The organism is Noviherbaspirillum aerium, from assembly GCF_008929045.1.
Taxonomy (GTDB): Bacteria; Pseudomonadota; Gammaproteobacteria; order Burkholderiales; family Burkholderiaceae_D; genus Noviherbaspirillum; species Noviherbaspirillum aerium.
The window spans coordinates 113964-171634 of record NZ_VFAH01000010.1; the positions used below are offsets into that span (position 1 = coordinate 113964).

The 57671-nt window shown below is 56.5% G+C and carries 43 protein-coding genes, 1 tRNA gene and 1 pseudogene (1 of these 45 only partly in view); 33 read left to right on the forward strand and 12 right to left on the reverse strand.

What is annotated here, in order from left to right; all coding sequences use genetic code 11:
• The first annotated feature begins 6 nt into the window (after window positions 1-6).
• The 6 genes from ybiB (at window position 7) to dnaG (ending at window position 6142) form a co-directional block, all read left to right on the forward strand.
• Window positions 7-1026, forward strand: coding sequence for a DNA-binding protein YbiB (ybiB, locus tag FH061_RS16010; RefSeq protein WP_151636841.1), 1020 nt, complete (start codon window positions 7-9; stop codon window positions 1024-1026).
• Window positions 995-1783 (forward strand): uroporphyrinogen-III C-methyltransferase, encoded by a 789-nt coding sequence (gene cobA, locus FH061_RS16015; RefSeq protein ID WP_225984697.1) that lies wholly within the window; start codon window positions 995-997, stop codon window positions 1781-1783. Before ybiB ends, cobA begins: the two co-directional genes overlap by 32 nt.
• Before the next feature lie 142 nt (window positions 1784-1925).
• Complete coding sequence (locus FH061_RS16020) at window positions 1926-3122, forward strand: BaiN/RdsA family NAD(P)/FAD-dependent oxidoreductase (RefSeq protein WP_151636843.1); 1197 nt, start codon at window positions 1926-1928, stop codon at window positions 3120-3122.
• Window positions 3123-3232: 110 nt separating this feature from the next.
• The gene (gene rpsU / locus FH061_RS16025; protein ID WP_005665410.1) at window positions 3233-3445 is read left to right on the forward strand and encodes a 30S ribosomal protein S21; all 213 of its coding nucleotides are present in this window, start codon (window positions 3233-3235) and stop codon (window positions 3443-3445) included.
• Between the two features lie 313 nt (window positions 3446-3758).
• Window positions 3759-4208 (forward strand): GatB/YqeY domain-containing protein, encoded by a 450-nt coding sequence (locus FH061_RS16030; protein WP_151636844.1) that lies wholly within the window; start codon window positions 3759-3761, stop codon window positions 4206-4208.
• Between the two features lie 140 nt (window positions 4209-4348).
• Window positions 4349-6142, forward strand: a complete 1794-nt coding sequence (gene dnaG / locus FH061_RS16035) for a DNA primase (RefSeq protein ID WP_151636845.1) — start codon at window positions 4349-4351, stop codon at window positions 6140-6142.
• A gap of 169 nt (window positions 6143-6311) precedes the next feature.
• Here dnaG and FH061_RS31625 read toward each other — a convergent pair whose 3' ends face one another.
• The gene (locus tag FH061_RS31625; RefSeq protein WP_318841020.1) at window positions 6312-6758 is read right to left on the reverse strand and encodes a hypothetical protein; all 447 of its coding nucleotides are present in this window, start codon (window positions 6756-6758) and stop codon (window positions 6312-6314) included.
• Between FH061_RS31625 and rpoD the strand changes: the two genes are divergently transcribed.
• A complete protein-coding gene (gene rpoD, locus FH061_RS16045) occupies window positions 6715-8844 on the forward strand; it encodes an RNA polymerase sigma factor RpoD (protein WP_318841021.1) in 2130 nt (709 codons plus the stop codon). The two genes, FH061_RS31625 and rpoD, sit on opposite strands and share 44 nt — an antisense overlap.
• A gap of 125 nt (window positions 8845-8969) precedes the next feature.
• Window positions 8970-9048 (forward strand) — tRNA-Ile (locus FH061_RS16050).
• A 143-nt stretch (window positions 9049-9191) separates the two neighbouring features.
• Here the strand turns inward: FH061_RS16050 and FH061_RS16055 are convergent.
• Together FH061_RS16055 and FH061_RS16060 are read right to left on the reverse strand one after the other, a co-directional pair.
• On the reverse strand, window positions 9192-9863 hold the full coding sequence (locus FH061_RS16055) for an RES family NAD+ phosphorylase (RefSeq protein WP_151636848.1): 672 nt from the start codon (window positions 9861-9863) through the stop codon (window positions 9192-9194).
• A complete protein-coding gene (locus FH061_RS16060; RefSeq protein WP_318841022.1) occupies window positions 9864-10268 on the reverse strand; it encodes an MbcA/ParS/Xre antitoxin family protein in 405 nt (134 codons plus the stop codon).
• Window positions 10269-10571: 303 nt separating this feature from the next.
• On the opposite strand from FH061_RS16060, the gene FH061_RS16065 reads away from it, so the two are divergent.
• A complete protein-coding gene (locus FH061_RS16065; RefSeq protein ID WP_151636849.1) occupies window positions 10572-12020 on the forward strand; it encodes a DEAD/DEAH box helicase in 1449 nt (482 codons plus the stop codon).
• 328 nt (window positions 12021-12348) lie between these two features.
• On the opposite strand, the gene gluQRS is transcribed toward FH061_RS16065, so the two are convergent.
• Window positions 12349-13218, reverse strand: a complete 870-nt coding sequence (gene gluQRS, locus FH061_RS16070; RefSeq protein WP_151636850.1) for a tRNA glutamyl-Q(34) synthetase GluQRS — start codon at window positions 13216-13218, stop codon at window positions 12349-12351.
• Window positions 13219-13599: 381 nt separating this feature from the next.
• Between gluQRS and FH061_RS16075 the strand changes: the two genes are divergently transcribed.
• Window positions 13600-14298, forward strand: coding sequence for a pirin family protein (locus tag FH061_RS16075; protein WP_151636851.1), 699 nt, complete (start codon window positions 13600-13602; stop codon window positions 14296-14298).
• A gap of 228 nt (window positions 14299-14526) precedes the next feature.
• Here the strand turns inward: FH061_RS16075 and FH061_RS16080 are convergent, their stop codons facing one another.
• From FH061_RS16080 to FH061_RS16095, 4 genes are all read right to left on the reverse strand, one after another.
• Window positions 14527-15786, reverse strand: a complete 1260-nt coding sequence (locus FH061_RS16080) for an ABC transporter ATP-binding protein (protein WP_151636852.1) — start codon at window positions 15784-15786, stop codon at window positions 14527-14529.
• A 206-nt stretch (window positions 15787-15992) separates the two neighbouring features.
• Window positions 15993-16793 (reverse strand): Crp/Fnr family transcriptional regulator, encoded by an 801-nt coding sequence (locus FH061_RS16085; protein ID WP_225984700.1) that lies wholly within the window; start codon window positions 16791-16793, stop codon window positions 15993-15995.
• A 71-nt stretch (window positions 16794-16864) separates the two neighbouring features.
• Window positions 16865-17194, reverse strand: coding sequence for a VanZ family protein (locus FH061_RS16090; protein WP_151636853.1), 330 nt, complete (start codon window positions 17192-17194; stop codon window positions 16865-16867).
• A gap of 48 nt (window positions 17195-17242) precedes the next feature.
• Window positions 17243-19051: a CHASE2 domain-containing protein gene (locus tag FH061_RS16095; RefSeq protein WP_192805090.1), complete on the reverse strand. Its 1809-nt coding sequence runs from the start codon at window positions 19049-19051 to the stop codon at window positions 17243-17245.
• Between FH061_RS16095 and FH061_RS30490 the strand changes: the two genes are divergently transcribed.
• The 9 genes from FH061_RS30490 to FH061_RS16135 all read left to right on the forward strand — a co-directional run bounded on the left by FH061_RS30490 (window position 19035) and on the right by FH061_RS16135 (window position 31977).
• Window positions 19035-19265, forward strand: coding sequence for a hypothetical protein (locus FH061_RS30490; RefSeq protein ID WP_192805091.1), 231 nt, complete (start codon window positions 19035-19037; stop codon window positions 19263-19265). The two genes, FH061_RS16095 and FH061_RS30490, sit on opposite strands and share 17 nt — an antisense overlap.
• A 200-nt stretch (window positions 19266-19465) precedes the next feature.
• Window positions 19466-20848 carry a FecR family protein gene (locus FH061_RS16100; RefSeq protein WP_151636855.1) on the forward strand — a complete coding sequence of 461 codons (1383 nt, stop codon included), beginning with the start codon at window positions 19466-19468 and terminating at the stop codon, window positions 20846-20848.
• A gap of 222 nt (window positions 20849-21070) precedes the next feature.
• Complete coding sequence (locus tag FH061_RS16105) at window positions 21071-22321, forward strand: tetratricopeptide repeat protein (protein WP_151636856.1); 1251 nt, start codon at window positions 21071-21073, stop codon at window positions 22319-22321.
• A gap of 367 nt (window positions 22322-22688) precedes the next feature.
• Entirely contained in the window at window positions 22689-23960 is a 1272-nt protein-coding gene (locus tag FH061_RS16110) for a class I SAM-dependent methyltransferase (RefSeq protein WP_151636857.1), read from the forward strand.
• Window positions 23957-27124, forward strand: a complete 3168-nt coding sequence (locus tag FH061_RS16115) for a glycosyltransferase family 4 protein (protein WP_151636858.1) — start codon at window positions 23957-23959, stop codon at window positions 27122-27124. Before FH061_RS16110 ends, FH061_RS16115 begins: the two co-directional genes overlap by 4 nt.
• Before the next feature lie 426 nt (window positions 27125-27550).
• Window positions 27551-30193: a beta strand repeat-containing protein gene (locus FH061_RS16120; protein WP_151636859.1), complete on the forward strand. Its 2643-nt coding sequence runs from the start codon at window positions 27551-27553 to the stop codon at window positions 30191-30193.
• A 696-nt stretch (window positions 30194-30889) separates the two neighbouring features.
• Window positions 30890-31117: a hypothetical protein gene (locus FH061_RS16125; protein ID WP_151636860.1), complete on the forward strand. Its 228-nt coding sequence runs from the start codon at window positions 30890-30892 to the stop codon at window positions 31115-31117.
• A 33-nt stretch (window positions 31118-31150) separates the two neighbouring features.
• On the forward strand, window positions 31151-31558 hold the full coding sequence (locus tag FH061_RS16130) for a hypothetical protein (protein ID WP_151636861.1): 408 nt from the start codon (window positions 31151-31153) through the stop codon (window positions 31556-31558).
• Window positions 31543-31977: a hypothetical protein gene (locus tag FH061_RS16135; protein WP_151636862.1), complete on the forward strand. Its 435-nt coding sequence runs from the start codon at window positions 31543-31545 to the stop codon at window positions 31975-31977. The genes FH061_RS16130 and FH061_RS16135 overlap by 16 nt, the downstream gene beginning before the upstream one ends.
• 586 nt (window positions 31978-32563) lie before the next feature.
• Here the strand turns inward: FH061_RS16135 and FH061_RS16140 are convergent.
• Genes FH061_RS16140 through FH061_RS16150 form a run of 3 tightly spaced genes read right to left on the reverse strand, consistent with a single transcriptional unit; the run spans window position 32564 to window position 35350 of the window.
• Window positions 32564-33721 (reverse strand): hypothetical protein, encoded by a 1158-nt coding sequence (locus tag FH061_RS16140; RefSeq protein WP_151636863.1) that lies wholly within the window; start codon window positions 33719-33721, stop codon window positions 32564-32566.
• Between the two features lie 47 nt (window positions 33722-33768).
• Complete coding sequence (locus FH061_RS16145; RefSeq protein WP_151636864.1) at window positions 33769-34137, reverse strand: hypothetical protein; 369 nt, start codon at window positions 34135-34137, stop codon at window positions 33769-33771.
• 4 nt (window positions 34138-34141) lie between these two features.
• Window positions 34142-35350, reverse strand: coding sequence for a site-specific integrase (locus FH061_RS16150; protein WP_151636865.1), 1209 nt, complete (start codon window positions 35348-35350; stop codon window positions 34142-34144).
• A gap of 81 nt (window positions 35351-35431) precedes the next feature.
• On the opposite strand from FH061_RS16150, the gene FH061_RS16155 reads away from it, so the two are divergent.
• From FH061_RS16155 to FH061_RS16195, 9 genes are all read left to right on the forward strand, one after another.
• Window positions 35432-35884: a helix-turn-helix domain-containing protein gene (locus FH061_RS16155; protein ID WP_151636866.1), complete on the forward strand. Its 453-nt coding sequence runs from the start codon at window positions 35432-35434 to the stop codon at window positions 35882-35884.
• Window positions 35885-36592: 708 nt separating this feature from the next.
• A complete protein-coding gene (locus tag FH061_RS16160; protein WP_151636867.1) occupies window positions 36593-38524 on the forward strand; it encodes a beta strand repeat-containing protein in 1932 nt (643 codons plus the stop codon).
• Between the two features lie 704 nt (window positions 38525-39228).
• Complete coding sequence (locus FH061_RS16165; RefSeq protein ID WP_192805092.1) at window positions 39229-42954, forward strand: DUF4214 domain-containing protein; 3726 nt, start codon at window positions 39229-39231, stop codon at window positions 42952-42954.
• 170 nt (window positions 42955-43124) lie between these two features.
• Window positions 43125-43418 carry a hypothetical protein gene (locus FH061_RS16170; protein ID WP_151636869.1) on the forward strand — a complete coding sequence of 98 codons (294 nt, stop codon included), beginning with the start codon at window positions 43125-43127 and terminating at the stop codon, window positions 43416-43418.
• Between the two features lie 142 nt (window positions 43419-43560).
• Entirely contained in the window at window positions 43561-43974 is a 414-nt protein-coding gene (locus FH061_RS16175) for a hypothetical protein (protein WP_151636870.1), read from the forward strand.
• Entirely contained in the window at window positions 43971-44333 is a 363-nt protein-coding gene (locus tag FH061_RS16180) for a hypothetical protein (protein WP_151636871.1), read from the forward strand. The genes FH061_RS16175 and FH061_RS16180 overlap by 4 nt, the downstream gene beginning before the upstream one ends.
• A gap of 303 nt (window positions 44334-44636) precedes the next feature.
• Window positions 44637-46283 carry a DUF1800 domain-containing protein gene (locus FH061_RS16185; protein ID WP_192805093.1) on the forward strand — a complete coding sequence of 549 codons (1647 nt, stop codon included), beginning with the start codon at window positions 44637-44639 and terminating at the stop codon, window positions 46281-46283.
• The gene (locus FH061_RS16190; protein ID WP_151636873.1) at window positions 46280-47662 is read left to right on the forward strand and encodes a DUF1501 domain-containing protein; all 1383 of its coding nucleotides are present in this window, start codon (window positions 46280-46282) and stop codon (window positions 47660-47662) included. The genes FH061_RS16185 and FH061_RS16190 overlap by 4 nt, the downstream gene beginning before the upstream one ends.
• A gap of 81 nt (window positions 47663-47743) precedes the next feature.
• Window positions 47744-49795: a DUF4214 domain-containing protein gene (locus FH061_RS16195; RefSeq protein ID WP_151636874.1), complete on the forward strand. Its 2052-nt coding sequence runs from the start codon at window positions 47744-47746 to the stop codon at window positions 49793-49795.
• A gap of 133 nt (window positions 49796-49928) precedes the next feature.
• Here FH061_RS16195 and FH061_RS16200 read toward each other — a convergent pair whose 3' ends face one another.
• Window positions 49929-50762 carry a polysaccharide deacetylase family protein gene (locus tag FH061_RS16200; RefSeq protein WP_151636875.1) on the reverse strand — a complete coding sequence of 278 codons (834 nt, stop codon included), beginning with the start codon at window positions 50760-50762 and terminating at the stop codon, window positions 49929-49931.
• Window positions 50763-50995: 233 nt separating this feature from the next.
• On the opposite strand from FH061_RS16200, the gene FH061_RS16205 reads away from it, so the two are divergent.
• The 5 genes and pseudogenes from FH061_RS16205 to FH061_RS16230 form a co-directional block, all read left to right on the forward strand.
• Window positions 50996-51289, forward strand: coding sequence for a hypothetical protein (locus FH061_RS16205; RefSeq protein WP_151636876.1), 294 nt, complete (start codon window positions 50996-50998; stop codon window positions 51287-51289).
• A gap of 396 nt (window positions 51290-51685) precedes the next feature.
• On the forward strand, window positions 51686-51979 hold the full coding sequence (locus FH061_RS16210) for a hypothetical protein (protein WP_151636877.1): 294 nt from the start codon (window positions 51686-51688) through the stop codon (window positions 51977-51979).
• A 151-nt stretch (window positions 51980-52130) separates the two neighbouring features.
• Window positions 52131-52541: a hypothetical protein gene (locus FH061_RS16215; RefSeq protein ID WP_151636878.1), complete on the forward strand. Its 411-nt coding sequence runs from the start codon at window positions 52131-52133 to the stop codon at window positions 52539-52541.
• 211 nt (window positions 52542-52752) lie between these two features.
• Window positions 52753-56904 (forward strand): annotated as a pseudogene (locus FH061_RS16225) (DUF4214 domain-containing protein).
• Window positions 56905-57262: 358 nt separating this feature from the next.
• On the forward strand, window positions 57263-57671 hold the 5' portion of the coding sequence (locus FH061_RS16230) for an LPP20 family lipoprotein (RefSeq protein ID WP_151636881.1). It continues 314 nt past the right edge of the window; the window shows 409 of its 723 coding nt (coding positions 1-409); the start codon lies at window positions 57263-57265; its stop codon lies beyond the right edge, outside the window.

Consider the following 57671-nt stretch of genomic DNA (forward strand, 5'->3'; position numbering starts at 1 on the left):
TCCGGCATGAACCAGACACCAGACCCATTAGCATCATCAGGCTCGTTTCCCGCCGCCCGTTTCATCAAGGAAATCGGACGCGGCAAGAAGGGCGCGCGCAGCATGTCGCGCGACGATGCGCGCGACCTGTACGCCGCCATGCTGGAACGGCGCGTTTCCGATCTCGAACTCGGCGGCATCGTGCTGGCGATGCGCATCAAGGGAGAATCGGTCGACGAGATCGCCGGCTTCCTGGATGCGGCTGAAGCTTCGTTCGCGCCGCTGACCATGCCGGCATCGGACTATGCGCCCATCGTCATCCCGAGCTACAACGGTTCGCGCAATATCCCCAATCTCACGCCGCTGCTCGCGCTGCTGCTCGCGCGACATGGCGCTCCCGTACTGATTCACGGCGTGACAAGCGATCCCGGCCGTGTGACCACCGCCGAAATCCTCTTCGAACTCGGCCTGCGCCCCGCGCAGTCGCATGCCGATGCCCAGGCCGGATTCGCCCGCCATGAACCCGTCTTCATGCCGGTGGAGTCGCTGGCGCCGCGCATGGCCGGCCTGCTGGCATTGCGCGGCATTCTCGGCGTGCGCAACTCCACGCATACCCTGGTCAAGATCATGCAGCCGTTCGCAGGCCCGGCACTGCGGCTCACGTCCTACACGCATCCGGAATATCTCGAAATGCTGTCCGCCTATTTCGAGACGGCCGCACCGGTGGAGCGCGGCGACGCTTTCCTCATGCGCGGCACGGAAGGCGAGACCGTGGCCAATCCGAAGCGGGCCCAGCAGATTGAATGGTTTCATGGGCATCAACGCACGGTGTTGGTGCAAAAGCAGGAGCCGGTGGACGACATGCCGCCGCTGCCGCACTCGAGTGATGCACAAACCACTGCAAAATGGATAGCGCAAGCGCTCAAAGGCGAGCAACCGGTGCCCGGACCCATCCTCGAACAGGTGGAACACTGTTTGCATGTGGCGAAGCATCTACATGCAACAAGGGTGTTCCATGAAAACGCAGGATCAAGCCGCGCAGGGTAAAGTCGCCCTGGTAGGCGCAGGGCCGGGAGATCCGGAACTGCTCACGCTCAAGGCCGTCAAGGCCATCTTCCGCGCCGATGTGCTGCTGGTCGATGATCTGGTCAATCCCGACATCCTCGATCATGCCCGCTTCGGTGCGCGCATCATCCATGTCGGCAAGCGCGGCGGCTGCCAGTCGACGCCGCAGGAATTCATCGAGCGCCTGATGATCGCGGAAGCGCGTGCAGGCCATTTCGTGGTTCGCCTCAAGGGCGGCGATCCCTTCATCTTCGGCCGCGGCGGGGAAGAGCGCGCGCACCTGCTCGATGCCGGCATCGAGGTCGACATCATCAACGGCATCAGCAGCGGCCTGGCCGCGCCGTCGTCGATCGGCATACCGCTCACGCATCGCGACTGGAGCCAGGGCGCGGTCTTCGTCACCGGACATGGCAAGACGGCCGATGCCAACCCGGACTGGGACGCCCTTGCCAAACTCGGCATGACCCTCGTGATCTACATGGGCGTCGCGCGCTGCCGCGAGATTCAGCAGGCCTTGCTGGCTGGTGGCAAGCCTGCTTCGACGCCGGTCGCCGTCGTTCATGCGGCCACATCGGGTTCCCAGGCGCAGCTGATCACCACACTGGGCGATCTGCCCGCCGCGCTCACCGAGTCCCGGCTGGCCAGTCCCAGCATCATCGTGATCGGCGACGTGGTGCGCTGCGCATCGCAAGACTTGTTTCATCGCCTGACTGCAGAGCCGGACCGCATCGCCGGCTGAACCGTTTTTCTCCTCGTTCAAGAGATGTCATTTCGGCCACGGCAGCATCGTGGCCGTTTTTTTGCCGCTGGCAGGGCCGGGCATTTCCGTGAGAATGGCGGGCTGCGCTTACAATCACGGCTTCGTCTAATTTCTACAAGCCATGCAAAACCAGTTTGACGTTGCCGTGATCGGCGCCGGTGCGGCCGGAATGATGTGCGCCGCCGTAGCAGGCCAGCGCGGCAAGAAGGTGGTGCTGATCGACCATGCGAGCAAGCTTGCGGAAAAGATCCGCATCTCCGGTGGCGGACGATGCAATTTCACCAACCTGCATGCAGGTCCGCAAAATTATGTCTCGGCCAATCCGCATTTCTGCCGAAGCGCGCTCTCGCGTTACACCTCGCAGGACTTTCTCGCCCTGGTAAAGCGTTATCGCATTGCCTTTCACGAAAAACACAAGGGCCAGCTGTTCTGCGACCAGTCGGCCGAACAGATCATCGACATGCTCAAGGCCGAATGCGAGACGGGCAAGGTGGCCTGGCGCATGCCGTGCAGCATCGAAGCCGTCGGCAAGGACGGCGACCTGTTCAGGCTCGACACCAGCGCCGGCCAGATCCATGCGGCCCACGTTGTGATTGCCACCGGGGGGCTGTCGATACCGAAAATCGGGGCGACCGATTTCGCATTCCGCATCGCCAAGCAATTCGGCCTCAAGCTGATCGATCCGCGGCCGGGCCTGGTGCCGCTGACCTTTGATGCGAATGCCTGGGAACCCTTTGTTCCCATGTCCGGCATCGCGCTCGAAGTCGATATCGAGACCGGACAAAAGAAGTCCCGCATGCAGTTTCGCGAAGATCTGCTGTTCACCCATCGCGGCATGTCGGGGCCGGCCGTGCTGCAGATCTCCAGCTATTGGGATTCCGGCACGCCGATTGCCGTCAACCTGGTACCGGAAACCGATATTGCCGAAACGCTCATCCAGAGCAAGGGCGCGTCGAAAAAGAATATCGGCAATCTGCTGCCGCAGTGGCTTCCCGGCCGGCTGGCGGAAGGCATGCTTGCCTTCAACGGCATCCGACCGGATGCGCGCCTTGCGGATATGCCCGACAAGCAATTGCGCAAGCTTGGCGAATCCATCAACCGCTGGCTGCTGACGCCCAACGGCTCGGAAGGCTACCGCAAGGCCGAAGTGACCCGCGGGGGTGTCGATACCCGCGAGCTTTCCCAGCAAACCATGATGGCAAATAAAATACCCGGACTGCATTTCATCGGGGAAGCGGTTGATGTCACCGGCTGGCTGGGCGGATACAACTTCCAGTGGGCATGGGCGTCCGGCGTCGCAGCCGGCCTGTCGATATAGCAAGAAAGTCGGCCCCGGCGCGACATGTGAACGAAAATCTTTGCTTCGGCGAGTGAAGCTGCTATACTCGCCGTCTTCCTTATAAAACCCTCGGTTAGAGTTAGACTTACATGACCACAATTCGCCTTAAAGAAAACGAGCCGTTCGAAGTCGCCATGCGCCGCTTCAAGCGGACCATTGAGAAAACCGGTTTGCTGACAGAATTGCGTGCGCGTGAGTTCTACGAAAAGCCGACCGCCGAGCGCAAGCGCAAGCTCGCAGCTGCCGTGAAGCGCCATTACAAGCGTATCCGCAGCCAGCAGCTGCCGAAGAAGCTCTACTGATTTTTATTGCCGCGCCCAGTGTGCGGTAATGTATTGACCCGCTCCGGAGGTATGCCGCAGCGGGTTTTGTTGCTTACATGAGTTGCCTATTGCAAACTGAATTGGCATCATGATGCAGGATGGCCGGATATTCTAGGTTTGAAATTCGACAGAAAGGCATGCCGAGGCTCGCACCGCGCCTTTGCTTCGTTCTCTGACGATTTTCTCTTGTGATGCCGGAGCATGAATTTGCCTGGTGCGGATGTGTTTCTTGCAGCCGCCTTGCCGTCCCTTTGCTGCCTGTATTGCAGTGGCATGTTGAATTGGAGAGAAAATGGGCCTGAAAGAGCAAATCACCGAAGACATGAAAGCGGCAATGCGCGCCAAGGACACCGGCAGGCTGGGCACGATCCGCCTGCTGACCGCAGCAATGAAGCAAAAAGAGGTTGATGAGCGCATCGAGCTCACTGATGCCCATGTCCTTGCCATCATCGAAAAGATGATCAAGCAGCGCAAGGATTCCATTTCCCAGTTCGAAGCCGGCGGACGGCAGGATCTGGCCGATATTGAAAAGGCGGAACTGACAGTGCTGTCCGCCTACATGCCTCCCGAATTGTCGGAAGCCGAAATTTCCGGCGAAGTTGCCGCTGCAATCGCGCAAACCGGTGCGGCGGGGCCGCAGGATATGGGCAAGGTAATGGGCGTGCTCAAGCCCAAGCTGGCTGGGCGTGCCGACATGACGGCGGTATCCGCCCTGGTGAAAAGGGCGTTGTCCACAGCCTGAAGATGTCGCAGGGAAGCGGCAGTGCTTTTAAATTGCCGCTTTGTCTCCATCTGAATCGCACGGCCCGGACCTCAGGCATTTTCAGGCTTCCGTCAGCCGGCCCGGATACTCCTTAAGGACATCTTGCTTCCCGCACCGCCGTGATTCCACAATCTTTCATTCAGGATTTGCTTAACCGGGTCGACATCGTGGATGTCGTTGGCCGTTATGTGCAATTGAAGAAGGGTGGCGCGAACTACATGGGCTTGTGCCCATTCCACAACGAAAAATCTCCAAGCTTTACCGTCAGCCCCACCAAGCAGTTCTACCATTGTTTTGGCTGCGGCGCCCATGGCACGGCAATCGGGTTTCTCATTGAGTATTCCGGGCTCGGATTCGTCGAAGCCGTCAAGGATCTCGCGCAAGGCGTGGGAATGATCGTTCCGGAGCAGGACAAGTTGCCGCCCGCCCAGCGGGCCGAGGTGCAGGCAAAAAGCATGGCCTTGTCCGAAGCCATGACAAAAGCATCGGACTTTTACCGCCAGGAATTGCGCGGAGCCCAAAATGCCATCAGTTATCTGAAGAATCGTGGACTGACTGGCGAAATCGCCGCGCGCTTCGGTCTGGGCTATGCACCAGGCGGGTGGGACAACCTGCGCGCGGTATTTTCGGATTACGAGACGGCTGCCCTGGTCGAGGCCGGCCTCGTCATTGACCGCAGCGAGGAAGAGGGCGGCGGCCGCAAGCGTTACGACCGTTTCCGCGATCGGATCATGTTCCCGATCCGCAATACCAAGGGCCAGGTGATCGGCTTCGGCGGGCGTGTACTGGACGGTGGCGAGCCCAAATACTTGAATTCCCCGGAAACACCCTTATTTCAAAAGGGTCTTGAGTTATACGGCTTGTTCGAAGCGCGGCAGGCCATTCGCGAAGCGGGATACGCCCTTGTGACCGAAGGTTACATGGATGTTGTTGCATTGGCGCAACTGGGATTTCCGCAATCGGTTGCCACCCTCGGCACGGCCTGTACGACAACCCATGTACAGAAACTGCTTCGCCAAACCGATCATGTCATCTTCAGTTTCGACGGTGACGCAGCCGGACGCCGCGCAGCTCGCCGAGCCCTGGACGCCTGCCTGCCTTATGCAGGCGACAACAAGACGCTGAAATTCCTTTTCCTGCCCCCGGAGCATGATCCGGACAGTTATGTGCGCGAATTCGGCGCGGAAGCTTTTGAACAGCAGGTGCGCGACGCGATGCCTTTGTCGCAATTCCTGCTCAAGGAAGTGACTCAGGATACCGACCTGACTACGCTGGAGGGAAGAGCGCGGGCCCAGTTTGAAGCCAAGCCCCTGCTACAGGCGATGCCGCCGTCCGGCTTGCGGCTGCAGATCGTGAGAGGCCTGGCGCAAATGACGCAGACTACGCCGGCTGAAATCGAAGCGCTGTTCGAGCTCGTTCAGCCTGTGGCTCGTACAAAGGTGGCGCCGCCGCGCACCAAGCGTACGCCGCCGATGGGGCTGGAACGACAGATGATTCGCTTGCTCGTCGCGCATCCTGCTTTGGCTGCCGGGGTGGACCAGCCAGCGATTGATGCGGTCGCGCAGCTTGCGCCGGACAATGCCGCCATGCTGACCCAATTGCTCGAAGCATGCTGGGCATTGGGTGACAACGCGCATTTCGCAGCGCTGTCGGAACAGCTGAAATCGGCGGGCGCCGACTTCGATCCCTTGATCGCGGAGATCGCGGCAGAGGCCGAGTCCGACCCGGAAGCTGCCCGTCTTGAACTTGCCGGAGCAATACGACAGACTAAAATGCAAGTACTGAAAGCGGAGCTGGAGCGGCTTGCAAGCACCGGCCTGTCAACAGAAGAGGCGCGAAACCGTTATCGGGAGGTGATGCAGCAGCAAGAGCAACTACGGCGGCAGGCTGAGGTCGAAGCAACATCGCGGTAGTTGACAACATGGCTTTGAATTGGAGAAATATTGCGCTGTATGGTATCATTAAAAGCTTTTGATTCAAGGTCTTAGAGAGTTTTTCGGCCATTGGCCGGCAGATGATCGAGAACATGTAGCGCGGGCGAATGCCGAGCCAGGGTTTCTAGTCGGCTCCACCAGGCGCAATTCACTCGGCGCACGAGGGTAGTCCAGTTGGTAGTGATTCCATGGCAAACGCAATGAAAAAAACCGCGAATTCGGGTGTAACGGCAAAAAATGCAGCTTCTGCTGCAACTAAATCTGCCCCGGGCAAGTCGATGGCAAAGCCCGCCGAAAAGCAGACCGCTTCCGCCTCATCCGCAAGCAAGGCAAAGACGCCGAGCAAAGCCGCGACGAAAGACGCGGCCAAAGTAGCGCCGACGACCGCAACTGAAAGTATGTCAAAGGCGAAACCTTCATCCCGAGCTGCCGACCAGACGGCTCCCGAGAAATTGAAAGAACCCGTGACAAACAAGAAAACCGAATCCAAGACAGCCAGCAAGCCTGCCAAGGTCGCGCCGACGGCGGAAGCCAAATCGGAAAGCAAGGTAATGGCGGTCAGCCAGACAACCGATGCGGCGGCATTGGCTGCCATTGATACGTCCGGATATGTTCTGCCAACAGTCAAGGTGCCGGGCCGTCGCGGTCGCAAACCTAAGGACTTCCAGCCCGAGAATGATGAAGTCGCCGCGCTCAATGCCGTCGAACGCGCCGAGCTCAAGGCCGCCGACAAGGCAAAGGCGAAGGATCGCAAGGCTAAGGAAAAGGCACTGCTCAAGGATGCCTTCTCCGACAGCGAGGCTTCGGAAGAGGAACTCGAACAGCGCCGGCAAAAGCTCAAGTCGCTCATCAAGCTCGGCAAGGACAGGGGTTTCCTGACGTATTCGGAAATCAATGACCATCTGCCCGAGAATATCGTTGACCCCGAAGCCATCGACGGCATCATCGGTACGTTCAACGACATGGGCATTGCCGTTTATGAACAGGCGCCCGATGCTGAAACCCTGCTGCTGTCCGACAGCGTCGCTTCCGTTGCCACGGACGATGATGCCGAGGCGGCGGCGGAGGCCGCATTGTCGACTGTTGATTCCGATTTCGGCCGCACCACCGATCCGGTCCGCATGTACATGCGTGAAATGGGCTCGGTCGAGCTGCTGACGCGCGAAGGCGAAATTGAAATTGCCAAGCGTATCGAAGACGGCCTCAAGGACATGATTCAGGCGATCTCCGCCTGCCCGACCACGATTGCAGAAATCCTCGCAGCCGCTTCCCGTATCGAAAAGGACGAGATGAAGGTGGACGAGATCGTGGATGGACTCGTCGATCCGAATGCGGTTGACGAAGTTGCGCCTCCGCCTGTTGCCGCATCCGACGAGGAAGACGAGGATGAGGAAGGCGAGGAAGAAGACGAAGAGGAAGAGGACAACAGCGGCGGTGGCGCCGCCGGCTTCTCCGCGGAGCAGCTTGAGCAGCTCAAGCGCGATTCGCTCGCCAAGTTCGAAGAGATTTCGAGTCAGTTCGACAAGATGCGCAAGGCCTATGAAAAGGAGGGCTACAACTCCAAGCCCTACGTCAAGGCCCAGGAAACCATCTCAAACGAACTGCTGTCGATTCGCTTCACCGCGAAGTTCGTTGAAAAGCTCTGCGACACCCTGCGCGGCCAGGTCGACGAAGTGCGCCATATCGAAAAACAGATTCTTGATGTCGCGGTAAATCGCTGCGGCATGCCGCGTGCGCATTTCATCAAGGTATTCCCCGGCAACGAAACCAATCTGGACTGGATCGATGGCGAGGTGGAAGGCGATCATTCTTACAGCGCAGTCCTTGGCCGTAACGTGCCGACCATCAAGGAACTTCAGCAAAAGCTGATCGACCTGCAGGCGCGCGTCGTATTGCCGCTGCCCGATCTTCGCAACATCAACAAGAAGATGGCGGCCGGTGAAATGAAGGCCCGCAAGGCCAAGCGTGAAATGACGGAAGCCAACCTGCGTCTGGTCATCTCGATCGCAAAGAAATACACCAATCGCGGCCTGCAGTTCCTGGACCTGATCCAGGAAGGCAACATCGGCCTGATGAAGGCCGTGGACAAGTTCGAATACCGCCGCGGTTATAAATTCTCGACGTATGCCACATGGTGGATCCGTCAGGCGATTACCCGCTCGATCGCCGATCAGGCGCGGACCATCCGTATTCCGGTTCACATGATCGAAACGATCAACAAGATGAACCGCATCTCGCGCCAGATTCTCCAGGAAACCGGTGCCGAGCCTGATCCCGCAACGCTGGCGATCAAGATGGAAATGCCGGAAGACAAGATTCGCAAGATCATGAAGATCGCGAAAGAGCCGATCTCCATGGAAACGCCTATCGGTGATGACGATGATTCCCATCTTGGCGACTTCATCGAGGACAACAATACATTGGCTCCGGCCGATGCGGCGCTGCATGCATCGATGCGTGGTGTAGTCAAGGATGTTCTTGATTCCCTGACGCCTCGTGAAGCCAAGGTATTGCGCATGCGTTTCGGCATTGAAATGTCAACCGACCATACCCTGGAAGAGGTCGGCAAACAGTTTGATGTGACACGTGAGCGTATCCGCCAGATAGAAGCCAAGGCTCTGCGCAAGCTGCGGCACCCGTCCCGTTCCGACAAGCTCAAGAGCTTCCTGGAAGGCAGTTAAGCAAGATAGCCTGACGAATACCGGTTCATCAGGCCACTCAATTGCAGCTTGCTCATAGTTTCTTGGCGAATTGCAAATGAACCTAGCGACATAGTGCCTGTTTGGAATAAAATGTCTGCCTTTCCGGGCCTCTAGCTCATGCTTGGTTAGAGCAGCGGACTCATAATCCGTTGGTGCCGTGTTCGACTCACGGGAGGCCCACCAGATAAAAAAGGGTTAGCATCTGCTAACCCTTTTTCTTTTGGCACTTCAGCTTCAAGCATAAAACCTTATGCGTATTGGCTTACTATGAATCTACATAGCTAAAGCTAAATACACTTGCGACGATTTCCCGCAAGGCAGGCCGTTCACATAACTTGCTCATAAATTCCTGAGAACGCCGAACCGTCCCATTGGTAGAGCATCTGGCTGCCATGCCGGCAATTGGAAAGGATCGCGGTGCGAAAGGCGGCAATGCATTGTCCGTCCTGATCGCGGACGCTTCGGTATACGACACCGTTTGATCCTTCCTGGCGAAGCGTTTTTCCCATCCCCTGAGGTACACCGTAGGCGTTTGAATCATAGACAGGATGATCGGATTCCAACCCGCGCAAGTCATGCAGCTCTCCTGCTACTTCAACATGATAGACCCGCATCTGCAGTTGTATCGGTCCTTCATTCGTGGCTTTGAGAAAGCGCGCCTGATGATAGGTGGTTTCGGCAATCGCCGTCTGCTTCTGGTATGCCGCGTAAAAGACGCCAAAGCTGCCGTCGCTGAAACGGCTGCCTGATGGATTGAGGTGGGTGAATGCCGCCATGATCGGACCGCACCCCGGCCCAAACAGTCGTTCTTCTTTAGGGACCAGTTCGATTTCGCCCACTTCATCACGGATGCGGTCATTCGTCATGGCCTCCAGTGCATACAAGGCATCGAAGTCGTCGGGCGAGGCTACCCGGTCGAAGAGGTTGATGGTGGGGAAGCGGGTGGGAATGATGCGAAAGGCGGGATGCCAGTCAATGCGTACCAACGGATAAGTCATTCAGCCACCACGCATGGCATCAAGATATTGGCGTACGACGTACAAATCTGAAACATTGCCGGAGAGCATGCGCTGCAGGGCGCTTTGGCCGCCGAAGATGGAGGCGCTATTGGGTTTATGGATCCAGTTATCGGCAACTTCGGCATCGGGCAGGAGAATCTGCAGTGCCTTGTAAATGCCGAGAACGTATGAAATCCGCTCCAGCGTATCGCGCCCCAGGCGAGCCAGTTCCGGCTCCTTCTTCCATTTATAGAATGTTGATCGCGGGGGATTTCCGAGCAGCGTCAGCTGCATTTCCAAATCAAGCCGCCATAAACGCGCAATATTGTCGAACGCGCGGATAGCTGCCGGTGACATGGCATCCGGGCTAAACCCTGCAGCAGGACGAGGATAGCGTACGGCCATTGGCGATATCGATAGGGAAAGTAGAATAGATTCAATTTATTCCATAAAGAGAAAAATTGCAAAGAAATTTCCAGAAATGGAAGGTGTCCGGCGAGTTTCAAAAACTCGTTGCAATCTTTTTTCCAAGATATGGTCAGAACATGGTTCCATTGCGCCTTTCTTCATGCCAAGCCGCCTGTCATCAACGCGACAAATCAACAGCGTATAAACGCAGGCGTATAATGAAGGGTTGTTCATCCAGACAGCGCTCGACCACATCGGGATGCTGTGCTTAACCGGCCGCTCGGCCCATAGATAGCGATTATGTCAGACACCCTGTTAGCACCCACGCAACCTGCCACGCCTGCGGTCCGTTTTGACGACTTCGGACTCTCGCCCGACATCTTGCGCGCGCTTGCCGACCAAGGTTATGTTCACCCGACCCCGATCCAGGCGGAAGCGATCCCGATCGTCCTCCAGGGCCGCGATGTCATGGGCGCGGCACAAACCGGCACAGGCAAGACGGCCGGTTTTTCCTTGCCGATCATCCAGTTGCTGCTGGCCCATGCCAGTACCAGCGCATCGCCCGCACGGCATCCGGTACGCGCCCTGATCCTGACGCCGACACGCGAGCTCGCCGACCAGGTCGCCGACAACGTGAAAGCCTATTCCCGTCACACGCCGCTCAGGTCCACCGTGATTTTCGGCGGCGTCGACATGGCGCCGCAGACCGCCGCGTTGCGTAGCGGCGTCGAAATTGTCATCGCCACGCCAGGCCGCCTGCTTGATCATGTGCAGCAGAAAACGCTCAATCTGTCGCAGACCCAGATTCTCGTCATGGATGAAGCCGATCGCATGCTGGACATGGGCTTCCTGCCCGACTTGCAGCGCATCATCAACCTGCTGCCGAAACAGCGCCAGAACCTGATGTTCTCCGCCACGTTCTCGCCGGAGATCAAGAAGCTGGCCAACAGCTTCCTCAAGAATCCGGTCACCATCGAAGTCGCGCGCAGCAATGCCACCGCCGACAACGTAACCCAGGTGCTGTTCAAGGTGGAAGAAGACGCCAAGCAGGAAGCGGTTGCCCACATCATCCGCACGCGCGGACTCAAGCAGGTCATCGTGTTTTCGAACACGAAGATCGGTGCATCGCGCCTGTCGCGCCACCTGGAAAAGGAAGGCGTCAAGGCGGCGGCGATCCATGGCGACAAGACCCAGACTGAGCGCATGGCGGCGCTGGAAGCCTTCAAGCAGGGCACAATCGAAGTGCTGGTGGCAACCGATGTCGCCGCCCGCGGCCTCGATATCGCCGAACTTCCCTGCGTGATCAACTTCGACCTGCCGTACAACGCGGAAGATTACGTCCACAGGATCGGCCGCACCGGTCGCGCCGGCGCCTCCGGCGATGCGATTTCCCTGTTTACCGACAAGGACGCCAGGCTGCTGACCGACATCGAAAAGCTGATCAAGCACACCATTGCGCGTCAGCCGCTCACCGGTTTCGTGCCCCAGCGTTCTTCGGACCGCAGGCCGCCGCGCCATGAAGAAAGCGAAGAGCGATCATCATCCGGCGGCATGAGCAGGGGTGCCAGCCAGTACGGCCGCAACTCTCATTCGCCGCGCAAGGAAAAGATCGATCCCTGGTTCCTGAAGCCGTACGAGCCTGCAGCGCCTACGCCGCAGGCAGAGAACGGCAATGCCTCCGACCAAGGTAACGGCAAGCCGCCCAAGGTAAAGGTCGCGGCATTGCTGGGCGGCTTGCAGAAGCGCTGAAACAGGCTGGACGGCTCTCTAGCCCGTGTTTGACAAGCGTTGCGAGCGGGTTTGGGGGGCGCGTTGCGTTGGGAAGCGGGAGCGCCGGCGTACGGGCAGTACGCCGCGCCACACGCGTGAATCCGGAGTGCGGCAGCTCATCCAATCCAATCCCGCCCAAGTCAGTGAGCATGCTTGACTGCAATCCGCTCTATAGATCCGGCCCGAAAATATGTTGGGCCCGGATTCCCTCACCCCGGCCCTCTCCCAGAGGCAGAGGGTGAGATCAGCGACCCGAAAAATAAGCCATTTTTCGGGTCGAATCAATAGAATCCATGGGGAAGCGGTCTCAATCCCCGAAACGCCTGTGCCAGCCCTGCAGTGCAGATTGCCAGAATTGCTCCACTGTCCCGACGCCGTTTAGCGGCATCTCCAGGATCGCAGCGGCCCTCAGCAGTTCCGGCAGCGGATTGGCGGTATCCAGCGCCAGCGCACCGGTCTGCTTGGATAATTTCTCGCCAGCCGAATTGGTCACGACCGGCACATGCAGATAGCGTGGCGTCGGCATCCCCAGCAGGCGCTGCAGATAAATCTGGCGAGGTGTCGAGTCGAGCAGGTCGGCGCCGCGAACGATGTCGGTTACCTGCTGATCGGCGTCATCCACCACCACCGCAAGCTGGTAGGCCCAGAAACCGTCGGCCCGCCTGAGCACGAAGTCTCCCGCTTCGGATGGCAGATGCTGCGAGATTTCACCCTGCCAGCGGTCGGTAAAGGTAATGCGGCACGCATCGGCGATGCGCAGGCGGTAGGCACGCGCGGTCTTGCCTTCCGCCAGGCCGCCGCGGCAGGTGCCTGGATATACCGCAGCTCCGTCGCTGGCGACGCCGATGCGTGAATCCGCGATTTCCCTGCGCGTGCAGCCGCAGGGATAGGCATTTTCGCCGAGACGCGCGAATGCCGCTTCATACAAGGCCTTGCGGCGGCTTTGCCACAGGACTTCACCATCCCACCGCATGCCGAATGCCTGCAGGCATTGAAGTATCGCTTCGTCCGCACCCTTGATGGCACGTGCCTCGTCAATGTCTTCAATGCGCACCAGCCAGGTTCCGTCATGCACGCGGGCGTCGAGGTAACTGGCCATCGCGGCCACCAGCGAACCCATGTGCAATGGACCAGTGGGCGAGGGGGCGAAGCGACCGGTATAGGCAGTGTTGTCCATGTATTGGAAAGAATTGATCGAAATGGTCTAGGCTGTGTTTGATAAGCCGCTGTTCGGTCCAGGTTCAGATCCGCGCCTGCAGTGTTCGGCGTACGTCCGTACGCGTGCGCTCCCGCACTTCAACGCAACTCAGCTCCTAACCTCGCGACGCTTATCGAACGCAGCCTGGCAGACCGGCATGCGCCTTGTACCTTGCCCGCTGCCGATGCCTTTGCTATTTGCTGATATTGTAAGCGGCTGAACGATCCCGATATCAACCATTGATGTGCAATGGCAATGGCAATAACAACGGCTAACACAATGCCGCCGGCCTTCCGGCAAAGCCGGCAGCTGTCATGGCATGAAACCACCGGACCGGTATCCAGAAGAAAGGAATCTCACATGATCGAACTGCGCAGGAGCGAAGAGCGGGGCCATGCCAATCATGGATGGCTGGATTCCTATCACAGCTTTTCCTTTGCCGATTATTACGACCCCGAACATATGGCCTTCGGGCCCTTGCGGGTCATCAACGAGGACCGCATCGACGGCGGCGCCGGCTTCGGCGCTCATGGACATCGCGACATGGAAATCATCAGCTATGTACTGGAGGGCGAGCTTGCCCATAAGGACAACATGGGCAATGGCAGCGTGATTCGTCCCGGCGACGTGCAGCGGATGAGTGCGGGACGCGGCATCATGCATTCCGAATTCAACCATGCCAAGGACCGCCAGGCGCATTTTCTGCAGATCTGGATAGAGCCGAACCGCTTCGGCATCCAGCCCGGTTATGAGGAAAAGCGTTTCGAGGCCGAGGAAAAGCAGGGCCGTCTGCGCCTGATCGCCAGTCCGGACGGACGGGACGGCTCCGTGACGATTCATCAGGATGCGCAGGTGTACGCTGGCCTGTTCGACGGCGGTGACAGTGTGCGGCTGGATATCCAGCCCGGCCGCCGTGTCTATCTGCATGTGGCGAAAGGTGAAATCCAGGTGAATCAGAGCATGCTCAAAGCCGGCGATGCCGTGAAGCTGACCAACGAACCGGGTATCGAACTGATTAACGGGAAGGCGGCGGAAGTCCTGCTGTTTGATCTGCCCTGACCTGATGCCGAGGTGCTAGAGCGTTTTCGCCTTGACCGGCCTAGTTGAGGCCGAGGCAGATTGCTGCTGGAACAAGGCGTGACGACGCAACATGGCCTAGCCATGGCAAGGAGTCACAACGCCGTGCCGGCGGCAACCTGTCCGGGATCGGCAGGCGGGTCAGGGTGAAACCGCTCTAGCCACCGGGCCGGTTCGCGTGATGCGGCGCGCAGACACGCCTGTTCGATGTCAGGAAACCTGTTTGCCTTCAAGCAGGGCCGGCTCCATGCGGTCGATGTTGATGGCCGGATCGAGCCAGGCGCAGCCGGCAAAGTTCTCATGGCTGATGTTCATCACCGTGAACACCAGTGCAAGATCGCGCCACTCGTAGTTGTTCACCAGGTGGGTTTCCGTGCTGGAGAGCGCGGTGGCAATTGAATAACTCCCTTGCCCGAGGTTCATCGGGAAGGTGAATGCGTAGGTCAGCTCTTCTCCCGGCTGGACTTCGTCCATCGGACGGTCCTTGAGGGAAGTGTTGGTGCCGTACATCGGCTGGCCCAGCCTGTCCTTGATCATGTAACCCAGAATCAGGCGCGGTATATGGGCATTGGCCCGGACGGTGATTTTCAGCGTGACCGTGCTGCCGACATCGACGACTTCCACCGGCTGTCCGCTTTCATTCAGCAATGCGATGGAAGTGACTGTCGCTTCGCCGGTGCCGGAAATGGTTTTCACTTTTCCGTCGGACAGCTTCTCCTGGCGCACCGTCTGGTTCTCCCGCTCGGCGATCATGGCATTGTAGAAATCCATGATTTCCTCCGGCTCGCCTTCCTTTGCGATGCGGCCCGCATCCAGCAGGATGGCGCGGTCGCATACCGACTGAATCGCGCCCTTGTCATGGGATACGATCAGCAGCGTGGTGCCCTGCTTGCGGAATTCACGGATACGGTCGAAGCTCTTGTGCTGAAAGTAGGCGTCACCGACGGAAAGCGCTTCATCGACAATCAGGACATCCGGCCGCTTGGCCGTGGCAAGGCTGAACGCCAGGCGCATCTGCATGCCGCTGGAATACACCCGGACCGGTTCATCCATGTACTCGCCGATTTCCGCAAAAGCCTCGATCTGCGGCATCAGGGTATTGATTTCCTCGGAGCTGAGGCCGATAAGCTGGCCGGCCATATGAACGTTCTGGCGGCCGGTGAATTCCCCATGGAACCCCATTCCCAGTTCCAGCAGCGCCGCCACCTTGCCATGGATGGTGACATTGCCCGTCGTTGGCTGGGCGGTACCGGTGATCAGCTTGAGAAGCGTGCTCTTGCCGGCGCCATTGATTCCGATGATGCCGACCGCCTCGCCGGATTCGATCTTGAAGTTGATATCCCGTAACACCCACTTGAGGTGGTGCCGCACCGCGGCGCTGCTCGGGGAAATCCACTCGGCAAGCCGCGACCACTGATTGCGGTATTGTTTATAAGCCTTGCCAAGGTTGGTAACGTGAATGCTGCCCATGAAATTGTCGTGTCTTGCGAAATAAGGGAAGCGGCAGCTTTGGTGCGCCTGCTGACCGCCGGCAAGGCGAAACCCGCCCTGCGAAATGTTAAACACGCAACATTACATCAAGTGATGATGAGATTGAAGCGAGATTACAAATCTCTATGATGCCACGCATAAAGCAGAGTGGCCCGACACCGGAGAGTTCATCCCGGGCGCGGCAATCAGCTTCCTTGCGCCAGCTTCTTCAATTCGTTGGGTTTCAGGATGATCAGCCGGTGTGCATCCTTCTGGACGATGCCTTGCTGCACCAGCATCAATAGCGCGCGGGTCACGGTTTCGCGGCTGGTGTTGACCATGCTCGCAATGTCCTGGTGGGTGGGAAGATTCTCCACCACTTCATTGCTCTGCCCGTCCTGCTTCTTGATCAGGCCGAGGAAGGTATAGATGCGGCGCGAGGTATTGTGAATGCTGAGCAGCGCACGGAATTCGGAATCCCGCTGGATCTTCTGCGCGAGGTGGCGCAGCATGTGATTGGCCACGGTCGGCGAATGCGAGAAGAGATGCAGCGCATTTGCGCTTGGCAGGAAGGCAACCAGCACTTCGCTCAGCGCGACGACGGAAGCCGAACGCGTCGAATTGTTGATGACTGCAATCTCTCCAAAGAACTCGCCCGGTTGCAGCATGCGCAGGCCGACCGCCCGGCCGTCCTCGGTGATATCCACCACCTGCAACTGGCCCGCCAGCAGGAACAGCAGGTTATCCCCCTTGCCGCCTTTTTGCAGCACGACTTCCCGCTTGCCGTAACGCTTGATGCGCAGGCTTTTCTTCACCATCTCCATGTCTTCTTCCGACAGCTGCTCCAGCAATGGAATGCGGCGGAGATGGATCTGGTAATTCACTTGTCCCGGAGGTTGTCCCTGGATCGCGGACGCACTGGCATCCATTTGTTCGGCGGACGAACTAGGCGGCATGTTGGCAGCGACATCACTCTCATTCGCAACTTGCTGTTCATTCAAGGCCATTCGATCGTTTCCCAGTTTCCTTCAACCAAAATTTATTATAGCAACCCCGCCCTGCGACACGTCGGCTCGTTTCAGCGAATCAGGACTAAATGTGGCGAAAATAGGGCAATCAGAACAATACCTGCTGTATTTGCGCCAACATCTTTCCAGCAGAATTTACGATCTGGCAAAAAATCCTGCAGGAATTCTATGAATACTCCCAGGCAGAACAAACCAATGGCCCAGCACAGAAACTCGTTCAGGCTCGATGCGATTCTGGTGGCGATCAGGGACAGGACCAGATAGGCGAGAAAGTGCATCAGCTTGTCATTGGGCAAACGGGGAAGCAGTCGGGCGGGCGTCAGGCATCCTACTGAAATTCCCGCGACGAAAAACGCAAATGCCGCAAGCGGCCAACTCATTATTTCCATTTTTCAACGTTGTGAAACTGCACCGGTAACGATGCTTGTTTATAAGGCAACAGTGTAGAGCACGGTCGATTTTCCCTTGCCCCGGAGTACGACTTCGCGGATGCGGATAAATTCATGCCGGCGTGCAAGATTGACGGTGCCTTCGCCAACGATAATGTTGTAAGGCAGGTCGCGCGCGAAGTCTTCCAGGCGCGAGGCCACGTTCACGCTGTCGCCCACAGCGGTGTACACGCTGCGAAAACGCGTGCCGAAATCTCCCGCCATGGCGATTCCGCTTTCAATGCCGATACGGACCCGCAGCGGCGCCAGCCCTTTTTCCTTTCGCGCGGCGCTGAGCTGCTGCACTTCCAGAAGAATCTGCTTGGCCGCGTCGAGCGCCAGATCGGCATGATCGCTGATAGGAAGCGGGGCGCCCCAAAAGGCGACCAGGCCGTCGCCGGTGTACTTGTCCAGGGTGCCTTGCCGTTCCAGCACCGGCCGGGTGAGGCAGTCGAGGAAATCACGGGTCAGCTGGGCGGCCTCGATCACCGACAGGGATTCGACCTGGCCGGTGTAGCCCTCCATATCGGCAATCAGCGTGGTGACATGGCATTGCCGAGGCGCGAGCGGATCGGCCAGATCGCTTCGCAGCAGTTCGTTCACCACCGATTTGGCCACATACTGCTGCAAGGTCCCCAGCAGATACCGGGATCTGCGCTGCGCCAGTTGCCAGTCGAACGGCACCGCGACGGCGAGCAGAAGAAGATTTGCCGCAATCGGTCCCGTGGTGGAAAACGACGGGTCATGGCCGCTCAGCCAGTAGGCCATGCCGATCCATAGCAGCGAGCTGCCGAGCAGCAGTGCAACGTTGGCGATGGCCGACAGGCGCGGCAGGGTGAAAATGACCATCAGCGCCACTATCACCGAATACAGGACGGCAGCCATCCTGCCGGAGTTGGCCAGGATGGATGAGCCGGGCTGCGGCTGCCTGTCGAGGAAATGCGTCAATGCCGCTGCGTGGACAAGTACGCCCGGAGTGGACGTGGCCAGCGGCGTGGACACCCGGTCGGACAGGCCGAGGGAAGACGAGCCGATCAGCACCAGGCGCCCCTCGATCATGTCGCGCGGAGCGGAAAGGTTGAGGATGTCGGCCGCGGGTACAAAGGTGTAGGCGCTCCAGGGTCTGGCATAAGGCACGCGCCAGTACCCGTCCTGTTGCTGCAGACCGTCGATGCTGTGATCGCAGCAGCCGAGCAGCGCCAGCGAGAGCGTCGGGAAATGGCGCCCGTCATACCTGGTAAAGAGGGGCAGGCGGCGCACCATGCCGTCCGCGTCCGGCAGCATGCCGATATTGCCTAATGCGGTGCTCTGGGCCAGGCCCGCATGATTGCCGATATAGCCGGTGGCCGATACGGTCTCGCGCCCGCTCCTGACGGGAACGTCGCCGCTGATCTTGCCGACATGCAATGGGGTGGTTCGCATTGCATAGTCGAATGCCTGGGCAAATACGATCGGGTTGGTACGCCCCAGCATGGCAAGATGGGCGTCGCCATCCTGGTCGGCTTTTTCAGGAAAGACAATATCGAAGGCGATGGCTTTGGCGCCATAGGCCAGCAGCAGATTTTCCGCGAGATCGGCCATGCGCGACCTCGGCCATGGCCACGGGCCCACGGCGGCCAGGCTATCTTCATCAATGTCGATCACGGCAATGCGTTTTTCGGGTACATCGGCCAGGCGCATCCGGATGAAGTGATCCCGCAGCCATTCATTGGCAAGCTGCGATTCTCCGGGCACCACCGACCACTGGGACCACAAGGTCAGTAGTACCGTGCTCAGCGCAATCAGGATACGTATGGAGGTGGCCGACATGAAGACAATGCAAAGGCAGGCATGGTTGCAGATTGTCATCAATGTCAATGAAGCAACCTGGCATGCGCTCAAAAGAGAATGTGGGCGCAAGTATAGCGTCATCCCCTGCGGCAACGAAGAAGAAGTCGGCTGGAAACCATTGAAGCGGATTCGCCGGTGCATCCTGCTGGGTGGCGCCTTTCCGGCCTTGCGCCGGCACTCCAGGGCAAACTGATTCTTGCAGCCATTCAGCCGCAATCCGCGCACCAGGAATGGCAATAAGGCAAGTATGGACAGGGATCTATGATAATTCGGACAAGTACGGAAAACACACACTTCGGAGGCTGGCTTTGCTCCGCTTTGCAAATTGTGATAGTTTCTGGCAATAACTAATAATGTTTCTTATGTTTCAGTGTGTTGGTGGATGGGATAAACATGTTTCGTTTTCTGATCTCAGCCCTGCATGTGACGGCATTGCTTGCTTGTCTTCCTGCCGCGGCCCAGTCCGTGGTCGGGGATATCGTATTCGCCTCTGGACAGGTGCAGGTGGCGAACGGCGGTTCGACACGCGCCGCAAAAATCGGCGAGGCGATCAAGCAGGGCGACGAGCTCGTCACCAAGGCGGATGGTTACATCTATGTAAAGACGCGCGACCAGGGCTTCGTCAGCCTGCGTCCGAATTCCGCAGTTCAGTTTGATCTCTATGAATACGCGGCGGACAAGCCGCAGGAAAGCCGGATCAAGACCACGCTCAAGTACGGTGTGCTGAGAAGCGTATCCGGCGTCGGCGCGCAGAGCGCAAAAGACAAATACAGGCTGAACACTCCGGTTGCCGCGATCGGCATTCGCGGCACCGACTTTACCGTTTTCGCCAATGCCGAAGTCACCCGTGCCACCGTGACGTCGGGCGGTATTGTCATGAGCGGCTTCAATGACAGCTGCGCACCGAGCGGAACCGGGCCTTGCAACGGCATCCAGGGAGCGGAATTGTATGCACAGCAATCCGGGATGATGCTCCAGCTTCGCCGCGGCGACAGCCGTCCTGCGCTGCTGGACCGCGAATCGTCGAATCTGCGGCCGGATGTGGTGGCACCGCCGCTGCCCGGCGAGAAGGTGGAGAAGGGCGCGGCGGCCAGCGGCACGACGACCAGCGCCGACCTGGCAGGCAACCAGGCCATCACCCTCAAGCAGGGAATCGCCTTGCAGGAAAAACTGCAGCTGGAGCAGAAGACTGCGACGCCGCCAGCGGTGCCAGTCGTGACTCCGCCGGTAGCGGAGCCTTCGTTGCCTGCGCCGCCGCCCCCCGCACAGGCAGTATTCTGGGGACGCTGGCAGCCCTTTGCGGGCGCAAGCGCATCAACGGCGGGCAAGGACTGGAGCGCGGTGGAAGCCGACAAGCAATTGGCTGTTGTCAGTCTGGCGAATTCGGTGTTTGGATTGGCAAGAAATATGCAAACCGACATGGCCATGCCAGGCGCAGGCATTTTCAACTTTGCGCTGCAATCGCATGAAAGCTATATCCTGAATGAGGCAACAAGCAGGCTGACGACCGCAAGAATCGAAAATCCGGCGTTGAGAATCAACTTCAACAACCGGGAGTTCGATACGAGCTTCAAGCTGGTGAATGAAAGCCATGCGGTGGACGTGGCGGCAAACGGGGGGATTACCGGGAATGGCCTCATGTTCAGCGACAACATCAAATCGTCCGCAACGGTCCGCGGTGCGCTCGCCAACGGCGGCCAGCAGGCGGGATACCTGTTCGAACAGCGCATCAATGAACGGGAACTGGCGGTCGGCGCAACTTACTGGAGCCGGTAAACCCAGGCATTCCTGACCATTCCCTGATTCTTTTATCGCAGGCGGCGAATTGCTCATCCATTCCGTGAAATGCGGCATGGGCATCATGAAGCAAGGCGCCGCCTGCATGCTATTTCGAATTCCACGCATCCCTTCTTTTCACTTCAATGGATAGCCCGGTCCGACCGGCCACGTCGATAGAACAATGAAAATAAAAAGGCCGGCGAGTCAGCAGGCAAAGGCATGAACAGCAACAAGCTCCACAAGCTAGGCCTTGCGCTCTGCGCGTTGGTTCTGGCAACGAATACTCGTGCCCAGGCAGTAGCGAATCCTCCTGATCCGTATCAGGAGGCATTGCAGCTGATGGAACAGGGCAACACCCCCGGCGCGATCGATCAGATCCAGGATCTGCTGAAAACCTCTCCCAATCACGCCGGCGCATGGCTTGACCTCGCGCTGCTGTACTGCGAGCAGGGCGATGCCGCAAGGGCGCGCCGGATTTTCGATCACGTCGAGCAGCAATTCCAGCCGCCGCCCGCCATTCAGGAACTGATCACGCATTACCGCAAGTCGGGTTGTGCCCCGGCGGTGGCGCCGAAAGGCCGCTTCACCTTCACGGTCGGCGGCGGACATACCGACAATGCCAATCGGGGGCTCGCCAACACGGCCATCGACATCGTCCTGCCCCTGGGCGTGACGACAGTGAACCTCGAAGGCTTTACGCCGAAAGCTTCGGTTCTGGCAGCCGTCAGCGCAAACTATGTTCAGGAGATCCAGGCGCTGCCAGGCGTTTCCTGGTTTGCCGGCTTGACGGAAAAGCAGTATCCGAGCGTCCAGGAATTGAATCAGCGTTCCCTGATGGCCGGTATCTCACAGCAGCGCGTGTTCGGCAGGTGGCTGCAGGAGTTCGATGCCGTCGCCACCCATCTGTCGCTGGACGAGCGAAGCCACCAGAAGGGTCTGCTCGCGCGAGGCGCAGTATGGCTTCCGGTTGCCCGGCCGGGACAGCCGCGGTTCGGCGCCGAGCTTTCCCTTAGCCGCTGGCGCTATCCTCATCAGCCGGCTTATGACAACAAGATCATCGAGACCGGCATCAGCATGCGCTGGGCGCCGACCGACCGGCTGGGACTGCGCGCCACGGCGGGCAGGGTGGCCGACCTCGCAAGCAATGCCCGGCCCGGCATGGACAGGCGCGGGCACTACCTGAACCTTGGCGGCCAGTGGCTGATGTCGGAAACCTATCGCCTTGATGCGGGCCTGCGCCTGCGGCGCCTGCAGGACGAAGCGCAATACAGCGTCTTGTTCGGCGAGCGCAGGCATCGCAGCATGCAGCGGCAGATGCATGTCGGTATCCAGATGGAGAAAAACCCCATGACCGCTGGCGTGTGGCGGCTGGAATGGGAGGGCTTGCAAAGCCGCGACAACATTCCCCTGTTTCCCTATAACAGCCGTACGCTCAGCCTGAGCTGGCAATACCAGGTCGATGTATTTTGAGCAACATCAGGCGCCTTTCCCGCAAGGTGCGATGTTGTCACGCCGGTAATCCGACAGTGGTAAACTCTCGCCTGCATGGATCGCGGCCCTGCCATCGGGCTGCCGCGATGATGACCTGCGCAGGAATAGCCAGTCCTCCCAATACAAGACGACCGCCCGGCATCACGCCTCCGGTGTCTTGCAGCGCAATGCAGACGATGGCGCTGCGCGCGCTGCAGTGATTCCGGGCGGAGCGGTGCATTGCGCCTCGCAGGCGCTTTGCGCTTGCCCGATCCCGAAATTGAAAAGCCTGCCGCGCCGGTGCCATCGCCGCGGACCAGGTCCATACGACTACAACGACAGATTTGAAATCAACAGGCGCATAACGATGCCGAAGCTTCATACTTCAACACACAATGTCCCCGCCCTCGAGCAGCGTCTGAAAGATCTGCTGGAAGAACCGCCGGAACGCGTTGCATTTTCACCGGCAAAGCTCACCGCGACGCAGGAACTGGTCAGGCGCTTCGCCGCCTCCGGCCCGCTGCCCCGCAGGATCGTCAACGCCCTCAAGGCCTGGCGTCTCACCGGCTACTCCCCGCGCTGGCTGGCGGTCAGGCTGCCGGTCGTGCGAACGGTCGGGCGCAAGGCCAAGGGCTTCCTCCTGTTCCGCCGGCGCGTCAACGCCCATCTGAACCAGCTTGATCATCACCTTATCCATCAAAGCGAGCACATCAACCGGTTGATCGGCGAGGTGTCGCACAATCTCACTCAACGCGTCGCCGAGTCTTCCCGGAATCTGTCGACCGACTTCGAGGCCAGGCTGGCCGCCGAACGCGAAAACAGCAAGGTGCAAGCCGCGGCGCAGGACGAACGCATGGCCGGGATGGAGCGCACTCTCAAGCAGCTCCAGCAGGCATTGGCCATCAGCGAAAACCGCCTGACGCTGCTCGAAACATCCGGCCGCAGCGGCACGCCCGCCGCGGATGGCGAACAGGACTTCGGCGACTATTACCTTGCGCTGGAAAATCTTTATCGCGGCGAATCCTCGGCCATCGAAGCCCGCTTCGAGCCCTACCTGGGCTTCATCAGCGAAGCCGGCGTCGGCGGCGAGCAGGACCCGGTGATCGATCTCGGATGCGGGCGCGGCGAATGGCTGCGCATCCTGCAGCGCCAGGGACTCCATTCCATCGGCATCGATTCGGACGCCGGCATGCTCCAGCTGGCCCGGGAAGGCGGCAGCAACGTCATCCAGGGCGACATGCTCCCGTTCCTCGAAAGCGCGGCGCCGGAAAGTGTCGGCGCGGTGACCGCCTTCCAGGTGGTGGAGCATCTTCCGCTGGAAGTGCTGATGCGCATGTTCGCGGGAGCGAAAAAAGTATTGCGGCCAGGCGGCGTGATCATCCTGGAAACGCCCAACCCCGAAAACCTGCAGGTGGCCGGCTACAGCTTCTGGCTCGATCCGACCCATATCAAACCGCTGCCGCCGCCGCTGCTCGATTATTTCGCGCGTTACTTCGGCTTCATTGATGTGCGCATCGTGCGTACGCATCCATGGCCGGCGGAGCAGCAATTTCCCGAAGACACGCCGGCTGCCCGTCATCTCAACAAGCTCCTGTTCTGCGAGCAGGATTACGCACTGGTTGCCCGTAAACCGCTATGACCATCACTTCCATCCAACTTCTCTGGCCCCAACTGGAAAGCGGCAGCGACGCGCAGCGTTATGCCGCGGCATTGACGGCCCGCCTGAACGACCTCGGCATCGCCGCGACAGGCGCCGCCGGCCCCGCTGGCCCATGCCTCGCATTCCACTTGCCCGGACACCCGGCGCCGCAGGCGGCTGCAGGCTCAGGCCGGCGTATCGATGTCAGGCCGGGCCTGTTGCCCCTGCCGCCGGCAGCGTCCGACGAAGATATGTCCGGCCGGGAGCAGGCCGATGCGGAAATTGCGGACATGCTTCCCTTCCTCTTCGACGAACAGGCCTTCCTGGCAGACTTGCCGCTGCCGCTGGCGGCGCGCGAGGGCCATGACGGCTATGCATTCGTCGCCTTCGCGGCAGGCCTGGCCGACGACGCGCAGCGGCTGGTACGCATACGCGATCACCTCGTCCGCCTGGTCAAGGGACCCGTCAGCTTTGCCGTGGCGGTGCAGGAGGGCAGGGAAGAGGCTGCGTTGCGCAAGGCGGGAATCGATGTGCTGCCGACGTCCGGCCCGGCCTGCGGACGTGCGCTGCAAGGCGCCGATGCGATCCTGCTCGATCCGCTGAGCAGCGGCCAGAACCTGTACGCAAGCATGCTGTGCCAGGTGCCCGTAGTGGCCATGCTTGCCGCCGACAAAGGCTTTGCCGGCGCCGGCATCGGCGTGGCGGATGCCACCGACGAAGAACTTGCGGGCCTGCTGCTCTTGCTGGCAACCGATCCGCCGATCCGCCGCCGTACCCTCGACGGCCAGCAGGCCCTGCTGCAGGCGCACGGCGAACAAGCCCAGCGCGCCGCGCTCGTCCGCTGGCTGGCGCAGCATGATATCGAGGCGCCGCACAATCAGACCACGCCAGCCACTCCGTCCGCCGAGGCTTTCGAACGCCCGCTGTGCCGCGTCGAAGGCGTCTTCGATTCCAGCTACAGCCTTGCCATCGTCAACCGGCAGCTCGCCATGGCGCTGGAAGACATCGGTGAGCGCGTTGCCCTGTTCACCTACGAGCAGGGCCCGGCGCCCGCGCCGAACTTCCATGCCGTCGAGCAGCCGCAGCGCATTGAACAGATGTGGAAGCGCAGCGAGGAACGGCTGCCGCCCGGCGTATCGATGCGCAATGCCTGGCCGCCGGTGGTGCGCGACATGCGCGGCGCGCGGCGCGTGCTTGCCAATTACGCCTGGGAAGAGACAGCCTTCCCCGAAAAATATGCGGAAGGCTTCAACCAGACGCTTGACCTCATCACCGTCGTCTCCAGCCAGACAGCCAAGGTGCTGCGCGACGCCGGGGTGCGCACGCCGATGGCCATTGTCGGCAATGGCGTCGATCATCTGTTCGATGTCGTTCCCGCGCCGCCGCCGCGCGTTCTGCCGGGCGGTTTCCGTTTCCTGCATGTGTCGTCGTGTTTCCCTCGCAAGGGCGTGGATGTGCTGCTCAAGGCCTACGGCGAAGTGTTCCGCAATACCGACGACGTATCGCTCATCATCAAGACCTTCCCCAATCCGCACAACGACGTGGCGCAGCAGCTTGCGGCGCTGCGCGCAAGCGATCCCGCCTTCCCGCGAGTGGAACTGATCGAGGAAGACTGGACCGGCGAGCAGATTGTCGGCCTTTACCATGCCTGCCAGGTGCTGGTTGCGCCGAGCCGGGGAGAGGGCTTCGGCCTCCCGGTCGCGGAAGCGATGCTGCACCGTCTGCCCGTCATTACCACCGCATGGGGCGGCCAGCTCGATTTCGCCAATGACGAGACGGTCTGGCTGGTGGACTACAACCCCGAGCTGGCGCAAACCCATATCGACCTGCCGGGTTCGCTCTGGGCGGAGCCAAGCGTGGAAAGCCTCAAGCAGAGGCTGCGCGAGCTCCACACGCTGTCGCCCCAGGAACGCGAGCGCAAGACCGCCCGCGCCCGCGAATACATCGCCGCCCGCTATACCTGGCGTCAGGCCGCCGAGCGCACCATGGAAGCGCTGGCCGCCATCAATGCGCAGCCCGCACCGCTGCCGCCGCCCCGCATCGGCTGGGTCAGCACCTGGGGCAGCCGCTGCGGTATCGCCGCGTACTCGTCCCACCTGAGCGCCGCATTTCCCTCAACCAACCTGCGCGTCTACACGCCGGTCAATGAAACCGTCGAAATGCCCGACGGCGCCAATGTGGTCCGCAACTGGACGCTCGGCACCGGGCAGCTGCCGCATGTGATCGAACAGGCCATCGCTGAGAAGCTCGATGCGATCGTTATCCAGTTCAACTGGGCATTCATGTCGCTGGCGGCGTTGAGCGAGCTGGTCAACCGGCTGACGGATGCAGGCATCAAGGTCTTCGTGTTTTTCCACAACACCAGCAGCAGCATTGCGGAAACGCTGGCCGATCACCGCGCCGCGCTTTCCCGTTGCGAACGCCTGATCGTGCATGCCGTCGGCGATGTCCAGCGCCTCAAGAAATGGGGATACCACGACAATGTGACGCTGCTGCCCCTGGGCGTGTATCCGGTGGCATTGCCCGATGAGGCCGCCCGTGCCACGCTGCGCCAGCGCCTCAGGCTGACACGCAAGAAACTGCTTGTCACCTATGGTTTCCTGATGCCGCACAAGGGCCTGTCGGTGATGGTGGAAGCCATGCCGCGCCTGATCGCCGCCCATCCCGACCTTCACCTGCTGATGGTCAATGCCTTCTATTCGGAAGAAGCCTCCGGCGCGGAGCTGAGGCATATCCAGAAACGCATTGCCGAACTCAAGCTCGGGGACCATGTCACCCTGCAAACCGATTTCCTCCCGGAAGAAGAATCCCTCGCCATGCTGTCGCTGGCCGACCTGATCGCCTTTCCTTACCAGCACAGCGAGGAATCCTCGTCAGCCGCGGTTCGCATGGCCCTGGTGGCGGAGCGCCCGGTAGCGATCACGCCGTTGCCCATCTTCGGCGACGTGGCCAGTTCCTGCGGCGTGTTGCCCGGCACCGACGCCGATGCGCTGGCCAAGGGCGTCGATGCGCTGCTGCGCGAGTTGGGAGAGGGTAACCGTGCGCAGGAATATATAGGCAAGGCCAAGGCATATGTCGACCGGCACAATACTCGCCGCCTGTCGCGCCGCCTGTACAACCTGATCGAAGGTTGTGTCACCCAGGCAAGGCTGGAAGCGGACTAATAGAAGGTGAGTTGGCTGTTGCGTACAAGCGACACGCCTAGTGAGTTGCACTACTGTTTGATGGTGTTGTCGTAAAAAAACCACGAAAAAGTAGTCTGAGGCGTTTCATAGGGCTGCTGTCATCGCTTTTTTCCGGTGTTGAGTTGGAAATGGCGGTTACAGCGGCCCTATTTCTTTTGGTTTTTACAAGATGTTTACACTCTCGGGCCGGGAAGCATTGCAAAAATTGCAAACAATCTCCGGGGGTATTCATTTTTGACAATTCTTTTTGTTGTCTGGACACATCGATGTGATACCCATCACATATTTCCTGCAGCCATCGCGTATGATTCGGTTCCAGTGACAGAGAGATGCACGCAGACAACAAGGTGCACCCCGGTTGCTATAGATAGTTAACTGACTTAAATAATTCCTAGGAGCTTTTCAATGGCTGCATCCGCATATTACGCACAAGTACAGCAACTCTACGTAGCGTACTTTGGCCGTCCCGCCGACAAACTCGGCCTCGAGTACTACGCAAAGCTGCTCGACGCAAACGGTGGCAACGACAAGGCAATGCTGCACGACTTCGCGAACTCCGCTGAGTCCAAGGCACTGTACAACCAGACTTCCCTGTCTGCCAAGGTTGCTTCGATGTACGTGACCCTGTTCGGCCGTGAAGGCGACATCGCTGGTATCACTTACTGGGCATCCGAAGTTCAGGCTGGCAAGGTTCTGCTGTCCGAAGTTGCTGCTGCTATCGCTTTCAACGCACAAGCTGCTGACAAGGCTGCTTTCTCCGCCAAGCTGGCTGCTGCTGACGCGTTCACAGCAAAGATCGACACAACAGCTGAGCTGGTTGCTTATGAAACCAACCCGTCGGTTGGCCGTACATGGCTGTCTTCCGTCAAAGACGAGACAACCAAGACTTCCGCTGCTGCAACTATCGACGCAACTCTGACTGCAGCTGTTACCGGCACAAACACAACTGCTGGCCAGACTTTCACTCTTACAGTCGGTGTTGACACAATCAACGGCACAAGCGGCAACGACACCATCAATGCTTTCGCCTCGGGCGTTACATCGACTGGCGCAAATGGCACAACTCTGGGCGCAAACGACACAGTCGACGGTGGTGACGGTACAGATACACTGAACATCGAAGTTCTGTCTGCGGCTGCTGACGCTGCAGCAAACGGTGTTGCTCGTAACACAGTGATCCAAGGCACTATCAAGAACGTTGAACGTGTTTTCGTCACTAACGCTGCCGACCTCGCTGCAGACCTGGATGTCACAACACTGGGTACTGCTGGTGAAGTTTGGAACGTTACAAGCGCCAAGAACGCAACTAAGGTTACTGGCCAACTGGTTGGTTTCAAGAACGTCAACGACGCAAACGTTTCCGTCACTTACGGTGCTACACAAGCTACTGGCTTGGTTGCTCTGGACAACTCCGCAGCAGCAACTGGCCTTACCCTGACCGGCGCAGCTCTGGAAACTGTAACTGTTCAAGGTTCCGTCAAAGCAGCAAACGCAACAACGGCTGGTACAGTGAACCTTATTGATGGTACCAATGCAGACACGATCAAGACACTGAATCTGAATCTGACAACTGCTGCTATCGTCAATGTTGATGGTCTGGATGCACTGACAACTGTCAATGCAGGTTCTTCGACTGGTGGCATTACTTTGACACCGACAGCAGCAGCTACTCCGGCAACAACACTGAAGTCCATCACTACTGGTTCCGGTGCTGATACAGTTGCACTCCGTACAACAACTTCGGCAACTGTTGCCGCTACCGTGTCTACAGGTGCTGGCAATGACAAGATCACTGTCTCCACAACAGGTGCTGGTACAACAACTGTTGACGCAGGTGATGGTAACGACGAAATCACTTTCACACGCGCTCTGAATGTCAAGGATGTGGTTGACGGCGGTACTGGCACAGATACCCTGTCCATCATTGGCACAAGCCTGATCGCTGAAGATTACGAAGTTATCAAAGCAGTTGTTAAAGGCTCTGACATTCTGAAGTTCTCCCAAGCAATGGTTGGTGCAGATGCTTCGAAACTCGCTCAGTTCCAAGGCTTCTCGGTTACAACAGATGTAAGCTCGATCACTAAACTGGCTGATGCTCAGACTGTTGAAACAATCGGTGACGTAACTCTGTCGACGGCAGGCTATGTTGCTAAGGGTGCTGGTACTCCTGCCGCTACTGCAACAACCTACGCTGGCACACTGAACGTGACTGCTTCCGGTGGCGTGTTGGATACTGATGCGAATACCGCTGGCAATCAGACAGACAACGTAGTTGTTACAGCAAGCGCAGCAAACGTGAACATGACTGTCAAGGCAACTGCAGCAACGGCTGCTGCTGCTGGTACAGCATCGTTCGCATCGCTGACAGGTGATGTGCAGACTGCAACTGTCAACCTCGTCAACAGCGTTAATGCAGCTACAACAGCGAAAGCAACCGCTGACGTGCTCGCTAACTTCACACTGTCGACTGCGACTACACAAGACGCTAACAGCAACTACTTCACAGCACTGGGCAACCTGACTTCGCTGACTTTGACCGGCAACGGTGCAGCAACTATCAGCGCAGGCGCAGGCTCGAAGCTGGCAACAATCGATGCTTCCGGTATGACTGGCGTTGCAACTTACGACGCAACTAAGCAAGTTGGTGGCCTGACATTCACTGGTGCAACAGCTACTGCTGAAACCATCAAACTGGGTGGTGGTAAGGATCTCGTAACCACATCGTCCACCTATGACAAGATGGACACAATCACTGGCCTGACACTGGTTAAAGCAGCAGACGGCACACTGGACACAACTAAGTCCGATGATGCATCGATTGGCGGTGTGACTAACTTCGCTAAGACAACCGTTACAGGTTCCACTCTTGGCTTGGCGCTCATCGACGCAGCTTCCAAGGCTGGTGACAGCTTGGTGTTCCAATACGGCGGCGATACATATGTGTTCGTTGACGCAACTGGTGCTGGCACACTGCAAGACGGTGACGTAGTTGTGAAGCTGACAGGTACAGTTGATCTGGACCTGCTGGTCTCCGCTCTGAATGCTTAATTAGCAATCGAGTAAGAAAAGCAAGTTAAGCGGTTAGCAGAACATCGCTGACTGTTTGAAGGGCCAAGGCCTAAAAAACCTTGGCCCTTTTATGCATCACCATATTGCCATTGCAGTAACGTATAGCAGGAACGTCATTCCAAGCTGATATCGGAAGTATCAAACAAGCATGACGAAGCGGCATAGGAAGCCAAGAACCGATGCCTGAGCAGTGAAAAGCCTTGAAGAATTCGAGTGCCAGCATGAGCTGGTAGAGAAGAACAGAGAACTACAGTCGCGGCATTGCAACGCGATGAGGGAGCAACCGACTGCACTAAAACAATGCCCTAGGAAGGCCAGCGGTAACTTGATAGCCGAGGTATGAAAATACCTCGGTTTTTTTTCGCCTATCGTTAGCGTCGGATGATTTTCCCCGAACCAGGGAGATTGGAAAGTTGCAAGAAATCAAGCTATTCCTGAGCAACCGTCCTAGACTTAAAACCAGACCCCCAGGAAGGTCAGTCATTCTTATAGCCGAGGTGCGCAAGCCCCTCGGCGTTTTTCTGCGGTAGGAAGAAAGCAGGAGCTTGGTTGCCAACTATTGCAAGGCAGAAGCCACACAACCCAGTGTGCGGTCGGTTCACATAGATATGGGATTGGCACCTACCATTGGTTACAGGAAACTGTGCCAACCAGGTAGCCAAGGAATCGCTAACCATGTCGAGCATCATCGAACAAGCCATCGCAGCAAAGCATAAACTGAAGCTTCACTACATCGGATACAGCCGCACCGTCGAACCCTATGCCTTCGGCTTACGCCCCGACGGTCTGCCTTTACTGCTGTGCTTCCAGACCGAAGTGCAAGGGAGCGTACGAACCCCCAACAACTGGCTGCTGGTGCGCCCGCATGAGCAGGTGACGATACTGAGTTCAGAAACACAATAAAGCAAAACGATTGTTCTCAGGGAGACAGGAACAATGACAGATGCATGGCATGAGACACAGCAGGCAATACGGGCATTGCGGAAAAGCGAAGACATACGGACTAGGTTAATCGAAGCCTACCGGGCGCTGGTCAAGGTAAGAGGAAAAGACCTGCCAGGCGAAGTGCGGCAGGACCATAAATGGCTTATTGGCGGGATTGATATGCGATCGACTGAGCGCCTCGGTTCCGAAGTCCGCGATAAAGTAATGACTATGACCCCTGCCCAGTTAAGCGAGGCGGTGCATCGCATCGTGACGCTGTATGACGCCTTGCGGGCGTATCAGCCAGTCGTACTACCCACACGGCAGAAGCAGGCGGCATGCCGGACGGTGTTGCGCATGGAAGGGCGAGCAGAAGACTCGGCGGCCTGCGTGGACTGCACTCAATGCCGACTATTCTGACCAATCAAGGAAACCATAAGAAGCTGCTCATCGCGGTACGGGAAACGGACATACAGCTCACAGAGTCCTTTCTTGAGGGCGGTTACCAACTCGTCTATTGCCATACTCTGGACGCGGCAAAGATGGCGCTAGAAGACGGCGTAGACATCGTCGTGGCTGGGGTTCACTTTGATGGTGGAGCTGTATTTGAACTCCTACGTTATGTCCGCATGAATGTAGCCTTCGGCAAACTCCCGTTCTTCGTGTTACTCGACACCAGCGAGCGATATAACTATTCGCCGGCAATCATTCATGGATTAAAGACCGCTGCTAAGGCGCTAGGCGCAACGGCCTTGACTGACCTTGGTGCATTGGTTGAGAAGTTTGGCAGGGAGGAGGCAATTGCGATCCTCCGTCGAGGTATCCTCGATACTCTCTAGCTCAGCTTGCTGTACATGAACACTTCCCATGAATTTTTTTAATTTTTCGATTCTTCATCCATACGCGGTACCCACTAGGTGGGGTTAGCCATGCTCACTACCAATGACAAAGGTAGCCTGGAGGTCAGAAAAAGTTGCTGGGGTAGGGGGGCTTCTATTTTCACGAATACTTAAATCGAACGTCATCAGTCTTGTGCTACTTGCGTATCATTCCTTAACTCCATGAGCCTGCAGTACGAACACCGGTTTGCCCAATGCCGAACCGTGTGAGTAGATAGAATCTAGGATTTCAACCTCACGCGCGCGCAATAGTTGTAACGTCCTCAACCTCTGTTTGGCAAGGGTGGTATTTGCCTGTGACGTCACTTCTCCAAACGTCGTCTGCCATTACTAGGTTCTGCATAGCCATCAAGTCCGAATAGAGATCAGGCATCGGGTACGGCTTGCCGAACCTCCGTTACTTTTTACTTCTTTACTTCTTCATCTCTTTGTATCTTCATCTCTTTATGTCTCAAAACTGGCGCAAACCCTTGTCAGATAAGGGCTAAGGCCAAGTTGAATACTGTTGGACAGTGTGCCAATAAGGTCATAGATCTCTAAGCGCCTCTTCCCATGCCTCTACCATACGAAATTGCTCAGCCATTCCCTCTCCCGTATCACGGTCATGAGCCCTATATTTCAACCGCAGAACGCTCATTGCAATAGCATCCTCTTCGTCTTCATAACAAACGTACCGGAATAAGTAGCCCTCTGCTAACAGGAACCGCCCGTCGTCTTTCGCGAAAACGTTCTCGATACCATAGCTTGTCTCGTACTCTTCCTTGGCAATTGCATTGATTCTTTTGTAAAGGGCTGGCTCCAGGTTATCGCGAGCTGAGGGATTACATACGTAGAGGGGATAAAGAATTTTAGCCCGTTCATGTTGCACTGGGTCGCAGTCCCAAACTTGGATTACCTCATAAAGAAAGCCAAGTAATCTCAATTGACCGAAGGCATGAAGAAAACGCATGTGGCGTTTGTCTTCATCTTTAACATAGTGCAATGCTTCCTTCCCGAAGCAAGGTGAGAGATATTCACCGTCTCTTCTTACCTGCTTAATTAGAAGATCTGTATCACCCACCTCATGGAGTGCTGGAAGGTTGTAACTTTCCATTGGGACCCACTCAGCACGCCAAATGTCTGGATCTATCCCGCCGTAAAGGCCAATGTCCTGCGCCTTGTACAAGGAAAGGAGAAGAGCAATAGCATCAAGTCGTGCTGTAGGTGGGCTTATTCCGGAACGGATTTTTGGTTTGATAAGCGTAAGCAGCCGCTTAAGAGGTGGCCCCTTCGTACCAAGACCATCAATCAGGCTATTGGGCAAATTAAATATTTCTTGCTTCTGTTTGCGCACTATCCATTTATGGCCGCCAGTACGTGGTTGAGAGTTTTCCGCAGCATCGCGCCCGCTTTCGGGATCTGGTACCAAGGCGTCTATTGCTATGTTGGCACGCGGCTTGTATCGCTCAATATAGTTGCGTTCACAAAGCCATAAGCACGCTTTTTGAGCTTGGCTCCGAGTAATTCCCAGCCTTGTAGAAAAGGAATGCTCTGCCCATGCTGTGCTATTGTAGATTCCAGCTCCTCTGCACAGGATGAGATAGCCACCGAGCTCGTTCGGCCCAGCGCCGTCGGTGAGCATTCTTCGAATATCTTCGGCCGAGACGGAGAAGAACTCTCCACCGCTTTTCTTCTTGTCTTCCATTGATGCACTCCTGGCGCTCTGCCATAGATAAAATCAGGCGTTGTCCGCTAATGAATTCGCAAGGGAACTACCCTGTCGATTGAAGAAAATTTGAAGCCGCTCCTGTTTTGCGCTTCGGCCACGAGAACCTCACAGCAGGTTCCTTCGAGTGCCGCAATATCGGAGAACTGCGCAAACTCACACGGCAAAAGCTTTCTGCCGACAAGTCCTTCTAGCACAGCAGATAATTCGCTCTTCGGTGTTCGTACCACCGAGGTCGTCTTGGCGAGCAGATAGCCGTGTGGAAGGGAAAAGAGGAAACGAAAACGCGGACCATGAGCGTTCGTGTACTGCGTCACCAGGCAGAGGACCGCCGGATACAAACCCGGCACAGTGAGACCGCTTTCCGGCGGCATATTCAATTCATTGTTTGCCATGGCGTTAGCTCGCAGAGCGTTCCTGAACGTTGCCAGCGGCCGTGAGAAGCGCTGGCATGAAAGCGGTACCCAAGCTATTAACGGCTGCATTGGCGGCGTCCAGAAGCGTTTCTTGTGCAAGATGAGAGTAACGCTGGGTCGTCTTGACCTGCGTGTGCCCAAGAATCTTCTGCACCTCATAAAGCGAGCGTCCGGCATTGACGAGAAAGGATGCAAAACTGTGCCGCAAGTCGTGAATACGGACGTCAGCCAAACCCGCTCTGGTACGGGCACTGTTCCAAGACCAAAATATGCTCACGAAAGGTTTGCCGGTTTTTGGATTTGCAAAGGTCCAAGGGCAGTTGGGAATGCGGGGGATTGCCCCGAGTATCCTGAGAGCCCCATCGGACAACGGCACATGCCGTGCCCTGCCAGTTTTGGTGATTGGTATTCGCCATGACTTTCGGTCAAGGTCAAAGTCTTCCCAGCGCGCATCCAGCACTTCCCGCTTTCGCGCGCCAGTAAGGATAAGCATCGGCACGATGTACTTGAGCATGGGGTTCTCCGATGCTTCCAGTTGCTCGTACAGCGTTGCAGCTTCGTCCTTGGTCAGATAACGTTCACGTTTGTTGTTCTCTTCCAGCAAGGGAAAGTCCGTAGCCGGATTGCTTTTCATGCCCGGAATATCCCAGCGAAGCGCGAGATTGAACATGTAGCGCAAGATGATCAAGAGCCGGTTGCATGAACCAGGTGCGTGAGTCTTTCGATGCTCGGTGATCAGATGAAGGATATCCTGCTTGTGGATCTCATCCATATGACGCTTGCCCCAGACCGGCTCAATATGGTTGCGCAGAAGGCCCTCATCGCATTGCCAGCTACGTTTGTAGGTCTTCACAAAGGGTAAGTAGCGGGAATGGATGAACTCGCTGATAGTAGGCACCTGTCTGAGTATGCTTTTCTCCTCCAGCGGATCTTCACCCATGGCTATCTTGTTTCTGGCTTTACTGAGGAGGGCGCGAGCTTGGCTGAGCGTCACGTCGTTAGCATCAGCAAGCTTCATCTGACGCGTCTTGCCATGCTTGTCTTGGTAGCGGATGTAATACGTCTTTCGCCCAGTAAGAGTCACTTCACATAATAAGCCCTTTGCCTCGATATCGAAAAGGTCAACCTTTCGTTTGTCGGATGGACATATTGTGTTCTTGACGATATACGGGGTAAGGGTTATTTTGGCCATGATGTTTACTCCAAGGCAGCATCTTAAGTCGGCATAATTGATTCTATTAGTATCAAAACATTAGAAATAGTTCAAAGCTTTATGACTACCAACGAAAGCAAAAAGCCAGAGGAAAATGTTGATTACGAGAAACTGCTTGAAACGTGGAGGAGCCGTGCAACAGCACCGCTTGATATGGAGCCGCTCAACAAGTGGCTCACCGAAGCTTTGTTGAGGAAAGTATCGGTTGCGGTTGCTTTAAGGGCAGCAAGAACAGCCTTGGGGTGGAGTCAACAAGAATTCGCTGAGAAACTTGGAATCAGCAAGATAACGATTGCTAGGATAGAAACCGTCGAGGGTGCTGCAAAGGCTGAGCTTCTAATGCATGCTTTGGCGCTTTTTAGGGATGCAGGCGTAACTGTAGATCTGCTGAATGATCAAGAGATCACCTTGCATATCCGTCATGAAGGATTGGCGCAGGCAGCTATGAGACTACAGAATGAAGAGATGCGGCGTGCGGACCGTAAAAAAGGCAAGGACGCACGCAAAGAATAGCCAGCCACTTCTGACGTCTATTGCATTTCAATGCTTGTAAACTCCGTGTAGGTGAGATCTACTTAATACTTAAGGTAAGTTTTTGAAATTAAAAGAAAAATAGAAAGCGCTGCTCCAAATCTGTAGCAGCCTGTTTTTCATCACAAGGGTAGGGCGTAGGTAAACAAAATAATAGTTCTGATGGATAACGCAAAGTCGTTAACAATCAATGGCTTGGGTTTTTGGTAAACCAGGTTACTTACAACTGGTATCGACAACCTGACCGGCACACTGGGCAACGATACTTTCGTCGTTGACAACACTGGCACAACGGCTCAGCTGACCGCTGCTGACACAATCAACGGCACAAGTGGTGTTGATACGCTGAAGGTTTACAGCAAATCTTCTTCCAACGCTCTTGACACTCTGGGTACACTGACCGAAGTTGAGAACGTCTTCATCAATGGTGCAAACTACGGTGGTCTGAACCTGAACGTTGCAACTCAAGCAGGCGTTACTGGTGTTCAGCTCGACGCTGCTGCTCTGACTTCTCAGACTACAACTGGTACTGCTAACGCTGCTGCTACGACAACTATCACTGTTGCTGCTGGCCAGAAAGTTACTCTGTCTAACCAGAAAGCTGCTGTTGCTAACGTTTCTAACGCCGCAACTTACGCTGCTGCAACTACTGCTGCTACTGCTGTTGCTGGTGCTGCTGCTACAAACTTCGTGACGACAATTGCTGCTGCTGCAACAGTTACCAGCCAAGACGTCGTTCTGAGCAACGTGACAAGCGGCACACACACCTATACTCAAACAGGTGCAGGCACTGTTACAACAGTTACTGACACAAGCACTGTTGACATCGCAGGTACTAAAGTCGCAACCGTTAATGTTACTTCGACCGGCTCCGCAAACACTGTTGGTCTGACCAACACTGGCGCTGCTTTGAAAACATTGAACATTGCTGGCGACAAAAATCTGACAATCAGCAGCTCGATCGACTTTGAAGGTACTGCTGGTTCGATCGATGCAAGCAAACTGCAAGCCGATCTGACTTTCTCCGCTGCTACATCGAACGATGCAGTTAAGTTCTTCGGTGCAGCTGGCAAGAACAGCATCACAACTGGTTCGGGCAACGATGAGCTGACTGGTCAGCACAGCGATGACACTCTGAATGCAGGTACAGGCAACGACATCGTCAAGGCTGCTGCTGGTAATGACACAATCACTGTTGGCGCTGGTTCGGTCAACGTTGACGCTGGCGAAGGCAACGATACAATCCTGGTGTCCGGTCTGGACAAGTCTGATGTTATCGACGGTGGCACTGGCACTGACGTTCTGGGTCTGACATTTGCTGACGCCGACGCAGCAGATGCGGCTACCACAGCTGGCGGTGAATTGCGCGCAACATGGAAAGGTGTCGACGTCCTGCGTGTAACTGACACAATCAGCGGTGCATTGAACATTGGTACTCTGGGCTTCAACAGCCTGCAGATCGATGCAGACGTGTCTGATGGCGGTGCTGGTGCAAGCGTTGCGGTAACTGGTTTCACAAACGGTGGCACAGTTGAATACCGTACAAACGCCAACATGACCGACGCTCTGGCAATCGGCCTGAAAGACGCCGCTCTGACAACAGACGACGCAATCAACATCAAGCTGAATGCTGACGTTGCTCACGCTGCTGCACTGGCAACCAAGTTCACAGTGAACGGTATCAACGTCGTCAACGTCAATGCTGTTGACCGCGTAGATAGCACAACTGCTACTGACGACAACGGTGCTGACGATGGCTACTCCATCGCTCTGACTGATGCTGCCAACATGAATGCGTTGAACATCAGCGGCACAGCAGCTGTTAGCTTCACTCTGGATGCAGGTGCTGCTGCAATCAAGACCATCGATGCGTCCACATCGACAGGTAACGTTACTATCAACGTCTCGGCATTCGCAGGTACTGAGCGTGTGACAATCAAAGGTTCGCAAGGCGTCAACACCATCACTGGCGACGATGCAGCTTTCGGTGAAGCAATCATCGGTGGTGCGAAGGGTGACTCGATCACTGCTGGTGCAGGCGCTGACTCCATCACTGGCGGTGCTGGCCGTGACGCGTTCATCAACGTTGATGGCGATTCGACACTTGCTTCTTTGGACAAGATTGCTGACTTCGGCAAGGCATCTATCGCAGTTCTGGCAGCTGACAATGACCTGATGAATGCAGTGTCTGATTTCCAAGCAACAGCAACTGCTAAGGGCGGTGACAACGCCGACGTGCTGGACATCGGTACAACTGCTGCTGCACTGTCCGCTGCTGTTTCGACCCCGGTAGATGTTGCAGCTGCTTCTGGCGATGCAACTAAGGACATCAAAGCTGTTCTGTCTGCTAAGGGCATCGTGACCCTGAGCGGTGCAGATAAAGGCCTGATCGATACACTGGCTGAGTTTGTTGCAGTTGTTCAGACTGCTGGTCTGGGTGTTACGACAGCTGGTGAAGTTGCAGCCTTTGAGTTCGGCGGCAATACTTACGTCTTCCAAGAAGTTGGTGCAACTGACCAGCTGATTGAACTGACAGGCGTAACAGGCTTCACAAGCTCGACTGGTATTGTTATCACTGGCTCGAACACTGCGGTAGCCGTAGGCGATATCTTCGTACTGTAATTTGTACGAGAAGTAAAGCAACGCAACGGTTAGCGATTCTCCGCTAACCGCTTGAGGGGCCAAGGCCTAAAAACCTTGGCCCTTTTATGCATCACTGTATTGCCATTGCAGTAACGTAAAGCAGTAACGTCATTTCAAGCTGACATCGCAAGTATCACAGCACAGCATGAAACACTGGCTAGGAAACCAAGGACCGATGCCGAAGAAGCCGTAAAAGCCTTGGAAGAATATGAAGTGCCAGCGCAAGCTGGTATGTGAAACGAGAACTACAGTCGCGGCATTGAAACGCGATGAGGGAGCAACCGACTGCACTAAAACAATGCCCTAGGAAGGCCAGCGGTAACTTGATAGCCGAGGAGCGAGAGCCCCTCGGTTTTTTTTCGTCTGTAGGAACCGTGTAGGAATCGCGCTTACGGCAATATGAAACAAAATGAGAAAAGGCAAGGATTTTCATGTGGACTGTCCTAAACTAACCACATGACCCTAGGAAGTCAGTTGAGCCGAGGTGCGAAAGCATCTCGGCTTCTTGTTTTCTCCATGATCGCTGACACCATTCCTGCTCCCAGCTCCCATATTATGGGATGCCAATAACATTTCCTCTCGGCTATACTGCCGCCTGCATTTTTAAAATACCTTTCGACTGCTTCCTCGCAGGAGCAAGACCCCGTTTCTTATCATCGCCTGATATTGCCTATACCACAGCCATGGCTCAATCCGCTATCCAAACCTACGTCCAACAACTCTACAGAAACATCCTGCAGCGCGATGCGGACATCGAAGGCACTAGTTACTGGACCAGCTTGGCTGAAGGCAAGTTAAGCTCGGTTGATATGGCATATAACTTCATCGCCTCGGCCGAAGCGCAGAAGGTCGTGGCACTGCTGCGGCTGTACGATGTTTTCTTCAATCGTGCTGCGGATAGTGCAGGACTGAAGTACTGGGCAGGCCAGATGCGGGACGGTATATCGATGCGCGAAATTGCGGTCAACTTCACCCAGTCGAGCGAATTCCATACGAAGTATGGCAACGCATCGACCGCAGAGTATGTGGAAGCGCTGTACGGCAACCTCTTCATGCGCAGCAGCGATCCTTCCGGTAAGGCGTATTGGGTCGAGATGATTGACAGCGGCAAGATCAGCCGTGCCGACGCAGCCGTGGAGTTCACGGTATCACGGGAAGCGAAGTCCACGATGGGTGCTGCCACCCATTTCGCGGAGGCCTATCTTGCACTGCGTTCCGCAGGCAAGGTAGAGCCCACCACGGCAGAAGTGGACGCGATTGCAAACAAATCGCTGGCCGATGCAATCGCTCATGCACAAACCATCAAGGGCACTGTGCAAAATGGCATCATTGAGAGTGCTAGCGTGTTCCGCGACGCCAATGGCGACTTGCTGCCCGATGCTTCTTCGGACAGTGCCACCACCGACGCCAGCGGCAACTTCACCCTCGTTGGCGGCTATGGCGACATCGTAGTCATGGGCGGTAAGGATGCCACCACGGGCAAGGACAATGACAAGGTGCTGACAACGGTAACCGGGAACAGTGCCAAGGTCATGGTCACGCCGCTGACCACCATCGTCAATGCCATGGTGGCCCAGGGCATGAACGCGGCGGATGCGGTGAAGAAACTCAATATGGCGTTGGGCCTTGATGCCGGGATCGATCTCCTGAGCTTCAATCACACCGAGGTTGCCATCGCAAGCGGTTCCAGCGCGGCTGAGCACAAGAACGCCGTGGCGGTGAAAGGCGCCATCGCGCAGATCACGATCCTGATGGAAAATGCCGCCGGGCTGATTAAGGGCGCTGCAGGCAGCGCGACCAGTCTGGATGCCGCCGCCATTACTGGCAGCGTAGCTCGCGCCCTAGCCGAGAAGATCATTGCCGCAACGGCCCAAGTTTCTTCCTCTCAGGGAACGGCGATTGTTTCGCTCGATTCCCAAGCCGTGATCAGGAACGTGATGAATGCTGCCGCTGGGAAGGTCGGTGCGACAGGTGCCGCAGGCTTGCCCGCCAATGTGCTCAGCAAGATCGCAGGCCTGGCAAACGATGCGGCACAAGTCATTGGCGAGCTGAACGCAACAGTGGCGGCGACAGTGAAGAACGTCAACATTGCCTCCAATGGTGTCAACATCGACGCCGGCAAAGTGATTGATGTTTTTTCCATCATTGCCAAGACGGAAAGCCTAGGGCAAGACAAGGTGCAAGCCCTCATGATATCTGGCGCGGAAAGCGGCAGCCTGCTCACGGCGGTTACCCGTTATACGGGCAGCAACCTCGGTACGGCGATCAGGGCTGAGCAGATCGGCGAGATTGCAAAAGGCGTGAAAGGCACAGAGGGTGGAACGACGATAGATCAGATCATTCCTCCATTGCCTACTCCGCCAAGCCCGCCTGAATACGTGCCCGATCCGGTCTTTACCGTCACTGAGAGCGCAACCGGGTCCAAGATATGGACGCTGTCCACCGGCAACGGCAATGTTGTCGTGACAGACGACGGCACCAACTATGTTTTCACACCTACTTCGGGAACGGCAAAATCCATTGCAAAGACGGCTTTGGATGAGGTGGTTGTTTCCACGATCACGCTGTCGGGGGGCGCATCGGTGTTGAAAAACATCACGAAGATCACCGGTGCAGTAACGATCACCGATAGCGGATCGGTCGCAGCGGCGGACCTCAAGTCCATCGAAACCGCAACCACCGGACTGGTCAATGCCACCAGCGTGACATCCATCAGCAGTTCATTGGCGGATGCCACTTTGCTGCTGGTAACCAAGGAAGGCACCAGCGGCGACAAGATCGATATGCGCTCGGATGTGGCGGTTGTATCGAGCGAGGCAGGGACGGTTGCTGCAGCGGACCTGCTGACACTGGACGGCAAGACTACAGGCAATATTTCTCTGCTCAGTGCAACAGAACTGAGCGGCACGCTGGCGAATGTAAAAGCTATTGCATCCGCAAAGGGCACGGGCGCCAATCAGTTTGCCTTGAAGTCTGATGTGGCTGTCACATTGAACGACACTGCGACTGTCTCTGCTGCTGATTTGATGACCGTGGATGCGGCTACAACCGGCAATGTGTCAGCTATCAATGCGTCGACTCTGAGCGGCACGGTGGCCGATGTAAAAACCGTGAGCGCCGCAGTAGGTGCGGGCGCGAATCAATACAATCTGAAGACTGACTTCGCGGTGACATTGACGGATACGGCAACGGTCGCAAGTGCTGATCTGACTATTCTCGATGGCAGGACCAATGCCAACATTTCCCTAGTCAATGCATCGACAATAAGCGGTAGTCTCTCAAGCGTAAAGACGATTGTTTCCGCAAAAGGTACAGGTACGAACCAGTTTGACTTCAATTCCAACTTTCACGCCATTCTTTCAGGCCCCATTGTCACTGCCGATATCAATACCATTGACGGCGCGAATGGCACTGGAACCATTACTTTCAATGGCACTGCAGATGGTGCAAACACGGCGGATGTGCTGAACTTTGCCGGCGTTACCGGAGCAATCACCATCAACGGCAACGACGGCACTGACACAATAACTGGCGGAAATAGTGCTGACGTTATCTTTGGAGGCTTGGGTGCGGACACGTTGACGGGCGGCTCTGGCGCAGACATCTTCGCCTATAACGGCAATGAGTTAAAGGCGACCGGGATGGATCAGATAACGGATTTCAATACCTCTCAAGACAAGGTTCGTGTCTTTTTGTCGGGGTCGAACATTGATGCAGCGTTTGGGATGACTAATGGCGTCGGCAATGGTGCCTTACTCGCTACCAAGAAAGCTGGCAATATCCATGTCGATGCGTGGACAGAGCATCCTGGTGATGTTAAGTACGTGTACATTTTTACGAAAGATTCCACGGGAAACGGCGCGCCTGAAGCTATCTATTTAAATATTGGGAATATTACCGTTACCCATGCGCTTTTCGAATTCAACCTCACCGGCACCGACAACAACGATACGCTGAAAGGCGGAGCAGCAGCCGACACCATCAATGGCGGTAAGGGCGCGGATACCCTAAGCGGTAACGGCGGTGCGGACACATTTGTGTTCGTCGGTACTGCCGGTGCGGCTACAAGCGGCGGCACGTTTGGCCAAGCCGATGCCATTAGCGATTTTGTGGCAGGCACCGACAAGCTGCAATTCTCTGATGTAACGGAAATCTTGTCTGCACAGCAAAGCACTGTCCAGACTGCCGTAACGGCGTTGACAGCTGGGGCTTCCGCAACGGCGATTGCAACCGCAATGGCGACAGCCAACACGACCAGCCTCGGTGTTTCATTTGCAGTCTTCGAAGGTAATACTTATGTGCTGTTCGAACGGACGGGTTCAAGCACAGGTGTTGCAGCGGACGATATCTTTATCAAGCTGACCGGCGTATCAGCGCTCCCCACTTTTGCGTCCGATGTAGTAGCGTAAATCATTAGTTGGGTTATTCATTCGGAACCGAGGTGGGCGAGCATCTCGGTTTTTGTTTTTTAGGTTCAGCACCAATCAAGCTATCATGGCAGCTCACATGGATATAAGATTGGCACCTACCATTGGTTACAGGAAACTGTGCCAACTAGGTAGCCAAGGAATTGCTACCCATGTCGATCATTATCGAACAAGCCATTGCAGCAAAGGATAAACTGAAGCTTCACTACATCGGCTACAGCCGCACCGTCGAGCCCTATGCCTTCGGTTTATGCCCCGACGGCCTGCCTTTGCTGCTGTGCTTCCAGACCGAAGTGCAAGGGAGCGTGCGGACACCTAACAACTGGTATCTGGTGCGCCCGCATGAGCAGGTGACGATCAAGATGCTGGAAGACTCATTCACCCGGTTTCAGTCCGGCTATATCCGCAATCATCCCGCGTTCCATACCGTCTTGATTCAGGTGTAAGCGCCTGCTCCTTACCGGTCCCGCATGTTCAGAAGTCCGAAAATATTAACGGCCAGCGGGTGATTAGTAGGGCTTTTGCAGGGCTATACTGAGTTCGGAAACACAATAAAGCAAAACGGTTGTTCTTAGGGAGACAGGAACAATGACAGATGCATGGCATGAAATTCAGCATGCAATACGGGCATTGCGTAAAACTGGAGACATCCGGCACAGGCTGATCGAAGCCTACCGACCGCTGGTCAGGATACGAGGAAAGGACCTGCCGAGCGAAGTACGGCATGACCATGAGTGGCTGATTGGTGCAATCGACACGCGATCGGTTGAGCATATCGGTGCCGAGGTCCGTGACAAGGTAACGGCGATGACAACCGCTCAGCTCAGCGAGGCGGTGCATCGCATCTCGGCGCTGCATGAAGCATTACGAGCATATCAGTCGACCATGCCGCCTACACGGCAAAAGCAAGCGGCCTGCCGTGCAATACTGAGGAAGGAAGGGCAAGAAGAGCTAGACCCGAGTATCTGCGTCGACTGCGCTCAGTGGAGGCTATTCTTATGAGCCATCCTCTAAAGAAAAAGCTGCTGATTGCGGTAAGAGAAGAAGACATGCCTCTCGCACGAACAGTGCTGGGCACGGAATTCGAGGTGGTGTTTTGCCATACCGTCGAAGCGGCAAAGCACATGCTTGAGGATGGCATGGACGTAGTTGTCTCAGGCGTCCACTTCGATAGTGGAGCGGTCTTTGAACTGCTGCAATATGTCCGGTCGAGTCCGACGCATGGAAAGCTGCCTTTCTTTGTTCTGCTCGACACCAGCAAGCGGTATAGCTATTCGCCGGCAATCGTTCATGGACTAAAGACGGCTGCCAGGGCGCTTGGCGCGACGGAATTCACTGACCTCGGTGCGTTAGTTGGTTAGTTGAGAAGTTCGGTAGGGAAGAAGCAGTCGAAATTCTGCGGCGTGGGATTCGAAATGCTGAGGATCGGAAACCGGAATTATGATCTGCCCAGCTTCTATTTCCGTTGGAAAAGATATAAAATTTCACACAGGAAACAACTGAGTGTTAATTAACTTTGGCAGCGTGTTCATTCCGATGTTCGGCTCATCGGTCCATCAATGCGTTGTGAGAACAGAATCTCGGGGACACGGATGGGACGAACGCGATTTGCAGGTGCCATTGCAATATTATTGCTGTCGGCTTGTGGAGGAAACAATTCCGACATGCCTACTGGCGGGGTCAATGCCAGCGCAAGCGCCAATGCCAATGCCAACGCTAATGCGGGCAACGCTGCAGCCTCCTTTTTCACTTCGGCTTACTCGACTCCTTTTGCAATGCCGGCGGCTGCCGGTGTCAAAAGCTATGCGGCTTCCCGATTTCTTGAGCATGCCAGCTTCGGCCCGACCCCAGCTTCCGTGGAAGAAGTCAGGCAGAAGGGCCTCGCAAGCTGGATAGACAGCCAGTTCGCTCTTGCGCCGAGTCAGATTGACGGCAGCTTTACCGAGAACTGGAATTCGGATGACACCCCGGGTATACGGGGCCGGCCATATCATGAGTACTTCAAGAAAAACTTTTCTACGCTGACCTTGTCCGCGCCTGATCAGTTGCGGCTGCGCACGACATGGGCATTGTCCCAATTCATTGTCGTCTCAGAACTGAAGGTACAGAGCTTTGGGGTGATCCAGTACTTCAACCTGTTGCAGAACAATGTGTTCGGCAACTTCGCCGACCTGCTGCGCGCCGTAATCAGGAGCCCCTCAATGGGTGTCTACCTCGATAACGTGGAGAACAAGAAAGAAGGCTCCTGCGATACCTGCTCGGTTAATGAAAACTTTGGCCGCGAGCTGATGCAGCTCTTTACACTCGGCGTCACGAAACTAAACAAGGATGGCACGCCCGTACGCGATGCCTCCGGAAAGCTAATCGAAACCTACTCGCAGGACGATGTGCAGGCCATGGCAAGGGCGCTCACTGGCTGGCAGACGCAATGGCCCCTGCCTACGCAGCCAGCGCCGCTGTTGCGTTCCCAGTATCGCTATCCGCTGATGGCGACCTGGACAGAGTCCCACGATACGGGGGAAAAGAAGCTGCTTGGCACCACGATCAGCGCAGGCGGCACGGCCGAACAGGATCTGGAAAAGGTCATTGCCATTCTGATGGCGCATCCCAACATTGCGCCTTTTGTCAGCGTTCGCCTGATTCAGCATCTGGTGACGAGCGATCCTAGTCCGGCATACATTGCACGAATTGCGTCCGTATTCGAGAACAACGGTTCCGGCGTGCGCGGGGACATGAAGGCAGTCATAAAGGCCATTCTGCTCGATCCGGAAGCGCGCCGCGGCGATGATGCCGCGATCATGGAAACCAATGTCGGCAAGGTGCGCGAGCCGGTATTGTTCAATTCAGCCATGTTGCGCGGTATCGGCTGCACCTCGGCCCTCTACGACCCGAACGGCAACCTCTACATGGCCTACAATCAGCAGCCTTTCAATGCGCCATCGGTCTTCAGTTTCTTTTCGCCGACTCATCGGGCTCCGGGCAGCCTGTTGCTTGCTCCGGAACAGAAACTGCTGAATTCCTCCGAATTCAATCAGCGGTTGGGCGGAATATCCTGGATGGCGACGGCTGCACCAAAGAATCTCAAGAATTCCGGCTGCAAGCTCGACGAGTTTGCGGCCGCATTAAGCAGGTCGAAGCGCGAATTCATTAATCTGGTCAGCGCGCGTTACTTTCGCGGTTCGATGCCGCCAACCCTCCGTGATTTTGCCGACCAGCTTCTCGACCAGATGTCTTGGGCCACACCCGAAACCAAAGCGGCCAACATGATTCAATTCCTGCTTGCATCTCCTCCATTCGGAGTCATCAAATGAATTCCATCCATACGCGCCGGCAGTTTCTGAAACGGGCAGCAGGGCTGGGAGGACTAGGGGCCCTGGGCATTACCGGTGGCCTGGGGGCCGGGCTGGGAATGCTGTCGAACGCCTCGTTCGCGGACAGTACTGATTACAAGGCGCTGGTCTGCATTTTCTTGAAAGGCGGATGCGACGGCAACGATATCCTCGTGCCCACGGACGGCGCCTATCTTGATTATGCGAAAGCACGGTCCGGCCTGGCGTTGGCAAGGGACAGCTTGGTGTCTCTGGACGGAAGCAGTGCCGGCCACTCCTTCGGTCTGCCCCCGGCTCTCAAGGAGCTTGCCCCGCTATACAACCAGGGGCGGCTGGCGATGATCGCCAACGTAGGCGCATTAATCAAACCCGTCACGGCAGGACAGGTGCTGGCCAAGTCAGCTCCGGTTCCGCCTTTCCTGATGTCGCATGCGGAGCAGGTTTCCTACCTGCAGGGCTGGCTGGGCGACGAGGACGCTAGCGGCTGGGCAGGCCGGGCAATGGAACTGATGCCGGCTGCGTTGAGAAACAAGCTGCCGGTCATCTCTTATTCTTCGGACTACACGCTGGTTCGTGGAAAACAATCCCGTGTTGCACAGGCCCAGGCGGAATGGGGCCAGTACTGGGGGCCGGCGGATCTGGCCAAGACCAACGATCCATGGACGCGGATTGTCGAATCGATGGGCATGATGCAGTCGCGCAACGCGTTCGAAGCCGAGTATGCGCGCACCATGGGTGCAAGCTTCCAGGATGCGGTTGCCCTGACATCGGCAAATGGACGGGCAACGCCGCCTTCGATTAACTTTCCGGCAAACGATGTGGGCAATAACCTGCGTCATGTGGCTTCACTGCTGCCGGTATTCAGGGCGCAGGGCATCCGGCGGCAAGCCATCCTGGTGGACTTCGGGGTATTCGACACCCATGTCAATCAGCGTGGAACATCGGAATTTTCGCTCGACACGCAACTCGCGAATCTGGCACCGGCAATGGCGGCATTCGATGCCGCCATCAAGGCCGCCGGGCTGGATCAGAACGTCGTGACGCTGGTGATGAGCGAATTCGGAAGAGCCCTGCAGCCGGCTTCCGGGGGCGGCACTGACCATGGCTGGGGAAGTCACTGGTGGATCATGGGCGGGCCGGTGAAGGGCAAGCAGGTGGTTGGCAGCTTTCCTTCCCTGGTGCTTGGCGGGATCGATGATGGCGATCAATGGAAGAAGGGCCGCTGGGTGCCGACCCAGAGCAGCGATCAGGTGGGCGCATCCATCATGCAATGGATGGGTTTGCCTGCAGACAAGGTGACTTCCGCCTTTCCCAATCTTGCCAACTTTACGCAGAAGACCTTACCGCTGCTGCACGGCTAGGCCTCATCGCGCAATACCGGTCCGCAGACATGGCGCGGACCACGCGCTGACTTGACGACCCGATTATCGAGAGCAGGACGAATGGAGACTCCGGAATATTTTGGAACTGACGGCGCGGACGTCGTCAATCGCAATACAGTCGCCCCTGGAACGGTCTGGGTGCGTTACCACGGCAAGGCCGGCGACGACAATATTACCTGGTCTAACGGCGAAGTCCTTGGCGGTCAAGGCAACGATACGATCACTCGCATCGCTTCCGACCAGGGCCATATGTATGCGCAATACTGGGATGCACCTGGCGCGGTCCTGATCGATTTGGAGGCGGGCTATGCGCTTGATGGCTGGGGCGGGCGCGACACCCTGGTCAATATTCAGCATACCTCCGGCTCCGGGCATAACGACCAGATCTATGGTTCCAGCGGCGATGACTGGATCAATACCGACTGGGGCCGCGATTATGTCGATGGCCGTGGAGGCTTCGACATTGTCTCGATGGATGGAAAGGCCAGTGATTGGCAGATCAGCGCCAGCGTTGACGGACGTACCGTGATCGTGTCTCGCATCGGCGACTCGGACCGGCGTTACAGCGAACTGCATAACATCGAAAAGCTTAGATTTTGGGGCTCCGGTGAAGAGTTGCTTGTCGCTAACCTTATCGACAGTTCGCAGAAGGGGCCACAGACCCTGGTGGAATCACCGTCGGTGCGCTGGAACGTGGCCATGCAGATTGGTGCACCGGTATCCATCACTTACAGCTTCACTGGTACCGTGCCGCAATACGGCAATGGCGACGCGGGGAGCGGAGTACAAGCCTGGACAGAAGCACAAAAGGCAGCAGTGCGCTCGCTGATGTCTTCCATTTCCTCGTATTCTCAGATCGACTTCATTGAAGTTGCCGATACCCAGAGCAGCTACGGGCAGGTTCGATTTGGCATTAATGAACAGGCAACGACGGAAGGCTATGCTTTCCTGCCGAAGCCCGAATTCGGCGACCTTGCCGGAGACGTCTGGTTAAATACCGCTACTGCAGCCAACCTGTCTGACGGTAGCCGCGGAAAAGTCGTGCTGCTGCACGAGCTTGCTCACGCGTTGGGTCTGAAACACCCGTTGGACGGCTCATATACCGGTTCGATGCCCATTCTAGTAAGTGAGGAAAACGATAGCCGTTACACCGTCATGTCATCCAATGACGTGATGAACGGGACACCTCGCATTGACTTGGGCGTGTACGATGTGTCGGCGTTGCGCTGGCTGTACGGCAGCCGTGCCGTAAATACCGGGAACGACAGGTATTCATTCACCGATGACAGCGGCCGGCTGCAGAAAGTCATTGTTGATGACGGCGGATACAACGTCATCGACGTCTCGGCGGTCAGCGCCGGTGCGCGGATCGATCTGCGACCGGGAAAGCTGAGTTCAATCGGACGCGACAGGGAGGATGCAGCCGTCGTAGACAATATTGGCATCGCGTTCGGCACCACGATTGCGACCGTGGTGGCGACAAGACTTGATGATGTAATCATCGGCAATTCCGCAGGCAACGCCATATTCGGCTTAGACGGTAACGACTATATAGATGGTCAGGCTGGACTGGACACCGCAATTTATGCAGGACGTCGCGCAGATTACGCAGTCAATGTCTCAAGCTATTCGGGTGCATTAACCGTCGCGGCGCTGGATGGGGTTGAGGGCAGCGACACGCTTTTGAACACCGAGCGCTTGCAGTTTGCGGACATCAATGTGGCGCTTGACGGCAGCGCAGCCGCGTCCTATCGCCTGTATCAGGCGGCATTCGTACGCAAGCCGGATCTCGCCGGACTAGGGTACTGGATTGCCCAGTCCGATAAGGGCATGACGCTGCAGGGGGCAGCATGGAATTTCTTGGCATCGGCTGAATTTCAGCAGAAATACGGAGCGACCCTGCCTGACCGAGATTTCATTAGCGCACTCTATGCTAACTCGCTCGGACGCGTGCCCGATCAAGCGGGTTACGACTACTGGCTTGACTTGCTCAGTCGCGGTGTAGTCAGCCGACATGGAATGTTAGCCGAATTCAGTGAAAGCGCGGAGAACCAGGCGAAGGTAATGGGTTCCATTCAGAATGGCGTCGAATTCCATCCGTTCATTGCCTAAATGTAAATGCTCCCGTGCATGCATAGGACCGCAAAACGGGGCATGAAAATGACTATCGCATTTCGTGTTCGACAATGATGCTTCCAGCATCGCCGGCAATCAAGCAAGTAAAGCCGTATCGAAACGAGCTCAGCTAAACAGGCTCGATTTCCGACGCCGCATTCGAAGAAGCTGCACGCTGGCGAAGAAAACTTCTGACCGGAGCATGGCGGACGCGCCGCATCAATGGATATGCCGCATGCCATAGGCCAGAGAGCGGGCCGCACTGAAGACGAAGTTGTGCCGTAAAGTTCACGAGCGTTGCCCCGTCATAGCAGGTCCGGGGAATGTCCTCCAGCGGCGATGAACTCAAATACGCTGAACGAGACACCGTGTATTGATAGCGAAAGCCGGCCTTCCTGGCGATCTCGCGCGAGGTGTCATTGGAGTAGCCCCATGGCCATGCAAGGTGCCGGAAACACGTTCTTGGCAATGCCAGTTCGGTAGACAACAGGTCGAGGGAAGTCGTCAGGTCGGCTTTGAGTTGCGACTCGGTGTAATCAGTTGATTGGGCATGCGCATGCGTATGGGAATGGACTTCCATCAAGCCGCTTGCTTGCAGATTGCGCAGCTGCTCCCACGTCAAGAAGTTTGCATCGTCCGTGCTTGAAGAGCCTGGATGGCTGCCTGACTGACGCATGTGCCTGGTGGCGACGAAGCAGATCGAATGGAAATTCAGATCCTTGAGAACAGGAAAAGCGTTTGAAGCGACGCTTTCATATCCATCGTCAAAGGTCAGAAGAAAAGATTTGGCCGGAAACTTGTTTTGCCGATTCGCATAGAACGCGAACTCGTTTGTCGTCAGAGACCGCCATCCATGATCCGCCAGCCAGTTCATGTGCTGGCCGAATGTGGCTGGCTCCGTGGAGGTGGAAAGGCCGTCGTTATCAATGCGGTGATAAGTGAGAATCGGGATTGCCTGCGACATTTGCCCCCTCCAGATAAATTTTATTGTTCTTCTATCGTATTAACTGACTGGAGGTTACATTTGCTCTTGGTCAAATTTGATATACGGCACTATTTAATCATGTCAATTTAATCGAGGGGGTTTCGTTATTCCGGGTTAGGTATGTCAGCAAGCTGACACATATTCATGGGATTGTTCGGTACTTTTGCTTAAGTGACACTCGACCAAATCAGGTAGCCAAGGAATCGCCACCCATGTCGAGCATCATCGAACAAGCCATCGCAGCAAAGCGCAAGCTGAAGCTCTACTACATCGGTTACAGCCGTACCGTCGAACCCTATGCCTACGGCTTATGCCCCGACGGACTGCCTCTGCTGCTGTGCTTCCAGACCGAAGTGCAAGGGAGCGTGCGCACACCCAACAACTGGTATCTGGTGCGCCCGCATGAGCAGGTGATGATCAAGATGCTGGAAGACTCGTTCACACGGTTTCAGCCCGGCTATATCCGCAATCATCCGGCGTTCCATACCGTGCTGATCCAGGTGTAAGCACATGCTTCCTGGCTATCCTCTATGTGATTGCGAACCGCGCGGCGGTAACGGGCCAGAGAAGTTTGGCGCTGCCAGAGCGGTTTCGGCTTGACTGTACTAGGGGAGGCCGAGAAGATTTGTTCGCAGGGCGGAGGCAGGATCTCGCAGACCCCTGGTTTGCGCTTGTAGCTATCGCCAACCGGTACTACTGGGAAAGCCCTGAAGTCCTTCGCTTCATTCCGTGGCGAGCGGTTTTCGGCAGCATCGTTGGAGGCGATCTGCGCGGTTTTAACCGAATCGTTATTGAATCTACTTAATCGCAACGATGGAGCCGGCTCACATAGATATGGGATTGGCACCCAACATTGGTTACATGAAACTATGGTCAACCAGGTAGCCAAGGAATCGCCACCCATGTCGAGCATCATCAAGCAGGCCATTGAGCGCAGAACCAAGCTCAGGCTATACCACGACGGAAAAAGCTTTATCGCCGAACCTTATGCGTTCGGCATCGATGTGAATGGGGTGCCGTTGCTGCTGTGCTTTCAGACCGATGGTCTTGATATGCACGAAAAACGCGATAGCTGGAGAGTCATCGCGCTTGCCGATCTGATGTCCATCGAGCCCGTCAACGTGGCTTGCGGCCAGGTTCGAGCGGACTATGTCCGCAACCATCCGGCATTCCATACCGTCCTGGTCCAGGTATAGGCAGCCGCGCCCTGACGCTCCCGCTCATCCTGCGTGCAAGGGACCAGCAAAAATCATAGAACGACAAGTGTTCTGCTGCGGCTTTTGCGAGGTTATACTTTTTTCCGAAACACAATAAGGCAAAACGGTTGTTCTCACGGAGACAGGAACAATGACAGATGCGTGGCATGAAGTTCAGCAAGCAATACGGGCATTGCGAAAGAATGGGGACATACGGCAGCGGCTGATCGAAGCCTACCGGGCGCTGGTCAGGATAAAGGTAAAGAACCTGCCGAGCGAAGTGCGGCATGACCATGCGCGGCTGATCGGTACGATCGACACGCGATCGACTGAGCGTATCGGTGCCGAGATTCGTGACAGGGTAACGGCCATGACGCCGGCCCAACTCAGCGAGGCGGTGCATCGGATTGTCACGTTACATGACGCACTGCGGGCGTATCAGCCCGCCATAGCACCTACACGGCAAAAGCAAGCGGCGTGCAGCGCATTGCTGAAGAAGGAAGGGCAAGCAGAGCTAGACCCGAGTACCTGCGTGGACTGCACGCAATGCCGGCTGTTCTAATCCTTCCGATGGATCGGTTGCATTGGATGCCTTCTTAAGAATCGGCCATCATCCGATGCACCGCATCGGTTAAGCAAGCACGTATCCAACCTCGTTCCAGCAGGGCAACCACACTCCGATCCCCGAGCTCCGGAGGGCCTTGCTTTTCTGTCATCAATATCGCCGCTAAGTATTGAATCATACGGAACTAAAAGTTAAAAATACTTAGTTTATGGGATACGGATGGTATTTCCTATCAGATACACTTTGCCGCGATGAAACTTTTGCGACCCGCCCTGCCGGTTCGCTCACCTCCGCACGCAGTTCTTCCACATCCCCATCCCGTACGAAAGACATCATGGCTCAGACCGTAATCCAGACCTACGTTCAAAAACTCTATCAAAACGCGCTCCTCCGGGACGGCGATACCGCCGGCGTCAGCTATTGGGCCGAGCAAGCCAACCAGGGCTTGGGTTCCATTGATATGGTGTAAAACTTCCTGAATTCCGGGGAGGCACAGAACATCACGGCTGTATTGCGTCTGTATGACATTTTCTTTGACCGTGCAGCCGACAGCAGCGGCCTGAGCTACTGGGTTGGCATGCTGCGCAACGGCATGTCGCTGCGCGATATCGCCGTCAACTTCAGCCAGTCGAGCGAATTTCAGACCAAGTATGCCAACGCATCGACCGCGGACTATGTGGAAGCACTGTACGCCAACCTGTTCGAGCGCGGCAGCGACGCCGCCGGTAAAGCGTACTGGGTGGAGATGATCGACAGCGGCAAGATCAACCGTGGCGATGTGGCCCTGGAGTTCTCGGTATCCGCCGAAGCGAAGTCCGCCGATGGCGCCGCTACCCGTTTCGCCGAAAGCTACCTGGCACTGCGTTCCGCAGGCACGGCCGAGCCAAGCACTGCTGCAGTGGAAGCACTCGCCAAGAAGTCACTGGCAGAGGCAATCACCGAAGTGCAGACCATCAAGGGCACAGTGCAGAACGGCATCATCCAGAACGCCAACGTCATTCGCGACGCCAATGGCGATGGCTTGCCGGATGGGGGCACAAGCACAGTGACGACTGATGCCAACGGCAAGTTCACCATCGTGGGCGGTTATGGCGACATCGTCGTGACCGGAGGCAAGGACCTCACCACCGGCAAGACCAACGACAAGGTGCTGTCGACCACGACCAACGCCACCAATGGCAACAGCGGCGCCGAAGTCATGGTCACGCCGTTGACTACCATCATCAATGCCATCGTCAACCAAGGCGTCAGCACCGCGGACGCCGTCAAGAAAGTCGGCATCGCGCTCGGCCTGGACACCTCTGTTGACCTGCTGACATTCAACCACACCAGCAAGGCCACCGCGACAGGCGCAACCCCGGCCGACCAGAAGAATGCGGTCGCGATCAAGGGCGCGGTCGCACAGCTGACCATGCTGATGGAAAACACCGCCGGCCTGATCAAGGGCGCGGCCGGCAGCGGCACCAACCTCGATGCCACATCGATCACCGCCAGCGTCGCCAACGCCTTGGCCGACAAGATCATCACCGCAACAGCCAATGTCACCACGCCGCAGAGCACCGCGCTGGTTGCACTGGATTCGCAAGACGTGATCAAGGAAGTCGTGACCGGCACCGCCACCAAGGTCAGCGCGGCAAGCACCACACCGCTGACATCGACCGTCGTGAGCAAGATCACCGACCTGTCGGCCGATGCGGCAAAGATCATCAGCGCGCTGAACACCACAGTGAAGTCCACCGTCAATGCGATCAACGGCGCATCGACCTTTGATGCCAGCAAGGTGGTGGATGCGTTCTCGACCATTGCCAAGACGGAAGGCTTGGCGCAGGACAAGGTGCAGACTGCGATTACCAGCGGTGCGGAGAGCGGTAGCTTGAGCAGTGCTGCGAGCAGCTTTACTGGTAGCAATCTGGGGACTGAGATCAAGTCTTCGGTGATTGGGGAGATTGCGGGGGGCGTGAACGGTACCAGTGGCGGGACTGTGATTGATCAGGTGGTTACTGCGCCGGTTAGTTCGGGTGGTGGTGGCGGTGGAGGTTCAACAGCGCCGACATTCACGGTGACTGAAAGTGGCACAGCGCCAAATAAGACTATTATATTTGGTGGGACTGTGACGGGTGCAGTGACTCTCACGTCCAACGGGACGAACCTTACATTCACGCGTGATGGTATTGAGGCGACGACTAAACCTGTTTTGGCAGACATTGCCGCCGGTGGCGTTCCGGCTGTTACGCTCACTGCAGCAATATTCGCTATCGCTAACTTAGCCGTAAAGTTAGCTAACAATTCCGCAACCCTGAACGCGGTAACAACCAATGTCAGCGAGGTCATCGCCAATATTGCCAAGGTCAAGGATGCCAGCATCAGCGCCATTACCTTGACGGCTGCTGAGCTGGCTACGAATGGTGTAGCAGCCAAGCTGGCTGCGAATTCCGCAACTCTGAACGCGGTAACAACCAATGTCAGCGACGTCATCGCCAATATTGCCAAGGTCAAGGATGCCAGCATCAGTGCCATTACCTTGACTGCTGCCGAGCTGGCTACGAATGGTGTAGCAGCCAAACTGGCTGCGAATTCCGCAACCCTGAACGCGGTAACAACCAATGTCAGCGACGTCATCGCCAATATTGCCAAGGTCAAGGACGCCAGCATCAGTGCCATTACCTTGACGGCTGCTGAACTGGCTACGAATGGTGTGGCAGCCAAGCTGGCTGCGAATTCCGCAACCCTGAACGCGGTAACAACCAATGTCAGCGACGTCATCGCCAATATTGCCAAGGTCAAGGACGCCAGCATCAGCGCCATTACCTTGACGGCTGCCGAGCTGGCTACGAATGGTGTGGCAGCCAAATTGGCTGCGAATTCCGCAACCTTGAACGCGGTAACAACCAATGTCAGCGAGGTCATCGCCAATATTGCCAAGGTCAAGGACGCCAGCATCAGTGCCATTACCTTGACGGCTGCTGAACTGGCTACGAATGGTGTGGCAGCCAAGCTGGCTGCTGATTCCGCCACCCTAGGTATCGTTTCCGACAACCAGGCTGCGGTAGTCGCGAACATCGCCAAAGTCGTTGCCAATGGCGTTACCTCGATTACTCTGGACGGCGCGCAGTTCAAGAGTCTGACTGATGCAACAGCATTGGGAAAACTGACCGATGGTGGCGTGACGATCAGCGGAAATGTAACTGACTCTGCTGAAGCTGCCGCAATCGTCGCAGGTATTGCCGAAATTGCGGCTGGCGGGATCAGTGCCATTACCTTAACGGCTGCCCAACTGGCTACAAATGGTGTAGCAGCCAAGCTGGCTGCGAATTCCGCAACCTTGAACGCGGTAACAACCAATGTCAGCGAGGTCATCGCCAATATTGCCAAGGTCAAGGATGCCAGCATCAGCGCCATTACCTTGACGGCTGCCGAGCTGGCTACGAATGGTGTGGCAGCCAAACTGGCTGCGAATTCCGCAACCCTGAACGCGGTAACAACCAATGTCAGCGACGTCATCGCCAATATTGCCAAGGTCAAGGATGCCAGCATCAGTGCCATTACCTTGACGGCTGCTGAGCTGGCTACGAATGGTGTGGCAGCCAAGCTGGCTGCTGATTCCGCCACCCTAGGTATCGTTTCCGACAACCAGGCTGCGGTAGTCGCGAACATCGCCAAAGTCGTTGCCAATGGCGTTACCTCGATTACTCTGGACGGCGCGCAGTTCAAGAGTCTGACTGATGCAACAGCATTGGGAAAACTGACCGATGGTGGCGTGACGATCAGCGGAAATGTGACTAACGCTGGTGAGTTAACCACACTTGTGAGTGGCGTTGCAGAACTCGGCAACGGAAGCATCACCGGTATCGTTTCTGCGGCTGCGGCAATGTCATCAACTCACTTCGCCACCTTAGAGGCTAAGGTTCATTTAGACGCAACAGTCACCTTGGCGGATACAGGTTCAGCGATTGCAACTTTAGCTGATAGTGCAGTGAATGCAAAAATTGACTTTGTCGATGCTACGAATGACCTTATTTCTCTGACCTTGGCTCGATTAAACAATATTGGTAATGCTAAGTTGGTGGCCGGGGATGATGTGACCTTGGTCGGCCTAACTAATGGAGATTCATTATCGGCGACGAATGTTGATAAGGTCGCCACCGGAAATGTCGCTCTAACCGGCTCAGCCGCTGCAACTAAAGTCGAGGTAACCGGGGCGACAGGCAATATGTGGCACTTTGCAGCTAATGTAGGAGGTGTCGCTAGTGCAGATGAACTTACATTCTGGAATGGGACATCTGCGCAAACCGTTACTTTGACTGGTGTCACGTCAGTGGTATTAGGGGCTGACGGTATCTTCTCACTTACAGTAGCTTAACTCTTTGAAGAAGAAGTCGGAATCGAAGTAAGGCCTGTAGTTCCTCAGAAAACTAAGAAAAGTTTTCCGTGATGAAGGCCGGGCCAAAAGCTCGGCCTTTTTCTTTTAAGAAATACGAATACAGTCTGAGCTCACTTTTCATATCGAGCAGCTAAACGGTTACCCACAAAAATTGCTGATATTCGTCGAAAAGGACGAAGAATTAGAAAACCGTGAAGTACTGATGTGCTCTCGCACCCTGATAAATTTCCAAATACATAACCATCCGAACCCCACCCCAAAAAACCAAAAGTTTCACAAAACGTTGCCTTTAAGAACCGAGTCATCGTTTCTCTCAACAAGCATCAAGGCACATAGAATGAATCTCAAAGCCGGACTCAGTTTTTCAGCCGCATTTCTGTTGGCGGGTTGTTCAAATATTCCCTGTCTCAACAATCTCTGCAAAAGCAGTTCCACGCCGGAGCCGGCTCAGCAAGTGGTGCACTATGCGCCGCAAGGTCCAGTGCAGTATGTGGCCCAGAACACCCAGTATGTCGCGGATGCTTATGCGCCGGTCAGGCTGAGCGCCATTGGTTATGGCGCGGCCAGTTCGGCGGAGGGCCATACGCCTGGCCAGAGGCGCCTGCTCGCCATGCGCGCTTCCAAGCTCGATGCGTACCGGTCGCTGGCGGAACAGGTCTATGGCATCCGCCTGACAAGCAACACGACGATCTCCGCATTGATGAGCCAGAACGACGGTTTCCGCGCGTATATCGATGCGTATCTGC

Bases quoted from the DNA above. Each gene is read 5' to 3' on its own strand.
- ybiB (WP_151636841.1), top strand. From the start codon at position 7: ATGAACCAGACACCAGACCCATTAGCATCATCAGGCTCGTTTCCCGCC.
- cobA (WP_225984697.1), top strand. From the start codon at position 995: ATGAAAACGCAGGATCAAGCCGCGCAGGGTAAAGTCGCCCTGGTAGGC.
- FH061_RS16020 (WP_151636843.1), top strand. From the start codon at position 1,926: ATGCAAAACCAGTTTGACGTTGCCGTGATCGGCGCCGGTGCGGCCGGA.
- rpsU (WP_005665410.1), top strand. From the start codon at position 3,233: ATGACCACAATTCGCCTTAAAGAAAACGAGCCGTTCGAAGTCGCCATG.
- FH061_RS16030 (WP_151636844.1), top strand. From the start codon at position 3,759: ATGGGCCTGAAAGAGCAAATCACCGAAGACATGAAAGCGGCAATGCGC.
- rpoD (WP_318841021.1), top strand. From the start codon at position 6,715: ATGGCGGTCAGCCAGACAACCGATGCGGCGGCATTGGCTGCCATTGAT.
- FH061_RS31625 (WP_318841020.1), bottom strand. From the start codon at position 6,758: ATGGCAGCCAATGCCGCCGCATCGGTTGTCTGGCTGACCGCCATTACC.
- FH061_RS16055 (WP_151636848.1), bottom strand. From the start codon at position 9,863: ATGACTTATCCGTTGGTACGCATTGACTGGCATCCCGCCTTTCGCATC.
- FH061_RS16060 (WP_318841022.1), bottom strand. From the start codon at position 10,268: ATGGCCGTACGCTATCCTCGTCCTGCTGCAGGGTTTAGCCCGGATGCC.
- FH061_RS16065 (WP_151636849.1), top strand. From the start codon at position 10,572: ATGTCAGACACCCTGTTAGCACCCACGCAACCTGCCACGCCTGCGGTC.
- gluQRS (WP_151636850.1), bottom strand. From the start codon at position 13,218: ATGGACAACACTGCCTATACCGGTCGCTTCGCCCCCTCGCCCACTGGT.
- FH061_RS16075 (WP_151636851.1), top strand. From the start codon at position 13,600: ATGATCGAACTGCGCAGGAGCGAAGAGCGGGGCCATGCCAATCATGGA.
- FH061_RS16080 (WP_151636852.1), bottom strand. From the start codon at position 15,786: ATGGGCAGCATTCACGTTACCAACCTTGGCAAGGCTTATAAACAATAC.
- FH061_RS16085 (WP_225984700.1), bottom strand. From the start codon at position 16,793: ATGGCCTTGAATGAACAGCAAGTTGCGAATGAGAGTGATGTCGCTGCC.
- FH061_RS16090 (WP_151636853.1), bottom strand. From the start codon at position 17,194: ATGAGTTGGCCGCTTGCGGCATTTGCGTTTTTCGTCGCGGGAATTTCA.
- FH061_RS30490 (WP_192805091.1), top strand. From the start codon at position 19,035: ATGGAGGTGGCCGACATGAAGACAATGCAAAGGCAGGCATGGTTGCAG.
- FH061_RS16095 (WP_192805090.1), bottom strand. From the start codon at position 19,051: ATGTCGGCCACCTCCATACGTATCCTGATTGCGCTGAGCACGGTACTA.
- FH061_RS16100 (WP_151636855.1), top strand. From the start codon at position 19,466: ATGTTTCGTTTTCTGATCTCAGCCCTGCATGTGACGGCATTGCTTGCT.
- FH061_RS16105 (WP_151636856.1), top strand. From the start codon at position 21,071: ATGAACAGCAACAAGCTCCACAAGCTAGGCCTTGCGCTCTGCGCGTTG.
- FH061_RS16110 (WP_151636857.1), top strand. From the start codon at position 22,689: ATGCCGAAGCTTCATACTTCAACACACAATGTCCCCGCCCTCGAGCAG.
- FH061_RS16115 (WP_151636858.1), top strand. From the start codon at position 23,957: ATGACCATCACTTCCATCCAACTTCTCTGGCCCCAACTGGAAAGCGGC.
- FH061_RS16120 (WP_151636859.1), top strand. From the start codon at position 27,551: ATGGCTGCATCCGCATATTACGCACAAGTACAGCAACTCTACGTAGCG.
- FH061_RS16125 (WP_151636860.1), top strand. From the start codon at position 30,890: ATGTCGAGCATCATCGAACAAGCCATCGCAGCAAAGCATAAACTGAAG.
- FH061_RS16130 (WP_151636861.1), top strand. From the start codon at position 31,151: ATGACAGATGCATGGCATGAGACACAGCAGGCAATACGGGCATTGCGG.
- FH061_RS16135 (WP_151636862.1), top strand. From the start codon at position 31,543: ATGCCGACTATTCTGACCAATCAAGGAAACCATAAGAAGCTGCTCATC.
- FH061_RS16140 (WP_151636863.1), bottom strand. From the start codon at position 33,721: ATGGAAGACAAGAAGAAAAGCGGTGGAGAGTTCTTCTCCGTCTCGGCC.
- FH061_RS16145 (WP_151636864.1), bottom strand. From the start codon at position 34,137: ATGGCAAACAATGAATTGAATATGCCGCCGGAAAGCGGTCTCACTGTG.
- FH061_RS16150 (WP_151636865.1), bottom strand. From the start codon at position 35,350: ATGGCCAAAATAACCCTTACCCCGTATATCGTCAAGAACACAATATGT.
- FH061_RS16155 (WP_151636866.1), top strand. From the start codon at position 35,432: ATGACTACCAACGAAAGCAAAAAGCCAGAGGAAAATGTTGATTACGAG.
- FH061_RS16165 (WP_192805092.1), top strand. From the start codon at position 39,229: ATGGCTCAATCCGCTATCCAAACCTACGTCCAACAACTCTACAGAAAC.
- FH061_RS16170 (WP_151636869.1), top strand. From the start codon at position 43,125: ATGTCGATCATTATCGAACAAGCCATTGCAGCAAAGGATAAACTGAAG.
- FH061_RS16175 (WP_151636870.1), top strand. From the start codon at position 43,561: ATGACAGATGCATGGCATGAAATTCAGCATGCAATACGGGCATTGCGT.
- FH061_RS16180 (WP_151636871.1), top strand. From the start codon at position 43,971: ATGAGCCATCCTCTAAAGAAAAAGCTGCTGATTGCGGTAAGAGAAGAA.
- FH061_RS16185 (WP_192805093.1), top strand. From the start codon at position 44,637: ATGCCTACTGGCGGGGTCAATGCCAGCGCAAGCGCCAATGCCAATGCC.
- FH061_RS16190 (WP_151636873.1), top strand. From the start codon at position 46,280: ATGAATTCCATCCATACGCGCCGGCAGTTTCTGAAACGGGCAGCAGGG.
- FH061_RS16195 (WP_151636874.1), top strand. From the start codon at position 47,744: ATGGAGACTCCGGAATATTTTGGAACTGACGGCGCGGACGTCGTCAAT.
- FH061_RS16200 (WP_151636875.1), bottom strand. From the start codon at position 50,762: ATGTCGCAGGCAATCCCGATTCTCACTTATCACCGCATTGATAACGAC.
- FH061_RS16205 (WP_151636876.1), top strand. From the start codon at position 50,996: ATGTCGAGCATCATCGAACAAGCCATCGCAGCAAAGCGCAAGCTGAAG.
- FH061_RS16210 (WP_151636877.1), top strand. From the start codon at position 51,686: ATGTCGAGCATCATCAAGCAGGCCATTGAGCGCAGAACCAAGCTCAGG.
- FH061_RS16215 (WP_151636878.1), top strand. From the start codon at position 52,131: ATGACAGATGCGTGGCATGAAGTTCAGCAAGCAATACGGGCATTGCGA.